The organism is Actinoallomurus soli (assembly GCF_024055715.1).
Classification (GTDB): domain Bacteria; phylum Actinomycetota; class Actinomycetes; order Streptosporangiales; family Streptosporangiaceae; genus Actinoallomurus; species Actinoallomurus soli.
Map to the genome: position 1 here is coordinate 1 of NZ_JAMXMV010000015.1, position 57,019 is coordinate 57,019.

Sequence of the window (57,019 nt, forward strand, 5' to 3'; positions counted from 1 at the left end):
GCCCCCCCCCCCCCCCCCCCCCCCCACGTCGCCGGCGCACCGGATCAGGGGCCGGTCCGTGGCGGCCCGGTGAGGGCGCCGAGGCCGCTCGCCTGGGTGCGCCAGTCGGACGGATTCGGGGTGCCGCCCGCCCAGCGCTGGCCGATCCGGTTCAGCGGGTCGCGGTCATGGGCCCAGATCGAGTCCGCCTGCCGCTGGGCGAACGCCTGATAGGCGGAGGTGCCGGTCGCCGCCGCCAGGTCGGCGAGGTAGCGGCTGAAGATGCCCTTGAACTGCTTCTGGTTGTCGTCACAGGTGCTCTGGCCGACGTCGCACGACTCGGTCAGGATCCCGTTCTGGGTGAGACCGGTCATCGCCGCGTCCGCGAGTCGTCGCGCCGCGGCGAGCAGTGCGGCGTCGCCGGTGGCGCGCCACGCCTCGACCAGGCCGCCGATGGCGAGGCCCTGGTTGTAGGTCCAGACCGTCTGACCGTTGTTGCGGCAGTCCTGGGTGAGGCCGTCATTGACGAGGTTCGCGGAGTTGATCAGCCCGCTGTTCAGGTACCACGTCGCGGCCGTACGGGTCCGTTGCAGCCAGACGGTGTCGCCGGGCGTACGGCGGTGGATCGACGCGGCGAGCCGCAGGTACAGGCCGCTCGTGATCGCGTTCTTGTACGTGCGCTCCCGGTTCCACCACACCCCGCCACCGCACGTGCTCGGATCCCAATACTGGTTCACGTAGTCGGCGATCGTCGTGGCCATGGTCAGGTACCGCCGGTCGCCGGTGTGGTCGTAGGCCGCCACCCACGCGAGGCCCCACCACGCGCTGTCGTCGATGGCGCGGCTGACGAAGTTGCCCTCGATGGGATCGGTGCCGCGCTGCCCGGCCGGGAACACGCCCTTGTTCTGGTCGAACGTGCGGGCGATGACCCAGTCGTCCTGGGGGTCGCCGTCGTCGATGAGCGTCGTGAGCGTCGCCGCGGAGTTCCACCAGCTGCTCGGCCACCAGCCGGTGTAGGGGTCGTAGGAGTACATCAGGGCGTCGGCGGCCGCCGCGGCCCGTGACGGCGCGGGCCGGGCCCACGCCGTGCAGCTGCCGTTCTGCCCGGACACCGCTCGCCCGCAGGCGCGGACGGCGCCGCCGTACAGGCGGCCGCGCGGGTCACGGGTGGCGAACATCGCGGTACGGGCGGCGGTCGCGCCGCTCGCGACCGAGAGGCGGCCGAGCGAGGAGCCGTCGGGCCAGGTGGCGCCGCCGTCCCACGAGCGGTCGAGCCACACCTCGTCGCCCGGAGCGCCCGCCTCGATGCCGGCCCAGGCCATCCCGTTCTGGTCGGCGTGCAGCCGGATCACCCGGCCGGACAGGGTGGTCGCCGGGACGGGCTGGGTGTCGCCGTTCGCCTGCGCCGCGTCGGTGCGGTCGCATCGGACGTCGCAGACCGTCGGGTAGACCCAGTCGGTGCAGGTGACCGCGTCGGCGTCGCCGCAGGCACGGATGAGACCGCGCCGGTGGCCGCGGGGGTCGGAGATGTTGTACATGAGCGTCCGGGTGCCGGTCCACGTGGCGGGGATGCTCGCCTTTCCGAGCAGTCCCTCCCACGTCTGTCCGCCGTCCCAGGACCGGTCGAGCCACACGGCGTCGCCGGTGGCGCCGTCGTCGATGCTCCCCCATGCCATGCCGTCCGCGTCCGACACGTGCAGCACCAGCGTGCGGCCGTTGATGTTCTTCTGCGGCACGGGGAACGTCTCCTGCGCGGCCCGCGACGGGTCGAGGGTGTCACACGAGAGGAAGCAGACCTGGGACGCGGCGGCCGCCGGTGCGATGCGGAGGCCGGGCGCGGTGCAGAGGATCAGGACCAGTCCGGCGACGGCGGTCGCGGCACGGCCGAAGAGGGTACGTCGATGTCCTCGCATGGGGAACTCCAGGGTGAGGCGGAGGACCTGGTTCTCCGGAAGGCGGGCGGTGTCCGCGCATGACGGTGTCGGGAACCGGCAGGTGAGGTCGTCTGCGGTGGCCGGCGGGGCAGACGCGGGGGCGGGGTACTGGCTGACTGCAGTCTTTGCCGTAAATTAAGCATTACGGTCAGATCCGTCAATACGCGCGCGACCATGAGGGAAAAGCCCCGATTGCGATGTTCGAACGTGTGGGATTCGGGCCCGGACGCGGGCGCGCCTCGATCAGCGGGCGAGCGGGACGGCGGCGCGGCCGTCGCGGAGCATGGCGACGGCGCGGGGGAAGTCCGTGAGCTGTTCGGCCAGCAGGTCCAGGCCCAGGGCGAGCGAGTGCGCCGGGACGCCACGGGCGGTGAGGATGTCGGCGGTCCAGGCGATGAAGCGGGTGAACAGCCCGGAGTCGTCCAGGTAGAGGGCCGTCGCGAGGAACTCGGTGATGTGGGCGATGTCCTCGGCGGTGTGCCGGCGCTGCCGCTCGCTGTAGCCGGCCATGGCCGGGAACCGTTCCTCGATCGCGGCGAGGACCGCCGCGACGAGCCGGTGGGCGTTGCGGGTGACCAGGGTGTACTCCTGGTCGGCCAGGTGCGGCAGGTCGTCCAGGGGCTCGTGGGCCGCCGGCGGGACGTACGGGCGGGCGACGATCTCGGCGAGGCGGTCGGCCGCCGCACGGGCGTCAGGGGCCCAGGCGTCGGCGCCGAGCCGGTCGGCGTAGCGGCCGCCGGGACCGAAGGCCGCCCCGCCGACGATGACCGGGACGCCCGCCGCCTGGGACGCGCTGATCGCGTGGTGCGCGGCGGGCAGGCGGGTGGGGATGGAGGAGGACAGGGCCAGCGCGTCGGGTCCCGTACGGTGCAGGTGGTCGATCAGGTGCGGAACGGGAACCTGCGCCCCGAGGAAGTCCACCTGCCAGCCGCGCAGCCGCAGGGTCTCCGCCAGCAGGCGGGCGGGCAGGGCGTGCCACTCCCCGTCGACGCACGCGACCGTGATCCGCCCCTGGTGTGACCGCCGCGGCGCGGACCCGTGGTGGGCCAGGGCGGCGATGACGTGGTCGTTGATGGCCGAGGCGGTGTGCTCCTCGGCGACGCTGAGCCGGTTGGCGGCCCACTCGACGCCGACCTTCCCCTGCACGGGCGCGATCACGTCGAGCAGGGCCGACTCGGCGTCCAGGCCCGCGTCCACCGCCGAGAGCACGATCTCCACGGCGGCGTACTCGTCGCCGCCGCGCACGACGTCCCACAGCCGGGCGGACAGGACCTCGATGTCCGAGCGGTCCGGAGCCGAAGCCGTCATCGCGGGACCTCCTCACCTCGTGGACGCCGCCCCGCCGCCTCCGGACGCCCGGCCTGCGGTGCGCCGATGGCCACGACGGCCATGTCATCGTGGTCGTGGTCACCGGCCCATTCGGCCGCGAGCATCTGCACGCGCTCCACGACGCCTTCGGCGGGCATCCCCGCGCACTCGGACAGCGCGTCCTTCAACCGCTCCTCGCCGAACATGATGTCGCCCAGCGGCCCGCCACGGGCCTCGGTGATGCCGTCGGTGTAGAGCACGCACGTCTCCCCCGGCGCCAGCTCGACCCCGGCGGTCGTCGCCTGCACGTCGGGGAACGCCCCGATCAGAGTGCCGCGCGTGGCGGCCTCCTCCACGACCCCGTCGCGCCGCACGATCAGCGGCGGCGGATGCCCGGCGCTGGTCAGCCGCAGCCGCACCCGGTCTCCGGCGCGCACCGCCGAGGCGAGCACCAGGGTGGCGAACCGGGTCGATCCGGAGTTCAGCAGCGCCCCGTTGAGCAGGGACAGCGTCCGCAGGTGGTCGCCGGCCAGGGGCAGCAGCGCCTGCAGCGTCGTGCGGATCCGGCCCGTGGTGACCGCCGCCTCCAGGCCCTTGCCGCACACGTCGCCGAGGACGACGAGGGACTCGGCGTCCTCGTCCTCACCCGGATGGACGTCGTAGAAGTCACCGCCCACCAGCTCGCTGCGCACCGACGCGCGGTAGCCGCCGGCGTAGGCCACGCCGTGGACGTGGCGCAGCCGCGGCGGCAGCAGCTCGCGCATGAGGATCTCGGTGATACCCGTCCGGTCGGCGTACACGCGGGCCGCCGACAGCGCCGCGCCCGCCCGTGCCGCGAACAGCCGGGCGAAGACCTCCTCGTCGTCGCCGAACCCTCGCCGGTCGTTGCGGCGCAGCAGGATCAGCGCGCCGGCCGGGATGCCGTGCCCGGGCAGCGGCGTCACCGCGACCGCGCCGACCGGTCCGCCGAAGCCCTCCGGCACGGCCCACGACGGCAACCGGCCGGGATCGATCCACCGGGAGGGGATCGGCGGGAAGCCCTGCAGTGCCTCGCTCAGACCCGGGACCTCGGCCGGGTCGGCCCGCAGCGTACGGCGGGTGACCTGCGCGCCGCGGATCGCGTACGCGACCGGCAGCCGTTTCCCGGTGGCGGGCGCGACGAGGATCGCGGCGTCGGCCAGGTGCTCGGCCGCCAGCCGTACCGCGACCTCCATGCACCGGTCGTAGTTCAGCGTCGTCAGCAGGGCGCCCGCCGCCTCGACCAGGAGCGCCGTGCGCTTACGCTCCGCCACCAGCGCGGTCTCGGCCCGCCGCCGGTCGGTGTCCTCGACCAGCCACCAGATCACGTCCCCGTCCGGGGAGAAGGTCGCACGGGCTTCATAACCGTGTTCGCCCGCCTCGCCGCGTACGGGCTCGTCCACGGTTCCCGACGCGACGGCGGCTCGGTGCGCCTCCGCGAGCCACCCGGGTGTCGTGGCCGCAAGGCTCGCGCCCGGCTCGGCGCGCGGGAACAGCCGGGCGGCGGCCTCGTTCAGCTCGACCACCCGGCCGGCGCCGTCGGCCACCACCACGGGGTGCGGGGCCGCGGCCCATACGCCGGTCATCCGCCCGGTACCCCGCCGGTCCGCGGGAGCAGTGCTGGAGACATCCACGCGGCAGGCCCACGGACGCGCGAGCCCCCACCACCTTCCCGGTCGGAAACCTTGCTCTGCGACAACCGTCCCTCAAGTGAGATATAAGAGCAAATCCCGGTCTGTGTACTGCCACGCTAATCGCTCGCCGCCCGTGCCCTGTCCAGGAGCGCGGCCGCACGCGCCTCCTCGTCGGCGCCCACCCGCTCGCGCCGCCCTCCGCCGCCCCCGCCACGGCCGCCCGGCCCCCGCCCCGCGGTCTGGGCTACAGGAAGTTCGCAAGTCATTCGACTTATGGACGTTCCGCCACGATCTGGGACATTGGCATCGTTGGACCCACATCGCTCGCCGATCCCCCCCTGCCCCTGCGTACCAGAGGAGCCCCCATGGCCGCCGACGAGGCCGAGAAGACCGAGGCCCCCGCGGTCCGACGAGTTCCGCTGAACCTGTTCGGCATGGCGTTCGGCATCGCGGGGCTGGCGGGCACCTGGCTGACCGTCGCGCGCTACGGTCACGCCCCACTGTGGGCAGGACGGGCACTGCTGGCCGTCTCGGCGGTCGTCTGGGCGGTCACGGTGGCGCGCTACGCGCGGTACGCGCTGTCGGTACGCGGCGCGTTCGCCACCGACCTGACCGATCCCGTCGCCGCGCCCTTCGCCGCCCTCGCCGTGATCACTCCGATGCCGGCGGCGTCGCAGGGCCTCTACGCGTACGACTCGACCGCCGGAACCGTCGTCTTCGACGTGTTCCTGGTGCTGACGGTGCTGCTCGGCGGCTGGATGACCGGCCAGTGGATCTACGGGTCACTCAGCCTCGACCAGCTCCATCCGGGGTACTTCCTGCCGACCGTGGCGGGCGGCCTGGTCGCGGCGGCCGGTGCCGCCGCGGTCGGGCAGCGGACGCTGGGCTACGCCATGCTCGGCCTCGGGCTGATCTGCTGGTTCATCCTCGGCTCGATGATCATGGCCCGGCTGTTCTTCCGCCCCGCGCTGCCGCCGGCCCTCTATCCGACCCTGGCGATCGAGGTCGCGCCCGCGGCCGTGGCGACCGTCGCCTACGTCTCGCTGCGCGGCCCCCACGTGGACGCCTTCAGCGCGATCCTCGCCGGATACGGCACGCTGATGGTGCTCGCGCAGCTGCGGCTGCTGCCCGCCTTCACGCGGCTGCGGTTCGCCCCGGGCTTCTGGGCGTTCACCTTCTCCTGGGCCGCGGTCGCCACCAGCGTCGTGCACTGGACGCAGATCCTCCGCCCGACCGGGTACCTCGTCTACACCTACGCCGCGCTCGCCGCGGCCACCCTTCTGATCGCCGGCATCGCCGTACGTACCGTGCCGGCCACCTTCTCGCGGGGCGGTGTCCGCACCGGGCCTCCCCATACGACCCCCGCCCCGGAAGAACACTGAGAGGAATCCTCGATGCCCACCATCACCACCGCCGACGGCACGCGCATCTTCTACAAGGACTGGGGCAGCGGGCGGCCCGTCGTGTTCAGTCACGGCTGGCCGCTGAACGCCGACGCCTGGGACGAGCAGCTGCGCCTCCTCGCCGAGAACGGCTACCGCGCCATCGCCCACGACCGCCGCGGGCACGGCCGCTCCGACCAGCCCTGGACCGGCAACGACATGGACACCTACGCCGACGACCTGGCCGCCCTCATCGAGCACCTGGACCTGCGGGACGCCATCCTGGTCGGCCACTCCACCGGCGGCGGCGAGGTCACCCGCTACCTCGGCCGCCACGGCAGCGCCCGCGTCGCCAAGGCCGTCCTGCTGGGCGCCGTCCCGCCGGTGATGGTGCGGAGCGAGAAGAACCCCGAGGGCACCCCCATCGAGGCGTTCGACGGCATCCGCGCCGGGGTGGACGGCGACCGCTCCCAGTTCTACTGGGACCTCAGCGAGAGCTTCTACGGCTTCAACCGTCCCGGGGCGGCCGTCTCCGAAGGCGCCCGCCGCGCCTTCTGGCTCTGGAGCATGCAGGTGGGCGTCAAGGCCGCCTACGACTGCGTCGAGCAGTTCTCCGAGACCGACTTCACCGAGGACCTCACGGGCATCGACATCCCCGTCCTGGTCGCCCACGGCGACGACGACCAGATCGTCCCCATCCAGGACGCCGCCCTCAAGACCGCCGAACTGCTCAAGGACGCGACCCTGAAGGTCTACCCCGGCGCGCCCCACGGCCTGTACGGCGACTTCCGCGCCGCGTTCGAGAAGGACCTCCTGGAGTTCATCCGCGCCTGACCGGCCTGAGCGGACCGCGCCTTCGGGGCGGTGCGGGGATCACGTCCCCGCACCGCCCCGAAGTGTTCCCCGCCCGGACCGCCGAACCAGGTGAAACGGCCTCTTAGTCTTGAAGCTCGCAATCACGCGATTCGCCGGGCGAAGGGACAGAGAAGCACAGATGGGTCGCGTCGGCGATGCGGGACCTCCCGAGATCGGAGTCATCGGCAGGGAGAGGGAACTGGCCCGCATCCGGCGGCTCCTGGACCCCGAGGACGCGGACCGTTCGCCTCTGCTGCTGGTCATCGGCGAACCCGGCTCCGGCAAGAGCACGTTGCTGGACGCCGCCGCCCGCGAGGCCGGGCGCCGGGGCCTGCGGGTCCTCCGCTGCCAGGGCCACGAGGGTGAGACCGAACTCGTCTTCGCGGGGCTGCACCAGTTGCTGGCCCCCATGTCGGCCGAGATCCGGGAGCTGCCCGGTCCGCAGCGCGACGCCCTGCTCAGGGCGTTCGGGCTGAACCAGGCCGAGCCCGCCGGCGCGGCGGGGGAACCCGAGCGGCTGCTGATCAACCTCGCCGTGCTGACGCTGCTGTCCGACACGGCCTACCGGCGGCCGCTGCTCGTCATCGCCGACGACGCGCAGTGGCTCGACGCCTGCTCGCTGGACGCGCTGACCTTCGCCGCGCGGCGGCTGGCGGGCGAACCGGTCTCCGTCCTGGCGGCCACGCGGACCGACCCCGTACCCGAGCAGTTCGGGGCGGAGTTCCCCCGGCTGCCCGTGTCGCCGCTCACCGAGGCGGCCGCCGACCGGCTGCTCGACGTCCAGCCGTTCCCCCCGGCGGGACCGCTGCGACGGCAGATCCTGCGGCAGGCGGCCGGCAACCCCCTGGCCCTGGTGGAGCTGGCCAGGGCGACGGCCGACTCGTCCGCCTCCCTCTCGGACACCGCCGTCGAGCGGCTCCCGCTGACCGCCCGGCTGGAGCGGATCTTCGCCGACCGCCTGGCGCGGCTGCCGGAGGGCACCCGGCGCGCGCTGCTGTTCGCCGCCGCCGCGGACGACCCCGACCTGCCCGCCGCGCTCCTCGCGTCGTCGGCCGCGGGCCCCGACGGCGGGATCGAGGCGTGGCTGCTCGCGGAGCAGGCCGGCCTGGTCACCCTGGACAGCGGCCGCGTCGCCTTCCGCCATCCGCTGATGCGCTCCGCGGTGTACCAGGCCGCGTCCTTCGCGGCCCGCCGGGAGGTCCACCTCGCCCTCGCCGAGGCGCTCGCCGGAAACCCCGACCGCCGCGCCTGGCACCTCGCGGCCGCGGCCCTCGCCCCGGACGAGGCGATCGCCGCCGCCCTGGAGGCGACCGCGGACCGGGCGCGCAGGCGCGGCGGCTACCGCGTCGCCGCGGCGGCGCTCGAACGCGCCGCGCGGCTCAGCCCCGACCCCCAGCGGCAGGCGCGGCGCCTCCTGGCCGCCTGCGACCTGGCGATGCACGCGGGCCGCCCGCTGTGGGTGGAGCAGCTGACCGCGGGAGTCGTCGCCGCCACCGACGATCCGGAGCTGCTCACCGAGGCGGCACTGTGGACCGGCTGGGCGCTGGCGGCGACCACCCGCCAGAAGGCCGCGCTGTCCCACCTGCTGCCGCTCGCCGCGTCGACCGTGGACACCGCGCCGGCGGTCGCCCTCAGCGCGGTCCGCCACGCCGCCATCGTCGTCTACACCATGGGTGACGAGGACTACCGACGCGAGGCGCTGGAGCTGCTGGCACGGATCCCGGCGGACGTCGGGGAGAGCTCCGACGACGCGTGGCCCCGCGCGGCCCTCGACCCCTTCGGGGACCGGCCGGGCCACCTGCGCCTGCTGGAGCGGGCCGTGACCCTGCCGGGCCTCGGGGCCAACGCGCTCAACGAGATCGGGGCGTGCGCCTGGGTGCTCGACGAGACCGCCACCGCCGTCCGGCTGTACGGCGACTCCCTGGAGCACCTGCGGCGCGCGACCACCGCCGGGTCCAACGCCACCCTGGGCCAGGCACTGGCGATCGCCCAGTTCGAGAACGGAGCGTGGGACGCGGCGGAGGTGACCGCCGACGACGCCCGCCGGGTGGCCGCCGAGAACGGCCTGGACATGGCCGGGCGGTCCGCGACCTACGTCAGCGCGGCGCTGCTCGCGCAGCGCGGGGACACCGGCCGGGCGCGCGAACTGATCGACCGGGCGGTGGCCGGCATCGACCCCACCGAGAGCCGCGCGCTGCAGGCACGGGCGCTGGCCGTGAAGGGCGCCATCGCGACCGTCGAGGGCGACCACGCGCTGGCGTACGAGCTGCTGCGCTGCCTGTTCACGGCGGATCCCGACCCGGTGCCGCTGCACTACCACGCCTCCCACTACGGCCTCGGCGACCTGGCCGCGGCGGCCGTACGCGCGCGTCAGGAGAAGGACGCCGCGCGGGTGCTGGACTCCGTCGAACGCCGGCTGGCGGGCCGGATGTCGACCCGGCTGACCCTGCTGACACACCGGGCGCGGGCACTGCTGGCCCCGGCCGGCGAGGCAGAGGAGCACTTCCGGGCCGCGCTGGCCGACCCGGCGGGCGAACAGTGGCCGTTCGAACGGGCGCAGGCCCGCCTGGAGTACGCCGAGTGGCTCCGTCGCCGCCGCCGCACCGGCGAGGCCCGTACGGCGCTGGCCCAGGCCCTGGCGGTGTTCGAACGGCTCGGCGCACGGCCCTGGGTCGCGCGCACCACCGCCGAGCTGCGTGCCTGCGGGGTCACCATGCCCGTGCGGAAGAAGCGGGCGCGTCCCGTGGACCTCACCGCGCAGCAGCTGCAGATCGTACGGCTCGCGGCGAGCGGGCTGACGAACCGGGAGATCGGGGGACGCCTGCTGCTGTCGCCCCGCACGGTCGGGTTCCACCTGTACCAGGCGTTTCCGAAACTGGGCGTCACGACGCGCGCGCAGCTGCGCGACGCCCTGAACGACGCGGAGCTCGACTAGGGGCGCCCGGATGACGTCCTCCGGCCGCCCGTCGAGACCATGCCGGGCGCGCCGGCCGGCGATCGCCGGACGCCGATCGGTTCGATCCCGTCCGTGACGATCGCCGGCCGGACACGGCCGAACGGCCGGTGGCTCGGCGGCCGATGGCTCAGCGGCCGCCGCGGTGGTCGTCCCGGCCCGGGTGGTCGTCCTGGCGGCCCCGGGACCCGTGCCGTACCTCGTTCTTGATGATCTTTCCGGTCCGGGCGTCGATGAGGAGTTCGCGCTGGACGCCCTTCGCGGTCAGCTTCACCTCCCAGGCGGGAGCCCGCCGGGTGCCGCGGAGTTCGGTCGAGAGGATCCGCGCCCCGGGAATCGCCGTGCGCGCGATCCTGTCGGCCTGCGCTGCGCTGATCCTGGTGCTCGCCGCGACGGCCGTGTCGTCGTGGTGGCGTCCGGCGGAGTCGTCGTGCGCGACGGCGGTGGCCGGCCGGGTGTGGTGGTCATCGGCGAATGCGATCCCGCCGGCCGTGGCGATGGCGGTGGCGGCGGCGAATCCGACGCCGAGAATGGTGAGACGGCCCATGGTGTACGTCCTCCCGTGTGATGGGTCTGGCTGACGGGATTCAGGTTGCCGCCGGGGACGATAAGCCCGTGCTGCGGCGCGGCTAACGTCGGGCTAAGACCTCTCGGTAGGCGCGGGCAGTGTCATGGTGACCTCCGCGCCGCCGCTCGGGGAGCGGCCGAGGGTGAGGGCGCCGCTCGCGGCGTGGGCCGTGCGCCGGGCGATGTCCAGGCCGAGGCCGGTGGAGGCACGGCCGCTGCGGCCGCGGCCGGGCAGGCCGGCGACGGGCAGTCCGGGGCCGTCGTCGCCGATGACGATGCGGGCCCCGCTCGTCGTCGCCTCCAGCCGTACGGTGAAGGCCGTGGCCTCCGGCGTGTGCGCGAAGACGTTCTCGAGCAGGGCGTCCACGGCGGCGGCCAGTTCGTCGCCGTCGACGGCGACCGGCACCGGGTGATCGGGCAGGACGGTGCCGACGGGGCGGTCCTGTTCGTCGGCGAGCGCGGACCAGTAGGCGACGCGGTCGGTGAGGATCTGACGGGCGTCGCACCGCCCGCCGGACCGGCGGGGGTGGCGCGTGTCGCTGATGATCTGCGTGACCGTCCGCTCCAGCGCGTCGACGACGGCGGTCACGCGCTCGGCCTCGGCCGGGTCCCGGAGCGATTCGGTCTCCAGCCGCAGCGCGGTCAACGGGGTGCGCAGCCGGTGCGACAGGTCCGCGGCGGCCTCTCGTTCGCCGGTGAGCAGGTCACCGATGCGGCCGGCCAGGTGGTTGAGCGCGGCGCCGACGTCACGGATCTCCGGGGGCCCGGCGGGGTCGATCCGGGCGTCCAGGTCGCCGCCGGACAGCCGCTGCGACAGGGCGGCCAGGGCGGTGACGGGACCGAGCATCGAGCGGGCGATCGCGTCGGCCACGACCAGGCCGACGCCCAGCAGCCCGATCCCGAGCAGGCCCAGGATCAGCCAGGCGCGCAGGACCCCGGCGCGCAGTTCGGCGGTGGTGACGAAGGTGCGGATGACGATGGTGCCGGCCGGGGCGCCCTGCACCGCGACCAGGATCTCGCGTCCGCCCGGCGCCTCGGCGGTGACGCTGCGCCCGCGCGCGGCCAGTCGGAGTGCCGGGCTGCGGGGCGCCGGCGCGCCGATGAGACCGTCGTCGGCGGGCCAGAGCACCGTGATCGGGTACCGGCTCGTCGCCCGGACCTGGGACACGGTCAGCTCGACGGTGCCGCGATCGGCCGTCGCGACGACGGGTACCAGCGACTGGGCCGCGGTGGTGGCGGCGGTGGTCGCGCGGTCGGCGGCCACCTGGCGTACGAGGAGGGCCAGGGGCACCAGGAACGCGATCAGGACCAGAGAGGCGGTCGCGGCGACCAGCCGGAACAGACGGCTCCTCATGGCCTCACGCGCCCGGATCGACGATCTTGACGCCGGCTCCCCGGACCGAGTGCAGGTAGCGGGGCTCCTTCGCGGTCTCGCCGAGCTTGCGGCGCAGCCACGCCACGTGCACGTCGACGGTCTTGTCCGCTCCCCCGTACGGCGTCCGCCAGACCTGCGTCAGCAACTCGCGTTTCGGAACCACCTGCCCGGCGCGGGCGGCCAGGTAGTGCAGCAGGTCGAACTCCTTGGGCGCCAGCTGCAGCGGCCGCCCGTCCAGGCTCGCCTCCCGTGCCCTCGGGTCGATGCGCAGTCCGCCGACGAGCACCGGTGCCTGCTCGTCCCGGCGGTCCTCGGCGCGGCGCAGTACCGCCCGGATCCGCGCGTCCAGCTGGCCGGCGCCGAAGGGCTTGACGAGGTAGTCGTCGGCCCCGGCGTCGAGGGCCCGGACGATCTCGCTCTCGTCGTCACGCGCGGTGGCCACGATGACCGGCACCCGGCTGACGCCCCGCAGCATCCGCAGCACCTGCGTGCCGTCGAGGTCCGGCAGGCCCAGATCGAGCACGACGAGGTCGGGGCGTCCGTCGACGGCCTGTTGCAGGCCGGTCATGGCGGTGGCCGCGGTGGTCACCGCGTGACCGCGCTCGGACAGCGCCCGCACCAGCGCCGTCCGCACCGACACGTCGTCCTCGATCAGCAGTAGTTGCGGCACAGCCCAACCGTAACCAGGTGATCGCCGACAGATCGGGTCATGGCAGGCCCTTATCGCCGTCTTATCGGTCCCTTAGCCGCGGTCGTGGCAGCCTGGCCGAATGACCAGACGCGTCCTCATCGGGATCACCGCCTGGGCGGCCGCCGCCGCGGTCTCGACCGGCATCGGCATCGCCGCGATCTCCGTACTGGGCGCCGGCATCACCGACCGCGGGGTCCGGCCGTTGACGCCGGACCAGGTCGAGCGGGCCCTGGCCGCCGGCACGACGCCGGCACCCGCGGCCACCACGCCCGCGACGCCGACCGCTCCGGCCGCGACGGCGACCTCTCAGGGCACGAGCGGCGCTCCCGCGGCCGCGACCACCCGTGCGCTGTCCACGTCGGGCGGGAGCGTGCTGGCGCGCTGCGGACCGGCCGACGCCGTGTACCTGCTCTCCTGGACGCCGGCCCAGGGCTACGGGGTCGACGACGTGAAGCGCGGGCCGGCATCGCGGGCCTCGGTGAAACTGGAGGCCGACCACGGCCGCAAGCTCGTCATCCAGGTGACCTGCCGCTCCGGCGTTCCCACCGCCGTCACGACGAAAGGCGGCCGGCACGACTGAGCGGCCCCGGCCGGTGCCGACGGCGCCGGTCCGTGAGACCGTAGTGCGTCATGACCGCCACCGTTCGCGACAACCCGGCAGCCGACCGCTTCGAGATCTACGAGGACGGGGAACGGGTCGGGTTCGCCGTCTACCGGCTCAACGGCGACCGGATCGCCTTCACGCACACCGAGGTCGACCCCGCCTTCGGCGGTCGCGGCCTCGCCCGGCAACTGGTGACGACCGCGCTCGACGACGCCCGGCGGCGGGGCCTCGCCGTGCTCCCGTTCTGCCCGTACGTCCGCAAGGTCATCGCCGAGAACACCGACTCCTACCTCGACCTGGTCCCCGAAGGAGAGCGGGCCCGCTTCGGGCTCGCCCCCTCCGCCGGCTGACCCGGTGGCCGACTCCGAACCCTCCCGTACGGGATCCCCCGCCTCGTCCGCCGCCCGGCTGGCCTGGCTCGACCTCCTGCGGGGGATCGCGGCCATGGTCGTCGCGCTGCACCACGCCACGTACTACTACGTCCCTCGCTGGCGGGCGGGGCTGGGGATCGACTGGTTCGATCCGGGGCTGTACGGCGTCCTGGTGTTCTTCCTGGTCAGCGGCTACATCATCCCCGCTTCGCTGGAGCGTCACGGGCAGGTGCGCCGCTTCTGGATCAGCCGCGTGCTGCGCATCTACCCCCTCCTGACCACCGCCTGCGCGATCACCCTGCTGCCCTACCTGCTCGGCGTGCGCGGCCTGCGCGCCGGGCTGGAGGCCTACCGGCCCGCGACCGCCGTCCTGGCCCACCTGACCATGCTGCAGGACGTTCTCGCGGTGCCGAACGTGATCAACGTGCTGTGGACGCTGTCGTACGAGATGCTCTTCTACCTGCTCGTCGTCGCGCTGTTCGTCACCCGGACCCACCGCCTGTCCGCGCCGATCGCCGTGACGCTCGCGGCCGCCGCCGTGCTGGTCGGCGGGCTCCTGCCGATGGCGGCGCTGTCGAGAACGGTCGGGATCGGGCCGACCGCCGCGCTGACCGCGGTGGTCATGGTGACCGCGATCGTCGCGGCCGTCTCGACCCGGCCGTCCGTACGGACCGCGGGCGGGATCCTCGGCGGGGTCCTCGCGATCGCCCTGGTCGGCCTGAACGGCCGCATCGGCCCGTGGCAGAGCCTGATCATCCTCGCCGTGATGTTCACCGGCACCGCGCTGTACCGCGCGGAGCACGGGCAGATCCGCCCGCGCACGGCGGTGCTCTCGGCGGTCGTCGTCCTGGTCTGCGCGGTGGCCGCCGGAGCGCTGCACGCGCAGGTCACCATGGCGCCGGCGCAGGTGGACGCCTTCGCGGTCTACTGGAGCGGCTCGCTGATCCTGGCCGCGCTGACGTTCGCCGGGGGGTGGGCACTGCGCCGCCACCGGATCCCCCGGTGGCTGACCGGCCTGGGCGCCATCAGCTTCTCGCTGTACCTGCTGCACCCCGTCCTGCTCATGCTGTCCGACCAGTTCGGCGGCACCCCCGACCATGACGACGCGCTCCGCCTCACCGTCTTCGTCGCGGTCCTGATCGCGGTCAGCGCCCTGACCTATCGGTACGTCGAGAGCCCCTTCCAGCGGCTCGGCCGGCGCATCGGCCGCTCCACGGCCACGGCCGCCCGGCGGCCCGCCGTCGGCGACGCGGCCGGCCCCGTCGCCGCCCCGGCGCCGGACGACGTGGCCTCATAGCGCCCGGACCGGTTCGTCCGGATGCCCCCGGTGACGATGTGACCGGAGGGACCGAGCGTGTTGTCCCCCGGGATAGTCCCCCGGGCTTTTCCCTACCGAACGCCGACCATGTCATTACTCTAAGTGATGACCACTGGTCAGGACGTCGAGGGCCGGTGGCGCCGAGAGCCCAGCCGTACCTGCCGAGGAGGGCGAGATGCCGGGACGCACGCCATCCGGGCCGTCGTTCGAGAGTTCGGTCCCCGGAGGCGCGCGGGCCCGGATCGCCCTCGGCCGGCGTCACGAAGATCGCCGCTCCCGGCTCTCCGAGCTGCTGCCCGGACGAGCGGACTTCGAGGCCATGCGCCGCCATCCGCGGCGGGACGTCGTCGCCGGCCTGTCGGTCGCGGTCGTGGCGCTGCCGCTGGCGCTGGCGTACGGCGCCAGCTCGGGCCTGGGAGCGCGTGCCGGGCTGGCGACCGCGGTGGTGGCCGGCGCGCTGGCGGCGATCTTCGGGGGCGGCGCCCTGCAGGTGTCGGGCCCCACCGGCGCGATGACCGTCGTGCTCATCCCCGTCGTGCACCGCTTCGGCCCCGGCGGCGTCATGCTGGCCGGGGCGATGGCCGGTGTCGTCCTGATCGCCGCCGCCCTGGCCCGCGTCGGCCGGTTCGCGCGCTGTGTGCCCGCGGCGGTCGTGGAGGGGTTCGCCGTCGGAGTCGCGGTGGTGATCGCCCTGCAGCAGGTTCCGGCCGCGCTCGGACTGCGCGCCCACCACCACGACAAGGTGTGGCGTGACGCCGTCCGGGCGGTCGCGGACTACACGCATGAGGTACGGCCGGCACCGCTGCTCATGGCCGCGGCGGTGGCCGCGGTCGTGATGACGGGCAACCGGTGGCTGCCCAAGGTGCCGTTCCCCCTCGTGGCGATCGGCGTGGCCACGCTGGTGGCCGAGGTCTTCCCGCTCGGCCTGCGCCGCATCGGCTCGGTGCCCGCCGGCCTGCCCGCTCCGTCACTGGGCTTCCTGCACCCCGACCTGGTGGCGGCCCTGCTGCCCTCGGCGCTGGCCATCGCCGTCCTGGCCGCACTGGAGGGGTTGCTCTCGGCGGCCGTGGTCGACGCGATGGGCGGCGACCGCCCCAGCGACCCCGACCGGGAGCTGTTCGGGCAGGGCCTGTCCAACCTGGCGGTGCCGCTGGTCGGCGGGGTGCCCGCCACCGCCACGCTCGCCCGTACGGCGGTCAACGTCCGGTGCGGCGCGACGTCCCGGCTGGCCTCGCTCACCCACGCCGTCGTGCTCGCCGTGATCGCCTTCGCCGCCGGGGGCCTGGTCGCCGACATCCCACGGGCGGCGCTCGCCGGGCTGATGTTCGGCGCCGCCGTCCGGATGATCAAAGTGGGGGCGCTGGCGTCCATCCTGCGGACCAGTCGTGTCGACACTCTGATCGTGGCGTTCACGTGCACGGTGACCGTCGCGGTCAACCTCATCGCCGCGGTCGCCGCCGGGGTCGTGATCGCGACCTTGGTGACCATCGCCACTCTGGCACGGGGCAGCCGCATCGAGGCCGTCCCCTTCCCCACGGACGGCGCGGGCACCCCGGGCGACGCGCCCCCCGGCGAGATCAGCCTGTACCGCCTCGACGGGCCCTGGTTCTTCGCCACCACGCATCGGCTGCTCGCGAGTTTCACGAACCTCACCGGGCCCGGCGTGGTCATCCTGAACATGACCGGCGTCTCGGCCCTGGACCTGACGGCGGCCCGCGTCATCGGCGAGGTGATCGCCTTCCTCCGCTCGCGCGGCGTCACGGTCCTGCTCGCCGGCGTGCGGCCCGACCACCACCGGCTGCTCGCCGGCGCGGCCGACGCGCGGCCGCCCCTGGTCGAGCTCATCCATCCCGATCCGGACGCCGCGATCACCCACGCACGATCGCTGCTGGCCGGCGCGGATCCCCGTACCGCATGACACCGGTACGCGCCGTCCGGCGCCCGCCGGGCACGGCCGCCCCCGCACCGGGAGTCCGGCATGGGCGGCGGTGAGACCGTCCTGGTGGGGGTGGACGGCGGCGACTCGGGACGGGCCGCGCTGCGGGCGGCCGCGGCGTACGCCGCACGAGGCCGCGTCCGGCTGCGCGCCGTCCACGTGCGGCCCGGCCCGCTGCCCGGCGAGTGGCTCGGCTGGCCCGCGATGGACCTGTACGACACGTCGTGGCGCGACGCCCTCGAACTCGACGCGTGGTTGTGCTGCACGCTCCTGCTCGGCGGCCAGGGCCTGGAGTGGGAGTTCGTCGTCACCGAGGGCAGGCCGGCCGAGGCGCTGCGCGAGCGGGCCCTGCTCGACACCGCGTGCGCGGTGTACGTCGGCGCGCGGGTCCGCTCCCGATGGGCGGCGCGCCTGCACCGGTGCACGGCGACCGACCTGGCCCGCAGGTGCCCCTGCCCGGTCCGGGTGATCCAATTCGCGGGCCGGGGCCCGATGACGCCGTGACCTTCCCGTCGCCGCGTGACTTCGCGGACAGGGTGGGCTTCCCTTCGGTGCACATGCGGGACACCGAGCCGGCGATGTAACGTACCGTCATATTGTGATTATTCTCCGTGAATGACCTCTTCCGACGCCCCCGGCGACGCGACGGTGCCGGACGCGCGCTTCCTGTTCGCCAACGAGCGGACGTTCCTGGCCTGGAGCCGGACCGCGCTCGCGTTAGTGGCCGCCGGGCTGGCCGGCGTCCAGGTCCTGCGGCCCTTCCCCGGGGTCCCCTGGAGCCGTGACCTGCTCGGCGTTCCCCTCATGGTCCTCGGCGCCGTCATCGCGACGGTCGGGTACCTCGAGTTCCGGCGCAATCAACGGGCCCTGCACCAGCGGAGGCCGCTGCCGCGCTCGTGGCTGCCGACGATCCTGGCGGTGGCCGTGACCCTGACCGCCGTCACCTCGGTGGTCGTCGTCCTCGTGTCCACGGTGCGCGCCCGATGACCCCGCAGCCCCGGCGGGACCGCGACCCCGGCTCCGCCACGGAGCGCACGCGCCTGGCCTGGACACGGACCGCCGTCGCCGTGACCGCGCTGGCCGTGGCGATCGCGAAGGCCGCCCCGGCCGTCGGCCTGCCCGTCCTGGCGGCGACCGCCCTGGCGTGGGCGGTCTGCCGCCGTCGTCTCCGGCGCCTCACGCCGTACGGCTCCACGTGGCGGTTCCCGCTCACGACCGCGACCATCGTGGGGGTCTGCACGGCGGCCGTCGTCGCCGTGCTGCTCGGCGGCCGGCTCCCGCACTGAGTGATCGTTCCCGTCGGGCGGGAACAGGCCCGAGGCGGCGCAGACGAGGAGACTGAAGAGGCTTTTGTGGCCTTCTGTCTATTCAATGGCTTATTTCATGCCCTAAATTGTGGCGGCGGACACACTCACTGCCCGCCCGTCCGCGCAGCGGACGGACCTTTGCCGACAGCAGAGGCAGGCCGTAACCCGATGCACATTCGCGCGGCGCGAAGCCGCATGCCCCGCCCGGCGTTCCGTCGCCCCGGGCTCTCGTCCCGCCGGGCGACGGGCGCCGTACTCCTGTCCGGCGCCCTCCTGACCCTCGCGGTCCCCGGCGGGGTCGCCGCCGCGACGCCGCCGCGCGCGGCGGGCCCGGATCTCGGTCCGGGCGTCCTCGTCTTCGACCCGAGCATGCCGCAGTCCGACATCCAGGCGGCCGTGGACGCGGTCGCGCGGCAGCAGGTCGACGACGAGATGGGCACCCGGCGCTACGCCCTGCTGTTCAAGCCGGGCGTGTACGGGTCCGTGGACCATCCCCTGAAGTTCCAGGTCGGGTACTACACGGAGGTCGCGGGGCTCGGCCGGTCGCCGTCCGACGTGACGATCAACGGCTCGGTCGACGTCTTCAACCGCTGCCTGGCGGCGGACAACTGCATCGCGCTGGACAACTTCTGGCGCTCGATGTCGAACCTGACGATCAATCCGGCCGGCGGGTCCGGGTGCCGGACGAACACCGAGTTCTGGGCCGTGTCGCAGGCCGCGCCACTGCGCCGGGTCAAGATCACCGGTAACACCACGCTGATGGACTACTGCACCGCCGGGCCGCAGTACGCCAGCGGCGGCTTCATCGCCGACTCCGCGATCTCCGCGACGGTCGTCAGCGGTTCCCAGCAGCAGTTCTACACCCGCAACGGCAGCGTCGGCGGCTGGAGCAACGGCGTCTGGAACCAGGTGTTCTCCGGCGTGGCCGGCGCGCCGGCCCAGTCCTTCCCCAGCCCGCCGTACACCACGCTGGCGACCACCCCGGCGTCGAAGGAGAAGCCCTACCTCTACGTCGACGGTTCCGGCGCCTACCAGGTCTTCGTGCCGGGCGCCGCGCGCAACTCCCAGGGCACCACCTGGCAGGACGGTCCGACCCCTGGCCGTTCGCTGCCGCTGAGCTCCTTCTTCGTCGCGCGCCCCTCGGACCCCGTCTCGAAGATCGACTCGGCGCTCGCGCAGGGACGCAACCTGCTGCTGACCCCCGGCGTGTACGACGTGGCGCACAGCATCGCGGTCAAGCGCGCCGGCACCGTCGTGCTCGGCCTGGGCCTGGCCACCCTGACGGCGCAGCACGGCGCCGTCCCCCTGACCGTCGCCGACGTCCCGGACGTCGACATCGCCGGCCTGACCGTCGACGCCGGACCGGTCGAGTCCCCGGCACTGCTCCGGGTCGGCACGCCGCACGCCAAGGGCAGGGCGCACGCGTCCGACCCGCACCGGCCGACCGCCCTGCAGGACGTCTTCTTCCGCGTCGGCGGGCCGCACGCCGGCAAGGCCGCGACCAGCCTCGTGGTCAACGGCGACCACGTGATCCTGGACGACATCTGGGCGTGGCGCGCCGACCACGGCACCGGCGTGGGATGGACGCAGAACACCGCCGGCACCGGCGTCGTGGTGAACGGTGACGACGTGACCGCGACGGGCCTGTTCGTCGAGCACTACCAGAAGTACAACGTCGTCTGGACGGGCGAACGCGGCCGTACGGTGTTCTTCCAGAACGAGCTGCCCTACGACGCGCCCGACCAGGCGGCCTGGCGGCACGGCGACGTCGACGGCTGGGCGGCCTACAAGGTCGCCGACGGCGTCCGGACCCATGAGGCCTGGGGCCTGGGCAGCTACATCTACACCAACGTCGACCCCGACCTGCACGCCACCAACGCCTTCGAGGTGCCGGTCACGCCGGGGGTGCGGATGCACGACCTGCTCACCGTCTCGCTCAACAAGGCCGGGACGATCGACCACGTGATCAACGGGGTCGGCGCCCCGGTGACGCCGGCCTACCAGGGCCCGGCCGACGTCGTCTCCTACCCCTGATCCGCCGCGCGCCCGGCCGTCACGCCGACGGCACGGCGGCCGGGCGCGGGTTCCCGCGGAACCCGCGCGTGAGAAGCTCGTGAACTGGGCCGGTAAGGGCGAATCCGCCCTGAGCACGGGTGGATCAGGAGGGACGAGCGGTGGACGAGTTCGATGTCGTGGTGCTGGGCGCCGGGCCGACGGGGGAGAATCTCGCGGAGCGGGCCCACGCGGGCGGGCTGACCGTGGCGATCGTGGAGAGCGAGCTGGTGGGCGGGGAGTGCTCGTACTGGGCCTGCATGCCCAGCAAGGCGCTGCTGCGCCCGGCGGCGGCGCTCGCCGACGCCGCGAGGGTCGCGGGCGCGCGCGAGGCGGTGACCGGGGTCCTGGACGCGGCGGCGGTGCTGAAGCGCCGCGATGACTTCGCGTCGCACTGGAAGGACGACGGTCAGGTGAGCTGGCTGGACTCCGCCGGGATCACCCTGGTGCGCGGCCACGGCCGGCTGGACGGGGAGCGCCGCGTGGTCGTGGACACGCCCGACGGCGGGCGGCGCGCCCTGACGGCGCGGCACGCCGTGGCGGTGTGCACGGGAACGCGCGCGGCGCTGCCGGAGCTCCCCGGGCTGGCCGAGGTGCGCCCCTGGACCAGCCGCGAGGCGACGAGTTCCCCGCGGGTGCCGGACCGGCTGGCGGTGGTCGGCGGAGGCGTCGTCGCGGTCGAGATGGCCACCGCCTGGCGGGCGCTGGGCAGCGAGGTGACCCTGCTGGTACGCGGGGACCGCCTGCTGGCGAAGCTGGAGCCCTTCGCGGGAGAGTTGGTGGCGGAGAGCCTGCGGGAAACGGGCGTCGACGTGCGGTTCGGCACGTCGGTGACGGGGGTGCGCCGCGACGGCCCGGTGGTCCTGACGCTTAACGGCGGCGAGGCCCTGACGGCGGACGAGGTGCTGTTCGCGACCGGCCGGGTGCCGGCGACCTCCGATCTGGGCCTGGACACCGTCGGCCTCGAGGCGGGAAAGCCGATCGAGGTGGACGACACGGGCTTGGCGGCCGGCGTCTCCGGCGGCTGGCTCTACGCGGCCGGGGACGTCAACGGCCGGGCGCTGCTGACCCATCAGGGCAAGTACCAGGGACGGATCTTCGGCACGGCGATCGCCGACCGGGCCGCGGGCCGCGAGCTGGACCTGGCGCCGTGGGGGCGCAGCGTGGCCACCGCGGACGAGCGCGCGCTGCCGCAGGTCGTCTTCACCGACCCCGAGGTCGCGGCGGTCGGGCCCACCCTCGAACAGGCGGAGCGGCAGGGCCGCCGGGTGCGCGCGGTGGACTACGAGCTGGGCAACGTCGCCGGGTCCTCCCTCTACGCCGACGGATACCGGGGCCGCGCCCGCGCCGTGGTCGATCTCGACCGGGAGACGCTGCTGGGGGTGACCTTCGTCGGCGCCGGTGTCGCGGAGCTGCTCCACTCGGCGACGATCGCGGTCGCCGGAGAGGTCTCGATCGCGCGGCTGTGGCACGCGGTGCCGTCCTACCCCACGATCAGCGAGGTCTGGCTGCGCCTCCTGGAGACCTACCGCGGCTGACGCCCCCGCGGCCCGGTGGCCGGCTCCGTCCGCCGGCCACCGGGAACGCGGCACACGAGGTGACTACGACGCGGAGTCCCAGGCGATCTCCGGTGAGTGGTAGAAGTTCACGCCCATCGCCGTCCAGCGCGGGCCCTGGGCTGCCAGCCGCGTCCGGTACTCGTCCCACGACCGGCCGTGCTGCGGCGACCAGCCGATCTCGGCGATTCCGGCGAGGCGCGGGAACGCCATGTACTCGACCTCGTGGATGTTCGTGAGCGTCTCGCTCCAGATCGGGGCCTCCACGCCGCGTACGTCGTGCTCGGTCACGCCGGTGAAGATCGTGGTGGGATCCCACTGGTAGGACTGCTGGACGCTGACGTAACCGGCCCAGTGCAGGCCGTACGGCGAGTTCTTGTCGTACTGCATGTCCAGGTAGGCGTGGTTGGCGGGCGACAGGACCAGCGGAACGCCCTTCTGCACGGCCGCGGTGGCCAGCGGGTCGGCGACCGGGGTGTTCCCGTCGGCGATGCTCCAGTTCTGCGCCAGCGTCGCCGGGCCCGGCTTCACGTCCGCCTGCGCGATCTCGTTCCAGCCGATCATGTTCTTGCCGTGGGCGTGGACGATGGGCTGCAGCCGGTCGATGAACTTCACGTAGTCGGTGAGCGGGGTGCTGTGCGCCTCGTCGCCGCCGATGTGGACGTACGAGCCGGGGGTCAGCCTCGCCAGCTCCCCGACCACGTCGTCGAGGAACCGGTAGGTGACGTCCTTGTCGACGCACAGCGAACTGAAGCCGACGTCCGTGCCGGTGTAGAGCGGCGGCGCCTTGCCGTCGCAGTTCAGGTCCGCGTACGAGGCGAGCGCGGCGTTCGTGTGACTCGGGGTGTCGATCTCCGGGACGACGGTGATGAAGTGCCGCTGGGCGTAGGCGACGATGTCCTTGTACTGCGCCTGCGTGTAGTAACCGCCCGCGCCGCCGCCGACCTCCGTGCTGCCGCCGTACGTGGCGAGCCTCGGCCAGCTCTTGATCGCGATGCGCCAGCCCTGGTCGTCGCTGAGGTGCAGGTGCAAGGTGTTGATCTTGTAGAGCGAGATCTCGTCGATGTACCGCTTCACCTCGGCGACGGTGAAGAAGTGCCGGGACACGTCGAGCATCGCGCCGCGCCAGGCGAACCGCGGGCTGTCGGAGACGTGCACGGACGGGACGATCCAGGGGCCGGGCCGTACGCCGCGCGCCTCGACCTTGGCCGGCAGCAGCTGACGGAGCGTCTGGACGCCGTGGAACAGGCCGGCCGCGGTGGGGGCCTGGATCCGCACGCCGCCGCCGGTGACGTCGAGCCGGTATCCCTCCGTCCCCAGGCCGGGCGCCGGGGTCAGGCGCAGGGAGATGGCGTGCGGCGAGCCCTCGGATCCCGACACGACGGGGAGCCGGTACCCGGTCGACGGACGGATCAGTCCGGCCAGGAACGTCGCCACGCCGGCGGCGTCGCGGGAGCGCGACGCGACCACGATCCTCGTCGCGCGGGTGAGGGTGAAGGACCGCCCGGGCACGGTCCGCAGGGAGGCCGGAGCCGGGATGATCCGGGGCGCGGCCGTGGCGGCCTCCGCCCGCGGCGGCCCGGCCAGCGCCGTGACCAGTGGGATCACCGTGGTCACGGCCGCGGCCGCGGTGAGCCGTCTGCCCGGATGACCGGCCGTACGGCCGGCGCGCCGCCGGGGCTTCGGCGCGTCGAATGTTTTCTCCACCATGCACTAGATCGAACATAACTTTCCAAAAGCCGTCAAGAGGGGGGGAAGGACAGCAAGGCCACCTCTTTGCAAAGCACTGTCGAACTATTGCGTTAATCTGTCGTGAAATTTAGCCTCGGTGGTGCGTCCCCCACATGCCTCGCCCGGCAGGTGGCCCCGCCCAACGCGCCCCGCCCGCGTGCGGTCGGCGCTGTTCGAAACGAGAGGCGCAATGAGACCGAAGCACGCACGGCTGCGGTTGCTCGCAGGAGGCGCTGTCATCAGCCTCATCACATCCGTGGCCGCCGTCCTGGGGGCGGCGGCCCCCGCGTCCGCCGCGGACGGCCCGAACCTGGCGGCGGGAAAGACCGTCTCGGCCAGCAGTTACAACGACGTCTACGCCCCCGCCAACGCCAACGACGGGAACCAGTCGACCTACTGGGAGAGCGCCAACAACGCGTTCCCGCAGTGGATCCAGGTCGACCTCGGCGCGGCGGTCGGCACCGACAAGGTCGTGCTGAAGCTGCCGACCGCGAACTGGGGCGCGCGGACCGAGACGTTCGCCGTCCAGGGCAGCACCGACGGCACGAAGTACACCGACATCGTCGGCTCGGCCGCGCACACGTTCGACCCCGCGAGCAATAACACGGTGACCATCGGGTTCGGCACGGTCGTCACCCGGTACCTGCGGCTCAGCATCTCCGCCAACACGGGCTGGCCGGCCGGGCAGCTGTCGGAGTTCGAGGTGTACGGGCCGGCCACCGGCGACACCCAGGCGCCCACCGCGCCCACCGGCCTCGCCTACACCGAGCCCTCCTCCGGCCAGATCAAGCTGACGTGGAACGCCGCCACGGACAACGTGGGCGTGACCGGCTACGACGTGTACGCCAACGGGACGCTGCGCGGGAGCGTCGCGGGCAACGTCCTGACCTACACCGACACCCAGCCGGCCACCGCCACGGTCACCTACTACGTGCGGGCGAAGGACGCCGCCGGGAACCAGTCGCCGAACAGCGACACGGTCACCCGTACCGGCAGCGGCGGGACCGGCACGAACCTCGCCGCCGGCAAGCCGATCACGGCCTCGTCCCACATCTACGACTTCGTCGAGACGAACGCGAACGACGACAACGTGGGCACGTACTGGGAGGCCGCCGCCAACAGCTACCCGGACACCCTCACGGTGAACCTCCGGGCGAAGGCCGACGTCGGCTCCGTCGTCGTCAAACTCAACCCGGACGCCTCCTGGGGCCGGCGCACCCAGACCATCGAGGTGCTCGCCCGGCCGAACCACTCGGGCGATTTCACCAGCGTCGTCGCGGCCAAGACGTACACCTTCGACCCGGCGTCCGGGAACACGGTGACGATCCCGGTGACCACCACGGCCGCCGAGGTGCAGCTGAAGTTCACCGCCAACTCCGGCGCCACCGGCGGTCAGGTCGCCGAACTCCAGGTCATCGGCACCCCGGCCCCCGCGCCCGACCTGACGATCGGCGGCATGTCCTGGAGCCCGGCGTCGCCGACCGAGACCGACGCCGTCTCGCTCTCGGCGACCGTGAAGAACACCGGGACGGCGGCCTCCGACCCGACCGACGTCAATTTCTACCTGGCCGGGCAGAAGGTCGGCACCGCGGCGGTCGGCGCGCTCGCGGCCGGCGCCTCGAGCACGGTGACGGCGTCCGCCGGGACCCGCGCCGCGGGGACCTACCAGCTCAGCGGCAAGGTCGACGAGGCCGACAACGTCCTGGAGCTGAACGAGGACAACAACTCCTACACGAACCCGACGTCGCTGACGGTGGCGCCCGTCGCCAGCTCCGACCTGGTCGCCTCGTCGGTGACCTGGACGCCCGGCAATCCCGCGAGCGGCAACACCGTGACGTTCAGCGTGGCGGTGAAGAACCAGGGCACCGTGGCGGCGGGCTCCGGCTCGCACGGCATCACGCTCACGCTCCTCGACGCGAACGGCGCGACCGTGAAGACGCTCACCGGCTCGGTCGACGGGACCATCGCCGCGGGCGCCACCGCGGCCCCCGTGACCCTTGGATCGTGGACGGCGGTCAACGGCCGGTACACCGTCAAGGTCGTGCTGGCCAACGACGCGAACGAGCTGCCGGTCAAGCAGGCCAACAACACCAGCAGCACCCCGCTCTTCGTCGGGCGCGGCGCGAACATGCCGTACGACACGTACGAGGCCGAGGACGGCGTCCTGGCCGGTGGGGCGACGGTCGTCGGCCCGAACCGCACGATCGGCGACCTGGCCGGTGAGGCGTCCGGCCGCCGCGCGGTGAAGCTGGCCACCACCGGCAGCAGCGTGGAGTTCACCACCAAGGCGAGCACCAACACGCTCGTCACGCGCTTCGCGATCCCCGACGCGCCGGGCGGCGGCGGGATCAACTCGACCCTGGACGTCTACGTCGACGGGACGTTCCTCAAGTCGATCGACCTGACCTCGCACTTCGCGTGGCTGTACGGCAGCGAGACGAGCCCGGGCAACTCGCCGGACTCCTCACCGCGGCACATCTACGACGAGGCGCACGTCATGCTCGGCACGACCGTGCCGGCCGGGCACAAGATCAGGCTGCAGAAGGACGCGGCCAACACGGCGGCCTACTACTCGATCGACTTCGTCGACACCGAGCAGGTCGCGCCCCTCGCCAACCCCGACCCCTCCAAGTACGCCGTGCCGGCCGGGTTCACCCAGCAGGACGTGCAGAACGCGCTGGACAAGGTGCGCCAGGACTCCACCCTGGTCGGCGTGTACCTGCCCGCGGGCACGTACCAGACGTCCGGCAAGCTCCAGGTGTACGGCAAGGCGATCAAGCTGGTCGGCGCCGGCCCCTGGTACACCCAGTTCCAGGCGCCCACCGGCCAGGAGAACACCGACATCGGCATCCGGGCGGACGCGACGGCGAACGGCTCGACCTTCTCCGGCTTCGCCTACTTCGGCAACTACACCTCGCGGATCGACGGGCCGGGCAAGGTGTTCGACCTCCAGAACGTCGCCAACGACACGATCGACAACATCTGGGTCGAGCACATGGTCTGCATGTACTGGGGCAACAACACCGACCACATGACGATCACGAACTCCAGGATCCGGGACACGTACGCCGACGGCGTCAACATGACCAACGGCAGCTCCGACAACCTGGTGTCCAATGACGAGGCCCGCACGACCGGGGACGACAGCTTCGCGCTGTTCGCCGCGACCGACTCCGGCGGCACCGGCGAGAAGAACAACGTCTTCCAGAACCTCACGGCGATCCTGCCGTGGCGCGCGGCGGGTGTCGCGGTGTACGGCGGACAGGACAACACCGTCAAGAACGTCTACATCGCCGACACGCTGACCTACTCCGGCATCACGATCAGCTCGCTCGACTTCGGCTACCCGATGGAGGACTTCGGACCGGACCAGACGACCTTCGGCAACATCTCGATCGTGCGGGCCGGTGGCCACTTCTGGGGCGCGCAGACCTTCCCCGCCATCTGGATGTTCTCCGCCTCGAAGCAGTTCCGGGCGATCCGGGTCAGTGACGTGGACATCGTCGACCCGACGTACTCCGGGATCATGTTCCAGACCGACTACGACACCAGCGGCCGGGCGATGAACCCGGTCACCGACACCGTGCTCACCAACGTCACCATCACGGGCGCGCACAAGAGCGGCGACGCCTACGACGCCAAGTCGGGCTTCGGTCTCTGGGCCAACGAGCTGCCCGAGCCAGGTCAGGGCCCGGCGGTGGGCTCGGTCACCTTCCACAACCTGAAGATGAGCGACAACGCGGTCGACATCAGGAACACGACCTCCACCTTCACCATCGACGTCCAGCCGTAGGAGACGGCGAGACGCCCGGCCGGAGCATCCCCGGCCGGGCGTTTCTCATGTCGAGAAGCGTCCTCCTCCGTTCGTCGTCCTGATGGACAATCCCCCGTCGGAGGAGGAGACATGAGATACCTGCTGCTCGTCTGCGTCGATGAGGACGTGGAGCGGAACGCCGACCCCGGCGCCTGGATCGAGGAGATGGAGGGCCGGGGCGTACGGCTGACGGGCAACCGGCTGCGTCCGGTACGTGACTCGACCACGGTGCGCCGGAGGAACGGCGAAGTGATCATCGCGGACGGGCCGTTCGCGGAGACCAAGGAGCAGATCGGCGGCTTCGACATCCTGGAGTGCGCCGATCTCGACGAGGCGATCGAGGTGGCCTCGAAGCACCCGGCGGCGGCGTTCGGAACGATCGAACTGCGGCCGTTCTGGACCGAGTGAACGCCCGGGACGCCGTCGCCGCCGCCTACCGCGACGAACGGGCCAGAGCGCTGGCGACGCTCATCCGCCTCACCGGCGACTGGGAACTGGCCGAGGAGTGCGTCCAGGAGGCCTTCGAGGCCGCCCTCCTGCACTGGCCCGGCGAGGGCGTCCCCCGCCGGCCCGGGGCGTGGCTGACCACCACCGCGCGCAACCGCGCCCTGGACCGGCTCCGCCGCACCACGGTCGAGGCGGCGAAGCTCAAGGAGGCGACCGGAGTGGCGGACGCCGGGGACGACGGGTGGGACGACGACCGCCTGCGGCTGATCTTCACGTGCTGCCATCCCGCGCTCCCGCTGGGCGCCCGGGTCGCGCTCACCCTGCGGACGGTCGCCGGTCTGACCTCCTCGCCCTGATGCTGCTCCACCACTCCCGCGTCGACGCGCGTACGGACTCCACGGGGGTGCTGATCCCGCTGGAGGAGCAGGACCGGACCCGGTGGCACCACGAGATGATCGGCGAGGGGGTCCGGCTCCTCACCGGCACGGTGACGCCGTACCAGCTCCAGGCCGCCATCGCGGCCTGCCACGCCACCGCGGCCACCGCCGGGGAGACGGACTGGGCGCGGATCGCGGCTCTGTACGAGCGCCTGGCGGGCTTCGCGGCCTCCCCCTTCGTGGAGCTGAACCGGGCGGTCGCGGTCGCGATGGCGGAGGGACCGGCGGCCGGGCTCGTCCTCGTCGACGCGATCACCGACGCGGGCGCGCTGGAGGGCTACCCCCTGCTCCCGGCGACCCGCGCGGACCTGCTGCGCCGCCTCGGCCGGTGGGCGGAGGCCGAGAACGCCTACCGGCAGGCGCTCGCCCTGGCACCCGGCGACTCCGAGCGGACCTACCTGCGCCGCCGCATCGACGAGGTACGCGCCCGGCTCGGCTGACCCCGCCGAAAGGAGATCGCGCCGCATCGGCGACCTGCCGAGACGAGGTCGGGCGGATCGGTGACTCTGCCGAGACGAGGTCGGGCGGATCGGTGACCCTGCCGAGACCAGGTCGGGCGGATCGGCCGGCCTGTCGAGAAGCGCCTCGCGCCGTTCGTCGTCTCGGCGGACCCGGCTTCTCCCGGGACGGCGATGGCAGGAGGCGCGATGACGATCCAGGACCCGACCACCCCGACCGCCCCGACCGCACCGGCGCCGCCGGCCGCGCGGGCCGCGTGCGCCGGCCGGTGGCCCGCGACCGCCGTCTTCCTCCTCAACGGGCTGACGCTGTCGACGTACATCGTGCGGCTGCCCGCGCTGAAGGACGAACATCACCTGACGGACGGTCAGGTCGGGACGATCGGGGTGCTGTTCGCCGTGGCGGCGCTGGCGTCCATGCAGTTCGTCGGGCCGCTGGTGGCCCGGTTCGGGAGCCGGACCGTGCTGCGCGTCTCTCTCGCCGCCATGCCGCTGCTGCTGGGCGCCGTCGGCCTGGCCGGCGGGTCCGTCGCCTTCGCGGTGGCCGTGACCGCGCTCGGCGCCGTACACGGGGCGACGGACGCCGCCATGAACGCGCACGCCCTGACGGTGGAGCGGCTCGCCGGGCGGCCGGTGCTGAACGGCTGCCACGCCGCCTGGAGCGTCAGCGCGGTCGCCGCGTCCCTGGCCGCGACCGTCTCCGCGCACACCGGCGTCGGATCCGCGACACATCTCTGCGTCGCCGCCGCCGTCCTCCTGGCCGGTGGGCCGGCGGTCGGTCCGTTCCTGCTGCCCGCGGCGGCGGACCGCCGTACGGACCCGGCGCCGAAGGGCGGTCGCGCGGGACTGCGCGGCGCGTGGACGGGGAAGGTCGTCGGGCTGGGCCTGACCGGCACCGTGCTGATGGTCTGCGAGGGCGCGGCGCTCGGCTGGGGCGCGATCTTCCTCCATGAGGGCAGAGGCGTCTCGCTCGGCCTGGCCACGGCCGCGGTGACCGCCTACACGGCGGGTCAGACCGGTGGTCGGCTGATCGGGGACCGCCTGACCGCGCGGCATGGGGCCACGCTCGTGTTCCGCGCGGGCGGGCTGGTCGCGGCGTGCGGCCTGACGGCGGCCGTGCTCGTCCCGTACCCGTCCGCCGCCGTCGCCGGGTTCGCCGTCGCGGGCCTCGGCGGATCCGTGCTGGTCCCTCTCGTCTTCAGCGCGGTCGCGCGGAACGACGGCACCGGTCACGACGCGGCGACCCTGGTCTCACGGCTCACGACCTTCACGTACGCCGGCGTCCTCCTCGGCCCCGCCCTCATCGGCTCCGCCGCGGAGGCCATCGGCCTGGCCGCGACGCTGGCCGCCCTGATCCCGCTGCTCCTCACCGTGGCACTGTTCGGCCCGATCCGCCGTGGAAACGATCAGTCGGCGCGGTGACGGCGGAAGCGGTGGTAGACGAAGCGGGCCAGGACGATCACGGCCAGGCCGGCCAGCAGGTAGATCTGGTAGCGGAAGGCCTGCTGGGAGATCGCCCCGATGTGGGTGCCCACCGCGTACCCCAGTCCCGTCCACAGGCCGACCCACAGCACCGCGCCCAGCGCGTTGAAGGCCAGGAAGCGAGGCCAGTGCATCCCGGTGATGCCGGCGAGGATCCCGTTGGCCTGGCGAAACCCCTCGATGAAGCGGGCGATCGTCACGACCTTCCCGCCGTGCCGGACGAAGAACTGCTCCGCCCGCCGAAGGCGCTCGGGCGTCAGGAGCACGTAACGGCCCCACCGGTGGGCGAGGGCGCAGCCGCCGGTGCGGCCGATCAGATAGCCGACGTTGTCCCCCGCCACCGCCGCCACGACGGCGATGACGCCGAGGATGACGACGTTCAGCCGCCCGGCCCCCGCGTACACGGACGCGGCGATCAGGATCGTCTCGCCGGGAACGGGAATGCCGAAGTCCTCCACGAAGATCAGCACCCCGACCGCGGCGTAACCGTAGTGATCGAGTACCGGGGCCAGGTGGGCCAGCGGCCCGGGCAGCGGCGGCGCCATGCCCTTCCCCTACCCGGTCCTGGTTCAGGCCTCCTCCATCGCCTCGCCGAGGGCGTGGAGCACCCGGCTGTGCTGCTGGTCGGCGAGCAGGTGCCCGGCGCCGATCGCCAGTGCGACCGGCCACTCGACCAGCTCCAGAGCGGCGAGGACGCCCAGCCCGGCGTAGTAGACCAGCTTCTCGGGCCGAGGCAGCATCACCTGTCCCAGGACCGGCAGTTCGACACGGCTGCCCAAGTGATGTTCGACCTTCTCGATCGCGGATTCCCTCATGGCACGGCACCTTCGGGCTCGGCATCGCCGTCACCACGACGTACCCCTTCTGACCGGGCCGCATGCTCCGCGGACGGGGCACCCGAAAAGCGGTTGCCGGCCGACACGGCGCGGGCCACACTCCTGCGGTGACCGACACGCCGTACGAGGATGGCCGCGCGGGGATCGACGCGGGGCTGGTACGGCGGCTGCTCGCGGCGCAGTTCCCGCAGTGGAGCGACCTGCCGGTCCGGCCGGTGGAGGTCGACGGGTGGGACAACCGCACCTACCGCCTCGGGAACGAGATGACGGTGCGCCTGCCGACCGCGGCGGGCTACGCCCCGGCGATCGACAAGGAACACCGCTGGCTGCCGGTCCTCGCCCCGTGTCTCCCGGTCGAGATCCCGATCCCGCTCGCGAAGGGGACGCCGGGCGAGGGGTACCCGTTCGACTGGTCGGTCCGCCGCTGGCTGGACGGACGGCTCGCCCGGCGGGAGCGCATCCCCGACCTGCCCGCGTTCGCCGCCGACCTGGCCGGTTTCATCCGCGCCCTGCAGCGCGTCGACGCCACCGGCGGGCCGGCGGCGGGCGCGCACAGCTGGTACCGGGGCGCCGCCCTGACGCACTACGACGACGAGACGCGGCGCTGTCTCGCCGCGCTCGACGGCCGCGTCGACACCCGCCGCGCGTCGGCCGTGTGGGACGCCGCCCTGAAAGCCGAGTGGAAGGGCGCGCCGGTGTGGTTCCACGGCGACGTCGCCGTCAACAACCTGCTGGTCAGAGACGGGAGACTGGCCGCCGTCATCGACTTCGGCACCTCGGGCGTCGGCGACCCGGCCTGCGACCTGGTGATCGCGTGGACGTTCTTCGCCGGCGGGAGCCGGGAGACGTTCCGTACCGCCGTCGGCCAGGACCCGGCCACCTGGGCGCGCGCCCGCGGCTGGGCCCTGTGGAAGGCCCTCCTCGGCCTCACCGCCCCGGACGCCGACGACGCCCGGATCGCCGCCGACCGCCGCGTGGTCGAGGAGATCCTGGCCGATCACGAGTCACGGTCCCGTATGACCGAGTGAAGGATCACACGGCGGCGCCGGCGCCCTTTACAAAGTACGTGTGGGGCACGGGATACCGGGTCGAACACGCTGAACCGCCCGCGATTCCGGAGGGCGCCGAGCCGCCTGCCGACCCTGCCGCCTGCACGCAGAGTCGAGATGTGGGATCATTGTCCTTGCCGCCCTCGATGACCGAGGACGGCAAGGACCGGTAACGATGTCCTGACCTCCCCCGTCTTCGACGGACGGCGTCACCGTCCGGGGGCCGCGCAACCGCACGGTCCACCGAGGACGTCTCGGGCGAGCAGATCGCACTGATGACCACGGACGGGATCCTGGTCGGCGACCTCGCCCCGGACTCGACGGCGAGTCCGAACGACGGCCATCGCCCTTCGGCGGTGTCCGTCACGCGGAGGCCGGCACGCTTCCGTTACCGGCTGATCCACAGGAAGAGCCCGTGAAAATCCCCCGCGATCTACGACAGCTCGCCCGGCGCGCCGAAGCCGCCGGGTGGACCATCACCCTGACCAGCAACAACCATCTCGCCTGGAAGCCGCCGTCAGGGCGCACCGTCTTCTGCCCGTCGACGCCGTCGGATCACCGCTCCGTCCAGAACGTCATCGGCAAGCTCCGGCGTGCCGGCCTGAACACCCGCTGACGTTCGGCGGTTCGGATGAGACGGCTCTGGAGGGTCCGTTCGCGTCACCGCGCCGGGCAGCGCGCGAGACGGTCGAGGACCTGCGCCAGCGACGCGTTAGTGAGGTCGCGGACCCGCGCGTACTCCTGCTCCGGATACTGCCGGGGCCCGTTCTCCACCAACATGATCAGGTAGAGGTAGGCCCGGTAGAGGTCGAGACGGACGCGGGCCGCCGGGGTCAGCTCCAGCGGGGTCACCTCGCGGTAGCCCGCCAGCAGGGGGTCGTCCTCGCGCAGCTCGCCGAAGATGGTCGGCGTGGCGAACTCCGCCAGCGGGTCGCCCCAGAACGCGCGTTCGTGATCGATGATCGCCTGGATCCGCGGCGTGGCGGTGAGGTCGAGAAAGACGTTCCCCCGCCACACGTCGAAGTGCACGAGACGCGGTGTCACCACCTCGTCCAGGACGGGCGCGGCGGCGGTGAGCATCGCGCCGATCTCCTCGGCCGGCAGCGGCAACGGCGTCGGGTACCGCTCGACGTCGGCCAGCAGCGCCCCCGCCATCGCGAGGTACGCCGCGCGCCAGGTCGTCCCGGTGATCCCCGCGTACGGGTAGCCGAAGACGGTGCCGGTGACCGTGTGCAGCCGCGCGAGGTGGCGGCCCAGCTCGCGGCGGAGTGCGTCCTCCCCCGCCGGCTCGACGTCGTTCCACGAGACGCCGTCGAGCGCGCCGAGCAGCAGGAGGTCGCCCCCGAGCACCGGATCGTCGAACACCGCGCCGAGCAGCGGCGGCACCGGAACCCCCGCCGCGGCGGCCAGCCCGTACGCCTCCGCCTCGGTCCGCAGCAGGAAGCGCTCGTAGCTGAGCTGTTCGAGGTCATGCGGCGGCGCCAGCTTGAGCACCACCTCGCGGCCGTCGTCGAGGGTGAGCCGCCAGACCGCGTTGGCGAACCCGTCCGTCAGCTCGGTCGACGCGACCACCCCGGCACCGAGGACCCGCCGCGCCAGCGCGTCCAGTTCGGCGCCGCTCAGGCGGCGCTTGGTCCTGCTGTCCACGGCCTCGATTCTGCGGCCTGGCCGATCGCCGGTCCACCGTTCTCCGTCGCCGCCCTCGCGGGACGGCGGGGGCCGTCAGATCACGCGGTCCGGCCGCCGGCCGATCCGGCCTTCCGGACACGGGTGTTCTGCATCCCGGTTCGGGCAGCAGGCCACGGTCAGGTCGATGAAGTTCCCGCCTCTGAGCCACCAGGCCCAGACGACGTCGTTGCCCCGGCGCAGGGTGTCGAGGGCGTTGGCGGTCATGGTCTCCAGGGAGGGCGCCTGGAGCTGCCGGTCCAGGTGCATGCGCTGGTCGGCGACGTCGGTGTACTGCCGGGCCAGCCAGGTCACCGCCTCGCCGGGGTCGTCCCAGGTGCCCTTGACCATTCGGGCGGGTTTGCTGAGCCAGGCGCTGGTGGCCTCGGGTGGGACGACGGCGGTCTGGAACTCGGGCGTTCCGGGGCGGCGTGCGTCGTCGAACGGTTTGATCGCCTCGCCGGGACCTCGGTAGAGGTACGCATGGAAGTGCACGGATCAGTCCCTAAGATCGTGGGAGGCGTCCCCCCGACTTCGCCTCGGGGGGACGCCCTGTCACTCACCGCATGCCGATGACGGCGATCTCGACGCAGGCCTCACCGTCCTCACCGGTATAGCCACCGCACCGGCGCACGGCCTTGCGCCACACCGCTTCATTCACGAACCCCACCTCCTCCCTGTCCTCGCCGTGGCCCTCCGCGAGCAGCGGAGGGAGGTTCAGGAGGCGGGCATCGTCTCGGTGCCCTGCGAACCCGGCAGGGACGGACGGGGCCAGGTCTCGGCGATGGCCTGGCGGAACTCGGCCAGCACCCGGCCGTACAGCGCCCAGCGTTGCTGTTCCAGCTCCCGCTGGCCGCGACCGCGGATCTTGTACCTGCCGGACGCGGAGACGGCGACCCACTCCCGGGTGAGCGGGTCCTCTTGGACGGTGAAGCCGGGGATCACCGGCACCGGCCGCTGTGCGGTCACCGGACGAGACCGGCGATGTCGGCCCGGGACAGGGTCGCCCCGGGCTTGACGAGCACGGCATGGACGATCTTGTCGATCTCCGAGACCTCGGCCCAGAGGTGGTCGGCCACGGCCGCACTGATGAGGACGCCCCGCCCACTGGTGTCCATCGGATCGGGCCGCCTCCTCCTCGGCAGCGCTCCGGGATACGGATCCCGGACACGCAGGTGGGTCCAGCGGGTCCTGGTCTCGACGCCGAGCCAGATGTCCGCGTCCACCTGAGACGGCGGAGCTCCTAAGGTCCGGACGCAGGTGAGGGCGTTGGTGACCAGCTCGGAGGTCACCAGCTCGACGTCGTAGACGAAGTCCGGATCAGCGGACCCCAGCCGGTCGCGCACCAACCGCCGCGCGTCCGCGACAGCCGACGGCAGAGGGGGAATCCGGGTCCAGCCCGGACCTGGAACGCAGACCTTCGCGATCTGGCTCGATCTTCTCGGTGATGGGACGCATTGCGTCATGGAGGCTCCTCGGGGGACGAAGAGTCGCTACTCAAAGTAGGAACTCAGTCACGATGCGCTCCACTATGCTCCACCTATTAGCTAATTCGCAATGAGGTTCATGCTAATAGTCAAGATCTATTAGGCATTTTGTGGCGAGTGTCCGCTTCTGTGGCGAAAGCCCTACGATCAGTGACGCTCAACGAGAGAGGACAGCTCAGATGGCCGACGCCAGGCACAGCCCAACGGTCCGCCGTCGTCGACTCGCCCGGGAACTCCGGAGGCTCCGCGAGGCGGCGGGTCTGACCGCCGACGAGGTCAACCGCCGACTCGAATGGGCGAACGGCAAGGTAAACAAGTTGGAACGCGCATTGACCGTCCGGCCGCGCGTCACCGATGTCCGAGTGCTCCTCGAGACCTATAACGTGACCGACCAGGCAATCCGGGAAGCACTCTTCGACCTGACCCGCCAGGCCCGCCAGCGCGGATGGTGGACCGCGTACGGACCACTCGATGACAACTACGTCGAGTTCGAGGCCGAGGCAGCGAGAATCAGCACCTACGAGCTCGCCATCATCCCCGGCTTGCTGCAGACGCCGGAATACGCCCGCGCGATCCAGCGAGGCTCGATGAAGAACGAAGATGAGATCGAGAACCTCGTCCAGCTCCGCATGGAGCGCCAGAAGATCCTCACGGACAAGAACCCACCGAAGTTGTGGGCGGTCATCGACGAGAACGCCTTGACCCGTTCCTTCGGCTCACAGGAGGCCAAGGTCGGCCAACTCCAACGGCTCATAGACACCGAGCACCTGGAACACGTCACCGTCCAGGTCATGCCGATGAACATTGCTCCGCACGCAGGCCTTCACGGCTCATTCGTGATCCTGGACTATGAGGATGATCCGAGCCTGGTCTACTGCGAGGCACGGCCGGGCTCCTCCTATGTGGAAGGCGCCCCCGCAGTTGAGGAACGACGGAGCGTCTTTCAGTTCCTGAGCGCGACCGCGCTCGGGCCTGATGAGTCGATCGCCTGGCTCAGGCGGTTGGCGGAAGATGAATGAGGGAGTGCAGCGTGTCCCAGTCCCCCACCAGCAGCTGGCGCAAGAGCAGCCACTCCGGCGGCGGATCCGGCAACTGTGTCGAAATCGCCGTCGTCGGCGAGTCGCAGCGCGCGTAAGGCCGGAAGTGCGCAGCCCCAGGAGTGCTCCTGGGGCCTGCGCCATGTCGGGGGCCGGGTCGACGGCACCTGATCACTGGCACCTACTGTGCTTAGACGGCAGCATCCGCCAGTGATCAAAGGTGCTGCAGGACTTCGCCGCCGCCGTGGTCGGGTTGCCGTCGATGTGGCGGGTCGATGACCGGTTTGCCGTGTTCGGGACGTCACTGCCGACGGCACGGTGACCGGTCGGCCGGCCGGCCGGGTGGCTCGTTCGGCGCAGGGGATCACGCGCGGGTCATCTCATAGCTCGCGGTCATGGCTACGGACAGGTCGCCGTCCCCGCCGATGGTCGCCACCGTCTTCGCGGCGCCGACGCGCGCCAGGTAGACCATGCCGCTCAGGGCCAGTGCATGCGCCTGCTCGTCACCGCCGAGCCCCTTGACACCACGCCGACCAGGCCACGGCCGCGGTGGCCGCGGCCGCCCGCGCCGGTGTTTTCGCACGCCCCGCGGGCCACGACACCGATCGGTCAGGTGCTCCAGGAAGCGGGGGCTATGACCCACAGTGCCTCGGAGGTGGCGGTCTCGTCCGGGTTGAGCCAGCTGTGCGGCTCTCGGCCCGAGAACGTCAGCGTGTCGCCCTCGGCCAGCGTCACCACCGAATCGCTGAACCGCACCTGAAGAGTACCGCGCAGCACGTGGACGACCTCGACCTCGCAGTTCAGCGTGTACAGCTCGTCCCCGCCGGTGGCGCCCGGCCCAGTGACGGAGCGGATCAGCTGGACCCTTCCCTGGCCGCGTGGGGTCAGCAGGCGCTCGTCCGCGCCCTGGCCGGTGAGCTGGATCTTCGGGGCGTCGCCGGCCCGTACGACGTCGTTCTTCGGGGCGGTGAACAGCTCGCCGACGGGCAGCGACAGCGCGGCGCACACCGTCACGAGCGTCGACACGCTCGGCGAGGTGACATCCCGCTCGATCCGGCTGATGAAACCCTTGGTCAGGCCGGTGCTCTGCGCGACCTGGTCGATCGTGAGCCCCTGGCGCTGCCGCGCGTCGCGCAGCCGGGCGCCGATGCGCGGCTCCTGGCCGCCGGCATCGATCGGCACTGACTTCATCCGGCCCCTTCGTCCTGTCACCGGCCCGGACCGGCGGCGCGGCGGTTGCGGCCGGTCTAGGTCGCCGCCCGCACTCTACTTGTTTCTTGGCAGGAAACTCCCGTTGCTCTATGGTTATCACGCCAGGTAGCCGAGAGGACCCCATGTCAGACCATCTGCCTCGCACGACCGAGAACGGCCACGTCGGTCCCGTGGTGGCCGGCGTCGTGCCCCGCTTCGCCGGGCCCGCGACGTTCGCCCGGCTGCCGCGGCTCGACGAGGTCTCCGACGTCGACGTCGCCGTGGTGGGCGTGCCCTTCGACACCGGGGTCAGCTACCGGCCGGGCGCCCGCTTCGGTCCCGCGCACGTACGGGAGTCGTCGCGGCTCCTGCGCCCGTACAACCCGGCGCTGGACGTCGGCCCGTTCGGCCGGCAGCAGGTGGCCGACGCGGGCGACATCGCGGTCAATCCCTTCTCGATCGACGAGGCCGTGCGGCAGATCGAGGCGGGCTCGGACGCGCTCCTCGACCGGGCGGGCCGGTTGCTGACCATCGGCGGCGACCACACGATCGCGCTGCCGCTGCTGCGGTCGCTGACCCGCCGCCACGGCCCGGTCGCGGTCGTCCACTTCGACGCGCACCTCGACACCTGGGACACCTACTTCGGCGCGGCCACCACGCACGGCACGCCGTTCCGGCGGGCGTCCGAGGAGGGCCTGCTCGACCTGTCCGGCTGCCTGCACGTCGGGATCCGGGGCCCGCTGTACGACGCGGCGGACCTGACCGCCGACGCCGAGCTCGGCTTCCAGATCGTGCACGCCCGCGAGATGGAGGACCTGGGCACGCGCGGCGTCGCCGAGCGGATCCGTGAGCGGGTCGGCGAGCGGCCGGTCTATGTCTCGGTCGACATCGACGTTCTCGACCCGGCGTTCGCGCCCGGCACGGGCACTCCGGAGTCCGGCGGCCTGCTCAGCCGTGAGCTGCTGGCCCTCCTGCGCGTGTTCGCCGACCTGGAGCTCGTCGGCGCCGACGTCGTCGAGGTCGCCCCGGCCTACGACCACGCGGAGATCACCGGGATCGCGGCCTCGCACGCGGCGTACGAGCTGCTGTCGGCGATGGCCCTGAGCCGTACATAACGCCAGTTACGGGTACGCCGTACGTAACATCGCACGCACCGTTTGGAGAAGCACAGCATGACCCCGCCCCCCGGCATCGAACAGCGCCGCATCCTCAAGACGGCGATCCCCGGTCCCCGCTCGGCCGAACTGCACGCGCGCAAGAACGCCGCGGTCTCCGCGGGCGTCTCCACCGGCCTTCCCGTCTACGTCGAGCGCGCCGGCGGCGGCATCCTGGTCGACATCGACGGCAACCAGCTGATCGACTTCGGCTCGGGCATCGCGGTCACCACGGTCGGCAACGCCGCCCCGCGCGTGGTCGAGCGGGTGCAGGCGCAGGTCGCCGACTTCACCCACACCTGCTTCATGATCACCCCGTACGCCGAGTACGTGGAGGTCGCCGAGGCCCTGAACGAGCTGACGCCGGGCGAGCACGAGAAGCGCTCCGCGCTGTTCAACTCCGGCGCCGAGGCCGTGGAGAACGCCGTCAAGATCGCTCGCTCGTACACCGGCCGGTCGGCCATCGTGGCCTTCGACCACGCCTACCACGGGCGCACGAACCTGACCATGGCGCTCACCGCGAAGAACATGCCCTACAAGCACCGCTTCGGGCCGTTCGCCAATGAGATCTACCGGGTGCCGATGGCGTACCCGTACCGCTGGCCCACGGGCCCGGAGAACTGCGCCGACGAGGCGTTCGAGGCGTTCGTCTCCCAGCTGCACGCCCAGGTCGGCGAGGAGAACACCGCCGCCGTGATCATCGAGCCGATCCAGGGCGAGGGCGGGTTCATCGTGCCGCCCGCCGACTACCTCGCGCGGATCGCGGAGTGGTGCCACGACAACGGCATCCTGCTGATCGCCGACGAGATCCAGACCGGGTTCTGCCGCACCGGCGACTGGTTCGCCTGCGACCACGAGGGCGTCGTCCCCGACCTGATCACCACCGCGAAGGGCATCGCCGGCGGGCTGCCGCTCGCCGCGGTGACCGGGCGCGCCCAGGTGATGGACGCCGTCCACGGCGGCGGCCTCGGCGGCACGTACGGCGGCAACCCGGTCGCCTGCGCGGGCGCCCTCGGCGCGATCGAGACGATGCAGGCCGAGGACCTGCCGGCGCGGGCCCGCGCGATCGAGGCGCTGTTCGTGCCCCGGCTGCGGGAGATGGCCGCCAAGTTCCCCCAGATCGGCGACGTCCGGGGCCGCGGCGCGATGCTCGCGATCGAGCTGGTGTCCGACCCCGAGGCCAAGACCCCGGACGCCGGGCTGACCGCCGCGGTGAACCGCGCCTGCCACGCCGCCGGCCTGGTCACCCTGACGGCGGGGACCTACGGCAACGTGCTGCGGTTCCTGCCCCCGCTGTCCATCACCGACGAGCTGCTGGCCGAGGGCCTCGACATCCTCGAGCAGGCCTTCGCCGCGTCCGTCTGAGCCCCCTGAGGACGAAGTCATGTCAGACGTCACTCCGTTCTACCTGTCCGGCGTGCCCACGACCGGTACGGACACCCTCGAGGTGACCTCCCCCTGGGACGGTTCCGTCGTCGGCGTCGTCTCCGTGCCGACCGACGCCCAGATCGAGCAGGCCGTCGCCGACCTCGACGCCGTACGGCGGGAGGCCCAGGCGACCCCCGCGCACGTACGGGCCGCGGCCCTCGACCACATCTCGGCGCGGCTCGCCGAGCGCGCCGAGGAGATCGCCCGGCTGATCACCGCGGAGAACGGCAAGCCCCTGCTCTGGGCGCGCGGGGAGGTCTCCCGCGCGGTCTCGACGTTCCGCTGGGCTGCCGAGGAGGCCCGCCGGTTCTCCGGTGACCTGCAGCGGCTGGACACCGAGGCGGCGGCGACCGGACGGCTCGCCGTCGTACGGCGCTTCCCACGCGGCCCGGTGCTGGGCATCGCGCCGTTCAACTTCCCGCTGAACCTGGTCGCGCACAAGGTCGCTCCGGCCATCGCGGTCGGCGCCCCGATCCTGGTGAAGCCGGCGCCGGCCACGCCGCTGTCCGCGCTTCTGCTCGGGGAGATCATCGCGGAGACGGACCTGCCGCCCCGGATGGTCTCGGTGCTGCCGGTGCCGAACGACCGGATGTCCGCCCTGGTCGACGACGCGCGGCTCCCGGTCATCTCGTTCACCGGCTCCGGCCCGGTCGGCTGGGCGATCCAGCGGCAGGCGCCGCGCAAGCACGTCACGCTGGAACTCGGCGGCAACGCCGCCGTCGTGGTGAACGACGACTGGCCGGACCTGCCCGGCGCGGCGCGCCGGATCGCGCTGTTCGCCAACTACCAGGCGGGTCAGTCCTGCATCTCCGTCCAGCGTGTGCTCGTCCACTCGGGCATCTACGACGCGTTCGTCGCCGACCTCGTCGCCGAGGTGGAGAAGCTGCCGACCGGCGACCCGACGGCCGACGGCGTCCAGGTCGGCCCGGTGATCAACGACGCGGCGGCCGAGCGGATCACGGACTGGATCGACGAGGCCCGCCGGGGCGGCGCTTCGGTCCTGGCCGGCGGCGGCCGCGACGGCCGTACCGTGGCGCCGACCGTCCTCGCCGATGTCCCCGCCGGGTCCGCGCTGGCGGAGGAGGAGGTCTTCGGCCCGGTCCTCACGGTCGCCCCGTTCCGCGACCTGGACGAGGCGTTCGACCTCGTCAACGCCTCCAAGTACGGGCTGCAGGCGGGGATCTTCACCACCGACGTGCAGGCGGCCTTCCGCGCCCACCGCGACCTGGAGGTCGGCGGGGTGATCGTCGGGGACGTCCCCAGCTTCCGCGCGGACCAGATGCCGTACGGCGGCTGGAAGGACTCCGGCGTCGGGCGGGAGGGCGTCCGGGCCGCGATGAACGACCTCACCGAGGACCGCGTCCTGGTCCTCACCGGCCTCGACCTCTGACGACCGCCCCCGGCGATCGGCCCGGTGACGAAGACCGAGCGCCGGTGCGCCGTCGTCGCGGAGCTGCGGGCCGTGTCGCCGCCGGGCCCGGCGCCCCGCGTCGTACAGCGGGCCCGGCGCCCCGCGTCGCGCAGCAGGCGCTGCGCGGCGCGGGGCGCCCGCTGCACGCGGTGGCCGGGCGTCGACGCCGGTCGCCCCGACCACCATTACCCGGCCTGACAGAATCGGCAAGTGCAGCCTGCAAAGGACTCCCGCACACCGTTTCCCGCGCGCGCCCGATCCGCGCCGGGTCGGTTCTCGGCGGGCGGGCCGCCGCCCTAACCTCGACGTCATGGGCATCGAGGACGACATGGGCGAAGTCCCCCGAATCCCGAGGGCGGGAAACGCATCGAGAGGCCGTTCCTCGGGCTCGACGGAGTTCTCCACCGCCCTGCGAATGGCGATTCAAGAAAGCGGCCTCACGCTGGAAAGCCTGCGGAACCGGCTGCGGCAGCGGGGAATTCGTGTCAGCGCCGCCACTTTGAGCTACTGGCAGGGCGGGCGGAGCCGGCCACAGCGCCCCGACTCCATCGCCGCCGTCGGAGTGCTGGAGCAGATCCTGGAGCTGCCGGGCGGCGCCCTGACCGAGCTGCTGCGGCCGCGCCGGCGCCGCGGCCAGGCGGGAGGCGGCCCCCTGCACCCGGCACGGCTCTGGTCCGACCCGCGCCCCGTCCTCACGATGCTCGGCGGGCTCGACCGGTCGTCCGACCACCGGCTCGAATGGCTGAGCGTGCACGACGTCTACGAGGTCGACGCCGACCGGCGACCTCGGTCGCTGGCGGTACGCCAGGTGGTGCGGGCGTCGGGCGACGACGTGGACCGGGTCGTCGCCGTGCACCGCGCCGAGGCCGAGACGGATCCCCCGCCGGCGCTCGGCGACCTCCGCCACTGCCGCCGGGGCCGGGTACGCCACGAGATGGGGTTCGTCGCCATCGAGCTCTTCTTCGACCGGGTGCTGGCACGCGGCGACACGGCGGTCGTGGAATACGAACTCGGCTTTCCGGGAGACCGGCCGATCACCCGATTCTATGACCGCCGTTTCAGGCATCCGGTAAGGGAGTATCTGGCCATCGTCCGGTTCGACCGGCGAATGTTGCCGGCACGCTGCTACCGCTACGAACGCGACACCGTCGAGGTGCCACGGCGCCGTACCGCCGAGCTCTGGGTCGGATCGTCCGGCGGCGTCCACATCACGAAGAGCGGGATGGACGGCGGGATCATCGGACTGGAATGGGAATGGGAATGATCACAGGCCGCGTTAACTGATATTAACAGTGAATTCTGTACGCCATGAAAACGTTGACGGTCACTGGCCGCGACGACCACTATTCCTCCAGCGACCCCGCTCCACGGGAAGGACCGTGCCTCCCGACCGGATCACCCCGGACCTCGGTGCCCCGCCTGCCGAGGTCCGGGGTGATCGCCTTTGCCGGGGCCTTGCCAACCGGCGACGCGACTGAGATCTTTCATGGCGTACACAGCCCTGTCCGTACCTCGGTCAAGGCCAGGTCGGGGGTGGCCGTCCTCAACCGGAGGCACTCGAACCGTGCGGAGCGTGGTGGAGGATGATCTCCTCCAGGTGGTTCGGAGCGGTCCGTTCGACGTGGCGTTGCAGGCCGCCATCCAGGCTCGCGGTCTCACGCTGGAGACCCTCCAGCGGCGGCTGAGGGAGCGGCGCATCCACGTCAGCCTCTCCAGCCTCAGCTACTGGCAGCGTGGCCGGACCCGGCCGGAGCGCGCCGACTCGCTCCGGGCCGTACGCGGACTGGAGAGCATCCTCGAACTGCCGCGCAACTCCCTCATCACGCTGCTCAAACCGCCGGGCAACCGCCCGGCCGGGACATGGTCGCTGAACGAGATCTTCCCGACTCCCGGCGCCCTCGACCTGCTGGACGAGATCGGCGATCGGGTGGACGGCCGCATCACCTGCCTGAGCCTGCACGACCGTTACGTCCTCGGCCCGGACCGGGACCTCCGGTCGGTGCAGACCCGCGCGGTGCTCCAGGCGCAGCAGCCGGGAGTGGACCGCTGGATCTGCCTCTACCACAACGAACACGGCGTGCTGCCCACACGGAAGGACGCGAGCCGCTGCAGGGTCGGCCGGGTCCGCACGGACGAGGCGAGCGCGCTGGTGGCCACGGAGCTCCTGTTCGACCGGCCGCTGGCACGCGGCGAGACGTACCTGATCGAGTACGGCTTCGGCTTCACCCCGCCGGGACCGCCCGACACCGAGGAGGGCCGGGGCTTCCGGTACCCCCAGCACGAGTACCTCCTGGAGATCGAGTTCGATCCGTCGGCGATCCCGGCCCGCTGCTACCGGACGTGGCGTCCGGACGCCACCGCCCGGACGGCGGAGGAGACCGACCTGCGGCTGTCCAGCTCCCACACGGTCCACGTCATCGAGTTCGGACTGCAGGCCGGCGGATACCTCGGGATCGGCTGGGAGTGGGACTAGGGAGCATCCGGTGGATCTCCCTCACCGGGCGCCCCTGACGCACCCGTGGATGTGACCTTCCGCGACTTTGCCGACACTTTCCGTCGTCCGTGACGGGTGTTACAGTTCGCAGTGCTCTGAACACCCTTAGTATTCCCCGGCGGTGACGTGCCGTCGGCGTGTCCGACCCACGCGGAGGTCCTGGCATGGAACGCGCGATACTCCTGGCCGTCGACGAGCGGCCCGACGCCGACTCGGCGATCGCCGAACAGCTGCGCCGCCTCTGCGCGGCGATGGACGAGCACGGGCTGCGGGTGCGCTGGACCCACCGCAGCGCCGACGCCCTGGCGGTGATCCGCTCGGACGCGACGCTGACGGGACTGCTGGCCGGCTGGGGCGCTCCCGGCGCCGAGGAGATCATGAAGGCGGTGACCAAGCGGTTCAACCGCCTGCCGGTCTTCCTGCTGACCGCGGACCACGAGCCCCGCGACGTCCCCCTGTGGGTGTACGAGGTGATCCAGGGCTACGTCTTCCCCCTGGAGGACACCCCCGACTTCATCGCCGGGCGCATCGCGCACGCCGCCGAGGAGTACACCGAGCAGACGCTCCCGCCGTTCTTCGAGGCGCTGCGGCACCTGGAGGACCGCCACCGCTACTCCTGGCACACCCCGGCCCACGCCGGCGGCGTGGCGTTCCTCAAGTCACCGGTGGGCCGGGCGTTCTTCGACTACTACGGCGAGCGGCTGCTGCGCACCGACCTGTCGATCTCGGTCCCCGAGCTGGGTTCACCGCTGGAGCACACCGGCCCGATCGGCGACGCCGAGCGCAACGCCGCCCGGATCTTCGGCGCCGAGCGGACGTACTTCGTGATGAACGGCAACTCGACCGCCAACCGCATCGTCGGCCATCACGCGGTCGCGCGCGGCGAGCTGGCGCTGGTCGACCGCAACTGCCACAAGTCGATCCAGCACGCCCTCGCCATCAACGGCGCCCGGCCCGTCTACCTGGTCCCCGAGCGCAACGGGCTCGGCCTGGCCGGCCCGATCCCGGCCGGGACCCTGTCGGCGTCAGCGGTGCGCGACCGGCTGGGCGGCCATCCGTTCACCGCGGACGCGGCCGCGCCGGAGCCCACCTACGCGGTGGTCACCAACTCGACGTACGACGGCCTGTGCTACGACGCCGTACGCGTCGCGGAGCTGCTCGGCACGTCGGTCCCACGGGTGCACTTCGACGAGGCGTGGTTCGCCTACGCCCGCTTCAACCCGCTCTACGCGCGCCGGTACGGCATGGCCGTCGACGAGCGGTCCCTGCCGGGGCCGGAGCGGCCGACGGTGTTCGCCACCCAGTCCACGCACAAGCTGCTGGCGGCGCTGTCGCAGTCGTCGATGCTGCACGTGCGCCCGTCGCCCCGCGCCCCCGTCGACCACGACCGGTTCAACGAGACGTACCTGATGCACGCCAGCACCTCGCCGCTCTACCCGATGATCGCGTCGCTGGACGTGGCCGCCGCGATGATGGACGGGCCGTCCGGGCCGTTCCTCACCGGGGAGGCGATCGTCGAGGCGATCCGCTTCCGGCAGGCGATGGTGCGGCTCGCCGCCCGCATCCGGGAGGACGGCAGCCGCCCGGACTGGTTCTTCGGAGTGTGGCAGCCCTCGCAGGTGACCGATCCGCGCACGGGCGAGGCGGTGGCGTTCGAGGACGCCGAGGTGGAGCTGCTGGCCACCGATCCCGGCTGCTGGACGCTGCGGCCCGGCGCCGGCTGGCACGGGTTCGACGGCCTGGACGACGGGCACTGCATGCTCGACCCGATCAAGGTGACGATCACCTGTCCGGGCGCGGACGCCGCCGGCGGCACCACGGAGTGGGGCATCCCCGCCAAGATCGTGGCCGCCTACCTCGAGCGGCGCGGCATCGTCGTGGAGAAGACCGGTGACCACACGCTGCTGGTGCTGTTCTCGCTCGGCATCACGAAGGGCAAGTGGGGCACCCTGATCGACGCGCTCATCGACTTCAAGAACGCCTACGACGGCGACGTGCCCCTGGCGGAGGCACTGCCCGGCTTCGGCCCGTCCGGGGTGACGCTGCGCGCCCTCTGCGCCCAGGTCCACGGCAGGCTGCGTGATTCGAAGCTCGACGTCCTGCTCGACGAGGTCTTCACCGATCTGCCGGAGCCCGTCCTCACACCGGCCGACTGCTACCAGGCGCTGATCCGGTCGCGCACCGAGCGGGTGCCGCTGAGCGAGCTGGCGAACCGCGTCTCCGCCACGGTCGTCGTCGTGACCCCACCGGGCATCCCGATGCTGATGCCGGGCGAGTCGACCGGCCCCGACGACGGACCGGTCATGAGCTACCTGCGCGCCCTGGAGGCCTTCGACCGGACCTTCCCCTTCATCGACACCGACATCCACGGAGCACACCGCGACGACACCGGCCGCTACTGGATCGAGTGCGTGATCGACTAGGGCCCGGCCGACCGGATACGCCCGGGGCCCGGCCGACCGGACAGGCCCGGGGCCCGGGGGACCGGGTACGCCCCGGGCCGGCCCGCGTGACGACGTTTCGCGGGCCGGCCCGGGCTGCCGGTGCACCGTCGACAGGGTCGGACGTATTGTCCCCTTATGGGGAGTTCCTGCAGCGTGGCTGCCGGGGACCTGCGAGGCGCGCGCGATGGCCTGCGGTGACGAGATCGGCGCCGCCGAGCCACTGGACAGAGCGCTGGACGAGGAACTGGCCGCGGCGGTGCGCCGTACGGGCGCCGCGACCGGATGCGTCTTCCTGTACACCGACGGGAGACGGGAGCTGCGCCTGGTCGCGATCTGCGGCGTACCGGAGGCGCTGATCGCACCCTGGGTGCGCATGCCGATGTCCCGGTCCAATCCGATGTGCGACGCCGTACGGGAGGACCATCTCGTGTGGGTGGGCTGCCAGGGGGACATGGCCCGCCTGTATCCGAACGTCGCGGCGGCGTTCCCCTACCGGTACACCCTCGCCGCCCTGCCGCTGCGGGGCGCGCGCGGGCCCTGGGGTGCGCTGCTGCTGATGTGGCCCGCCGGTCATCCGGCGACCGCCGACCGCGGCGAGCGAGTCGGCATCGAGGCCGCTGCCCGGCGCATCGCCCGGTCGCTCGACCACGCGGACCGCCCGCCCGGCATCCCCGCCCGGCCGCGCGTCGTCTCGCTGCAGCCCGGCGAGCCGCGCCGTCCGCCGTACACGGCCGTCGACTTCGTCGAACGCCTGCCCGAAGGCGGCCTCACGCTCGACCTCGACGGCCGCATCACCTTCGTCACCACCACCGCCGCGGAACTGCTCGGCCGTGCCGCGGAGGACCTGCTGGGCACCCGGCCGTGGGAGTCGCTGCCCTGGTTGGACAACCCGGTGGCCGAGGACCGGTACCGCACCGCGGTGATCAGCCGGGAGCCGGTGCGCTACACCGTCCTGCGGCCGCCGGACGTGTGGCTGGACATCAAGCTGTACCCGGACGCCAGCGGGATCAGCCTCCGTGTGATCCGGAGCGACACGGGCGGGAGCCGGCGATCCGACTGCCGAACGATGGCCGCCGGTCCGGCCGCCCCCTGGGCCGACACCGATCGCATCGGGCGGCTCTACGAACTGGTGCACCTGGCCGCCGCGCTGACCGAGGCCGTCGGCGTACGCGACGTCGTGGACCTGGTCGCCGACCAGGTCCTGCCCGCGTTCGGCGCGCAGGGCCTATGGCTCTCCGCCGCCGAGGGCGGGCGCTTCAAGGTCATCGGCCACCGCGGATATCCGCTCAGCGCCGTCGAGCGCTTCGACGGCGTGTCGGTGGAGGTCATCGACAACCCCGCCGCCCTCGTCGTCGCCAGCGGCATCCCCCACTTCTTCGCCTCTCCCGAAGAGATCTCCGTCATCTATCCCGAGGGTCCCAGCATCGGCGGCAAGAAGGCCTGGGCGTTCCTGCCGCTGATCGTCTCCGGTCGGCCCGTCGGCTGCTGCATCATCTCCTACGACGAGCCGCACACCTTCAACGCCGACGAACGCGCGATCCTCACCTCCCTCGCCGGCCTGATCGCCCAGGCCCTGGACCGTGCCCGCCTCTACGACGCCAAGAAGGACCTCGCTCACGGTCTGCAGCAGGCCCTCCTGCCGCACAGCCTGCCCCGGCTGGCCGGGCTCGACGTCGCCGCCCGCTACCTGCCCGCGACCCACGGCATGGAGATCGGCGGGGACTTCTACGACGTGGTCCGCCTCGACGACACGACCGCAGCCGCCGTCATCGGCGACGTGCAGGGACACAACGTCAACGCGGCGGCCCTGATGGGCCAGGTCCGCACCGCGGTCCACGCCTACGCCGCCGCGGGAGCGTCACCGGACGAGGTGCTCGCGCACGCCGACCGGATCCTCACCGATCTCGGAACCGATCTGTTCGTCTCCTGCCTCTACGCCCAGCTCGACCTCGCCGGCGACGAGATCGCCCTGGCCAGCGCCGGCCACCCGCGACCGCTCCTGTGCTGCCGTCCCGGAGAACCCCCGACCGCCCGCCCACTCGAGATCGAGCCCGGCCCGCTGCTCGGCATCGGGGATGCGGCCGATTTTCCGGTGACCATGGTGCCTCTGCTCCACGGAACGACCCTCGTCCTCTACACGGACGGTCTGGTCGAGGTACCCGGTGTCGACATCGACCAGACCACCGACGCGCTGGCACGGCGGCTCTCCGAGTCCGCGGGCCTCCCGCTGGGCGCCCTGATCGACGAGCTCATCAGCACGAGACCGACGAGCCGGCACACCGACGACATCGCCGTCCTCGCCCTGCGGAGGACATGACGCTCCTCATCGGGTCCGGCTCTGGTCCGGCGCTCATGATCAGGCTCACGGGCCGGGCGTCCGCGTCGGCCCCAGACGGCTGTCGGCCGTGACGGTTAGACTCCCCCGCCATGTCAGCACCCCCCACGCCGCTCGACCTGGCATACGCCCTCCTGCGGGAGGGCCGGCCGGCCGACGCCGAACAACTCATGGTGAGAGAGCTCCAGGCCGTGGAGCGACGGCACGGGCGCGGCAGCCCCGAGTGGGCGTCCGCGCAGTGCGATCTCGGCAACCTCCTGTTCGGCTGCGACCGCCCGGACCGGGCGATCGAATGCTTCCGCAGCGCGTGCGAGGGGCCGGCGCCCGACGACCCCGACGCGTACAAGGAGCGTCTCACCTACCGCCTCAACCTCGGCACCGCGCTGCTGATGACCGGCCGGCTCGACGAGGCCGACGCCGAGCTGCGGCGCAATCTGGAGGAACGGCTGGCCTTCTACGGCCGCCCGCACCCCGGCTACGCCTTCGGTCTCGAACCGCTGGCCGACGTTCTCCTCCGGCGCGGGGCCGTCCACGAGGCGCGCGAGGCGATCGAGGAGGCGATCGGCAACTTCTGGCGTAACGGCCACGAACGGGTCGCCACCGCGCTGGCGCTCCGGGCGGAGATCGTGACGGCCGAGGGCGGGCACGACCCCCTCTTCCCCGGGCTGGACCAGCTGCCCGACGAGGTCGTCGAAGACCTGGCGACGACCGTGCTGAACCGCACCGGCGCGGCGCGGCCCGACGACGCGGCCAAGGCCGTGCTCACCGGCCTGACCACCGTGCTGGAGGTCCGGCTGGGTCCCGACCACCAGGCCACGCTCAACGCGCTCTCCCATCTGGCGAATCTGGGTCGCCATCTCGGCGACGGGCCCGGGCGCGTCACGGCGATCCACAAGGTCCTCTCCTCGTACGACCGCCAGGGCAGGGCGGAGGACGCCCTCATGGCGGCGCTCGGCCTGGCGATGGCGCAGAGCGACGCGGGCGACCCGGCCGGGGCGCTGCGCACGTACGCGCAGGCACGCACCCGCGCCGACGCCCTGGGCCGTCCGGAGCTCAGCAGCCAGGTGCTGCGGAACTGGGGCCTGGCGCTGGCGGAGGCGGATCGCCCCGCCGAGGCGGAGGAACGCCTGCGCGAGGCCGTGGCGGCCGCCGAGCTCGGGCACGACTACGAGATGCTCGGCCGCGCGCGGATCGCGCTCGGACTGTTCCTGCAGCATGGGGAGCGGTTCGCCGAGGCGGGTCAGGTGGTCGAGGCGGGCCTGGCCACGCTGGACGTCGCGCATCCGGACGCCATCGTCGGCCGCAGCCACCTCACGGCGATCACGGAGGGTCGTTCGTGCGGGTGCGGGGACATCCAGGGCACGATCGCCGACGCGTTCCGCGACTTCGTCGTGGGCAGGCTGCCGCAGGGTCTCCTCGACGGACTCGACGTGACCGCGAAGGACGGGGAGTTCGCCGTCAGCGTCCGGCTGCGCCGCGAACCCACCGACGACGAGATCGCGCACATGAACCGGGTGATCGAGAGCGCCAACGCCGAGTTCCGTAAGCGCCTGGCGGCCGCCGGATAGCCCCGGACGGCCGGGGAATGATGGATCGGTGGACATCGACCTGTCGGGCCGCCGGGCCCTCGTCTCCGGATCCAGCCAGGGCATCGGGCTGGCGATCGCCACGGAACTCGCCCGCGCGGGTGCCGCCGTCGTCGTGAACGGACGCGGAGACGACAAGACCCGGCATGCCGCCCGATCCATCACCGACCGGCTGCCGGACGCGGACGTCACCGCCGTCGCCGCCGACCTGGCGACGGCGGACGGCGCCGCCGAGCTCCACGCCCGGGTGCCCGACGTGGACATCCTCGTGAACAACCTCGGCATCTTCGGCGCCCGGCCCGTCCTGGAGATCGACGACGACGAGTGGCGCCGGTACTTCGAGGTCAACGTCCTGTCGGCCGTCCGCCTCACTCGCACGTACCTGCCCGGCATGATGGAGCGCCGCTGGGGCCGCGTGCTCAACATCGCCAGTGACTCGGCGGTCGTCATCCCCGCCGAGATGGTGCACTACGGGATGACCAAGACGGCGCTGCTGGCGGTCACCCGAGGCTTCGCGAAGGCGGCCGCGGGCACCGGCGTCACGGTCAACTCGGTCATCGTCGGTCCCACCCACACCCCGGGCGTCGAGACCTTCGTCGGCGAGCTCGTCGGCGAGGACGTGCCGTGGGACGAGGCCGAACGCCGCTTCATGCGCGAGCACCGGCCGGGCTCCCTCATCCAGCGGCTCATCGAGCCCACCGAGATCGGCAACGTGATCGTCTATCTGAGCTCGGAGTTCTCCTCGGCGACGACCGGCGGCGCCGTCCGCGCCGACGGCGGATACGTCGACTCGATCCTCCCCTGACCCCCGGCCCAGGCAGCACCTGCCGGTAGACGCCGAGAACGCGCGGGCCGTCGGCGAACACGCCGACGCGGTCGCCGCGGCCCTCGTGCTCGGCCGGCGCGAAGGAACTGGCCGCTCGCTGGCGGATTCGTACAGCGGGCGAGATCTTCCCTCCGACCGTACGGAACGCGTCCGGTCTGCAGCCCGCGTACCGGATCGGAATCGCCCAGCCCGCCGCCTGCACGGAGGCGCTCGACGCGCAGGTCGCCCGGGCGTTCATCGCGCAGGGCTGCCGCGTCGTCCTCCGGGCGACGTACACCGACGCGACCCGCACACTCCTCACGACGGTCGGGGCGGTGGTCATGCCGGACGAGGACAAGGCCGAGACCGCGATCGAGGCGTTGTCCTCAGGCGGCCACGGACGATACGCGCTTCGGGTGGTGTCGTTCCCGGACACCGTGGCGGCCGACTGGGACGACGCCCGGCGGCAGTTCACGGCCTACCGGTCCGGCCCCACGCCTTACGTCACCGTGCAGGTCAGCGGATGGGTCGACGGGAGGACGATGCCCGAGACCGCCGACAAGGAGCGGTTCAGGTTCGCCGACACCGTTCTGGATCACCTGTCGGATGTCTTCGTCCAGGCGGACGACCCGTGCAAGGCGCGGGATGTCCGATGCTGACCGGCCACCGGATGAGCCGGCGGAGCCGCCGGCTCATCGGACTCACGCTGGCGAGCCTGGTCCTCGCGGCCGCGAGCGCGCCGCGGCCGGCCCACGCGGACCCGGACGATCTGCAGATACGCCTCATGGCCGAGACGCTGCTGGCCCAGGACATCACCAAAGGCCACGGTGTCACCGTGGCGGTGCTGAGTACGGGGGTCGATCCGCACACGCACCCGAGGTCCGGCACGCTCCGGCCGGGAACGGACCTCGTCGGCCTGCCGCATCCGAAACGGCTCGAGGGCACGCTGATCGCCTCGTTCCTCGGCGGCAGCCGCCTGTCGTCGGATCTGCCCGGGCTGGCCCCCGCCGTCGACATCCTGCCCGTCCGGATAGCACCGGATGACGGCGAGCACGGGGCGGACGACTGGTGGGGCGGCGGCCGCGTCTGTGACACCCTCGCGCGGGGCATCCGGTATGCCGCCGACCACGGCGCCGGCGTGGTGCTCGTCAGCGCCGGCTGCTGGGGTTACGACTATGAGCAGAAGCAGATGGAGGCGGCGCTGGACCGGGCCTGGAGCAGGAACGTCGTGGTGGTGGCCCCGAACGAGCCGGTCGGCGATGGGAATGCGCCGCCGTTGCCGGCCGCCGTACCGGGCGTCATCGGTGTCGGCACGCTCGCGAAGGACGGCACCCGGTGGCCGAAGTACTCCCTCAAGAGCAGTGTCACCCTGGTGTCCGCGCCCGGCGTGCGGACTCCCGGCGTCGGGCCGGGAGGGCAGCCCGGGTGGGCGTTCTGGGGAGTTCCACCCGCCGTGGCGTGGGTGGCGGCCACCGCCGCGCTGGTGCGATCGGAGTTCCCGCGTCTAACGCCGGCCCAGGTGGCCCAGGTGATGGCGGTCTCCGCTCACCACCCGAAGAACGGATACAACCCCGATATCGGATTCGGTGTCGTCAACCCTCTGCAGGCGCTCATCGCGGCCAAGAAAATCGAAGGGCGGCCGGTCCCCCTGACCGCGCCCGGGGTCCGCGACGGCGCACACTTCGGCCGCCCGGGGACGATCGGCGCCGTACGGCACGATCCCGCCCTGCTGGCCGGTCTCGGCGGTCTCATCCTGGTGAGCGTCGGCGCGCTCGTCGCCGCCGTGGTCCGGTTGCGCGGCGGCCGTCGTACCGGCGAGGCCGGAGCGTCTTATCCCTGGACCTCCGCGACCTGATACAGCCGGATATCCGCCGATATAAGGGGTTACGACTATTTGTTTTTCCGGCTTTGACAAGTCTTGTTGCGTCGATCCTCCGGACTTAAGATCAGGCCGACCTGATCCGGGACAGAGACGTCCCGCCAGAGGAAGGCCCCGCCATGCCGTTCCGTATCCTCGCCCCCGCCCTCATCGGTGCCGGCACACTCGCTCTCTCCGTCGCCGCGATCCCCGCCGCCGACGCGTCGGCCGCGACCGCTCCCCAGCGCGCCGCCCTGGCCACGACCACCCTGTACTACGACGACAGCCAGGCCGCGGAGTTCAAGAGCGCCGTGGTCGCCGGCGCGCAGGTGTGGAACTCCAACGTCCACAACGTCCGGCTGGTCGAGGCCACCCCCGGCACGACCGCCCAGATCCGGGTCATCGCCTTCGACGGATGGCCGCAGTCGACGCTCGGTCCGGTACGGCCCGGCGGGCGCGGCACGGTCTACTTCGGCCGCGAGGCGGTCGACGAGGGGTACAACACGACGCGCATCGCCGCTCATGAGCTCGGCCACATCCTCGGGCTTCCGGACGCGAAGCCCGGCCCGTGCTCGTCCCTCATGTCGGGTTCGACCGGTGGCGTCTCGTGCACCAACGCCACGCCGAACGCCTCGGAGCGCGCCGCCGTCGAGACGAACTACGGCGGCTCGGCGGTCACCGCGGCGCAGCCCTTCGCGGGCGGGCCCGTGACGGACGCCCCGTGACCGCCTGACCGCCCGCGCGGCGATCACCGTGGCCGAGGTGGCGGGTGGTCCGGGACGCCCGGAGCACCCGCCACCTCGGTCAGCGTCACCACGCTTCATGAAATACTCTTCGGTAAACGACGCTCCGCCATCCCGCACCCCGACCTCGAATCGAGGAACTCCGCACCGTGTTCACCCGCCAGGACGACGAGCAGGCCCCGGCCGCCCCGGGCCCCGCAGGACGGGCAGCCGGAAGCGGAGTGTCCCGCCAGCCCATGAGCATCCTCGTCGTCGAGGACGACCCGGGCGACCAGATGCTGATCCAGGAGGCGTTCTGCGACTCCGACGACGGCCCGCCGCCCCGGCTGGCGATCGTCGAGGACGGCCAGGAGGCGCTCGACTTCCTGCACCGGCGGGGTGAGCACACCGGCGCGTCCCGGCCGGACCTCGTCCTGCTCGATCTGAACCTCCCGAAGTACAGCGGACGCGCGGTGCTGGAGTCGATCAAGACCGACGGGGAGCTGCGGTCGATCCCGGTGGTGATCTTCACGACGTCCGCCAGCTCCGACGACGTCGCCGCGACCTATCTCCTGCACGCCAACGCGTACGTCACCAAACCCGTCGACCTCGACGGCTTCACCAGCACCGTTCAGCAGATCAACAGCTTCTTCACCCGGACCGCGCGCCTGCCGGACCCATCAGCCGCCGCCTGAGCGGACCGAACATGTTCGCTACCGTTGGCGCATGACAGGTCGATCCACGGCACCGCGCAGCCGGCGGGAACGGCCGGCCAAGCCGGCCCTGACCCGGGACGGCATCGTCGCCACCGCGGTGGAGATCCTCCAGGCCGAGGGCCTGCGGCGCGTCACGATGCGACGCCTGGCCCAGGAGCTCGACACCGGGCCGGCGTCGCTGTACGTCTACGTCCGCGACACCGCGGAGCTGCACGCCGCGATCCTCGACCGGCTCCTCGGAGCCGTGGACCTCGGGCCGGTCCACGCCGCGGGCGACTGGCGTGAGCGCCTTGAGGCGGTGCTCACCTCCTACCTGACCGTGCTGTTCGAGCACCCCGGCCTCGCCCAGGCCGCGCTGGTGGCCCGGCCCCACGGAGAGCACTACGTGAACCTCACCGAGGCGCTGCTCGCCCTGCTCGACGAGGGCGGCGTTCCGTCCGGCCAGGCGGCGTGGGGCGTGGACCTGCTCCTGCAGTACGCCACGGCGACCGCGGCCGAGCACGCGCCGCGCGCCGGAGGCGACGTCGCCGAGTCCGAGGAGGACTGGGACGCCCTGCGCGACGCCGTGCGCGGCGCCTCGCCCGCCGCTCGTCCCCATCTCGCCGCCGTCGCCGACGATCTGCTCGCCGGTGCGCCCGAGGCCCGGGTGTCCTGGGGATTCCGCACCTTGATCAACGGGATCGCCCAGACTCCCCGGCCCTGATCGAGCCCCCCGCAGGAGGTTCGCGGCGACGGGTCAGCGCGCCCCGGCGAACAGGTCGAGCACGCCGTGCGGGGCGTCCGCGCGGAAGGACAGGTCGAGGCTCGCCACCGATCCGGCGGCGGCGGTCTCGGCGCGCGGGAACATCGCCCGCTCGTAGGCGGCCAGCGCGGCCTCGGTGTCGCCGGCGTGCGCGGCCAGGGCCTCGCCGAGCTCGGCGCCGTCGAGGAGGGCGATGTTCGCGCCTTCGCCGGCGAACGGCGGCATCAGGTGCGCGGCGTCGCCGAGCAGGGTCACGCCGGGAACGCGCTCCCAGCGATGGCCGACCGGCAGGGTGTGGAGCGGTCGCGGGACCAGCGCACCGTCGGCGTCGGCGATCAGCGCACGCAGCCTCTCGTCCCAGCCGGCGAAGTGCTCCAGCAGGGCCTCCTTGGCGGCTTCGGCGTCGGAGAAGTCGATCGCCGCGAGGGTGCCGGCCGGGGCCCGCAGCGCGATGTAGACGTGCAGGCTCCCCTCGGGCTCGCGGTGCGTCAGGAAGCCCCTTGCCGGGCCGAGCGCCTGGGCGAAGCCGCCACCGAGGAGGGCGGCGTGCCCGGGGTGGCGGGCGTCGGCGTCGCGCAGATCGGCCTCGACGAGGGACACGCCCGCGTACGCCGGGACGGCGTCGGAGACGAGGGGGCGGATCCGCGACCAGGCGCCGTCCGCGCCGACCAGCAGGTCGGTGGTGAAGCGGGAGCCGTCGGCGAGGGTGACCTCGTGCCGGCCGTCGCCCAGCGGGCGGGCCCCGGTGACCTTGGCGCCCCAGCGGACCGTGTCCGGCGGCAGGGAGCCGAGCAGGAGGTCGCGCAGGCTGCCGCGTTCGACCTCGGGGCGGCCGCCGGTGCCGTCGTCGTCCTCGCTCAGGTGGACGACGGCGTCCTTGTCGAGGACGCGCAGGGCCTCACCGCCGCGATGGACGATCGTACGGAACTCCTCATAGAGGCCGGCGGCCCGCAGGGCGGCCTGCCCGGAGTCCTCGTGGATGTCGAGCATGCCGCCCTGCGTCCGCACGGCCGGCGACGCCTCCGCCTCGTGGACCGTCGCGGGGATGCCGTGGACGTGGAGCACGCGCGCGAGGACGAGGCCGCCGAGGCCCGCGCCGATGATCGCGATCGGGTGATGCCGGGTCATGGAGGGCTCCTTCGGGAGGACGGTTGCCGCTCCACAGGCTAACGAACATGTTCGTAACGAACAAGTTCGTCACACTCCGGCGGCCCCCGTCCGGCAGGGGCGCGAGCCGGCGACGAGGCACTCGCTCGGCCGCAAGCTTTGCGCATCTGACCAGATATCTACGCAGGTCAGACAAACCTCACCTTCGCGGCTGGGCACGGCAAATGGTGCGGACATGTCTCGGCACGGAGGAGGCGTGCCGGATGTTGATCACGGCACTGGTGGCACCTGTGAGCATTCCGATCGCGGCCCTGCTCCTGGTCCTGGGACTGGCCAAGCTGGAGCGGGTACTCGTCGACGAGGGCGACCGGCCCCTACCGGAGACCGACCGGCCGGAGACGCGGACCGAGAGCGCCGACGCCGCGTCGGCCTGACCTGACCGGCCGGACACCCGGCGAGTCGGCGGAGACGTCGGCTAGGGTCGCGCTGACGCCGTACCGCGATGCCAGGGAAGGACCGGCGCGCCATGGAGATCTGGATCAACCCACGCTGTTCGAAGTGCAGGTCGGCGATCTCGCTTCTGGACGCCGAGGGGGCGGACTACACGGTACGGCGCTACCTGGAGGAGCCTCCCACGCGGCAGGAGCTCGAGGAGGTCCTGGGCCGGCTCGGTCTCGAACCATGGGACATCGCCCGTACCGGTGAGGCCGTCGCCCGCGAGCTGGACCTGGCGTCCTGGGAAC

Annotated in this window: 53 protein-coding genes (1 of these 53 cut by a window edge); 38 read left to right on the forward strand and 15 right to left on the reverse strand. The window is 72.5% G+C overall.

Annotated features, from left to right (window positions below):
• Positions 1-44 precede the first annotated feature (44 nt).
• The 3 genes from NDW01_RS29995 to NDW01_RS30005 all read right to left on the reverse strand — a co-directional run bounded on the left by NDW01_RS29995 (position 45) and on the right by NDW01_RS30005 (position 4,825).
• A complete protein-coding gene (locus NDW01_RS29995) occupies positions 45-1,892 on the reverse strand; it encodes a glycoside hydrolase family 76 protein (protein ID WP_252827678.1) in 1,848 nt (615 codons plus the stop codon).
• A 264-nt stretch (positions 1,893-2,156) separates the two neighbouring features.
• The gene (locus NDW01_RS30000) at positions 2,157-3,221 is read right to left on the reverse strand and encodes a cobalamin B12-binding domain-containing protein (RefSeq protein ID WP_252827679.1); all 1,065 of its coding nucleotides are present in this window, start codon (positions 3,219-3,221) and stop codon (positions 2,157-2,159) included.
• Positions 3,218-4,825, reverse strand: a complete 1,608-nt coding sequence (locus tag NDW01_RS30005) for a PP2C family protein-serine/threonine phosphatase (protein WP_252827681.1) — start codon at positions 4,823-4,825, stop codon at positions 3,218-3,220. Before NDW01_RS30005 ends, NDW01_RS30000 begins: the two co-directional genes overlap by 4 nt.
• A 413-nt stretch (positions 4,826-5,238) precedes the next feature.
• Between NDW01_RS30005 and NDW01_RS30010 the strand changes: the two genes are divergently transcribed.
• The 3 genes from NDW01_RS30010 (at position 5,239) to NDW01_RS30020 (ending at position 10,045) form a co-directional block, all read left to right on the forward strand.
• Complete coding sequence (locus NDW01_RS30010; RefSeq protein ID WP_252827682.1) at positions 5,239-6,255, forward strand: SLAC1 family transporter; 1,017 nt, start codon at positions 5,239-5,241, stop codon at positions 6,253-6,255.
• Positions 6,256-6,267: 12 nt separating this feature from the next.
• Positions 6,268-7,089, forward strand: coding sequence for an alpha/beta fold hydrolase (locus NDW01_RS30015; protein WP_252827684.1), 822 nt, complete (start codon positions 6,268-6,270; stop codon positions 7,087-7,089).
• Between the two features lie 160 nt (positions 7,090-7,249).
• On the forward strand, positions 7,250-10,045 hold the full coding sequence (locus tag NDW01_RS30020; protein ID WP_252827686.1) for a helix-turn-helix transcriptional regulator: 2,796 nt from the start codon (positions 7,250-7,252) through the stop codon (positions 10,043-10,045).
• Positions 10,046-10,193: 148 nt separating this feature from the next.
• Here NDW01_RS30020 and NDW01_RS30025 read toward each other — a convergent pair whose 3' ends face one another.
• From NDW01_RS30025 to NDW01_RS30035, 3 genes are all read right to left on the reverse strand, one after another.
• Positions 10,194-10,610, reverse strand: coding sequence for a PepSY domain-containing protein (locus tag NDW01_RS30025; protein ID WP_305883829.1), 417 nt, complete (start codon positions 10,608-10,610; stop codon positions 10,194-10,196).
• A 93-nt stretch (positions 10,611-10,703) separates the two neighbouring features.
• Positions 10,704-11,984 (reverse strand): HAMP domain-containing sensor histidine kinase, encoded by a 1,281-nt coding sequence (locus NDW01_RS30030; protein ID WP_252827687.1) that lies wholly within the window; start codon positions 11,982-11,984, stop codon positions 10,704-10,706.
• Between the two features lie 4 nt (positions 11,985-11,988).
• Positions 11,989-12,675 carry a response regulator transcription factor gene (locus NDW01_RS30035; RefSeq protein ID WP_252827688.1) on the reverse strand — a complete coding sequence of 229 codons (687 nt, stop codon included), beginning with the start codon at positions 12,673-12,675 and terminating at the stop codon, positions 11,989-11,991.
• A gap of 100 nt (positions 12,676-12,775) precedes the next feature.
• Here NDW01_RS30035 and NDW01_RS30040 point away from each other — a divergent pair, with 100 nt between their 5' ends.
• The 9 genes from NDW01_RS30040 to NDW01_RS44010 all read left to right on the forward strand — a co-directional run bounded on the left by NDW01_RS30040 (position 12,776) and on the right by NDW01_RS44010 (position 21,822).
• Positions 12,776-13,276: a hypothetical protein gene (locus NDW01_RS30040; protein ID WP_252827690.1), complete on the forward strand. Its 501-nt coding sequence runs from the start codon at positions 12,776-12,778 to the stop codon at positions 13,274-13,276.
• Positions 13,277-13,326: 50 nt separating this feature from the next.
• Positions 13,327-13,650, forward strand: a complete 324-nt coding sequence (locus tag NDW01_RS30045; protein ID WP_252827697.1) for a GNAT family N-acetyltransferase — start codon at positions 13,327-13,329, stop codon at positions 13,648-13,650.
• A gap of 4 nt (positions 13,651-13,654) precedes the next feature.
• On the forward strand, positions 13,655-14,968 hold the full coding sequence (locus tag NDW01_RS30050) for an acyltransferase family protein (RefSeq protein WP_252827698.1): 1,314 nt from the start codon (positions 13,655-13,657) through the stop codon (positions 14,966-14,968).
• A gap of 196 nt (positions 14,969-15,164) precedes the next feature.
• Entirely contained in the window at positions 15,165-16,907 is a 1,743-nt protein-coding gene (locus NDW01_RS30055) for a SulP family inorganic anion transporter (RefSeq protein ID WP_252827699.1), read from the forward strand.
• Between the two features lie 60 nt (positions 16,908-16,967).
• Positions 16,968-17,429, forward strand: a complete 462-nt coding sequence (locus NDW01_RS30060; protein ID WP_252827700.1) for a universal stress protein — start codon at positions 16,968-16,970, stop codon at positions 17,427-17,429.
• A gap of 111 nt (positions 17,430-17,540) precedes the next feature.
• Positions 17,541-17,912, forward strand: a complete 372-nt coding sequence (locus NDW01_RS30065; RefSeq protein ID WP_252827701.1) for a YidH family protein — start codon at positions 17,541-17,543, stop codon at positions 17,910-17,912.
• Positions 17,909-18,211 (forward strand): DUF202 domain-containing protein, encoded by a 303-nt coding sequence (locus NDW01_RS30070; protein ID WP_252827702.1) that lies wholly within the window; start codon positions 17,909-17,911, stop codon positions 18,209-18,211. The genes NDW01_RS30065 and NDW01_RS30070 overlap by 4 nt, the downstream gene beginning before the upstream one ends.
• A 216-nt stretch (positions 18,212-18,427) precedes the next feature.
• Positions 18,428-20,266, forward strand: a complete 1,839-nt coding sequence (locus NDW01_RS30075) for an adenylyl cyclase (RefSeq protein WP_252827703.1) — start codon at positions 18,428-18,430, stop codon at positions 20,264-20,266.
• Positions 20,267-20,406: 140 nt separating this feature from the next.
• Complete coding sequence (locus NDW01_RS44010) at positions 20,407-21,822, forward strand: dihydrolipoyl dehydrogenase family protein (protein ID WP_252827704.1); 1,416 nt, start codon at positions 20,407-20,409, stop codon at positions 21,820-21,822.
• A gap of 63 nt (positions 21,823-21,885) precedes the next feature.
• Here the strand turns inward: NDW01_RS44010 and NDW01_RS30085 are convergent, their stop codons facing one another.
• A complete protein-coding gene (locus NDW01_RS30085; protein WP_305883830.1) occupies positions 21,886-23,550 on the reverse strand; it encodes a beta-N-acetylhexosaminidase in 1,665 nt (554 codons plus the stop codon).
• 211 nt (positions 23,551-23,761) lie between these two features.
• Here NDW01_RS30085 and NDW01_RS30090 point away from each other — a divergent pair, with 211 nt between their 5' ends.
• The 5 genes from NDW01_RS30090 to NDW01_RS30105 all read left to right on the forward strand — a co-directional run bounded on the left by NDW01_RS30090 (position 23,762) and on the right by NDW01_RS30105 (position 30,149).
• Complete coding sequence (locus NDW01_RS30090) at positions 23,762-27,364, forward strand: discoidin domain-containing protein (RefSeq protein ID WP_252827705.1); 3,603 nt, start codon at positions 23,762-23,764, stop codon at positions 27,362-27,364.
• A 111-nt stretch (positions 27,365-27,475) separates the two neighbouring features.
• Positions 27,476-27,793: a YciI family protein gene (locus tag NDW01_RS30095; RefSeq protein ID WP_252827706.1), complete on the forward strand. Its 318-nt coding sequence runs from the start codon at positions 27,476-27,478 to the stop codon at positions 27,791-27,793.
• Positions 27,790-28,188 carry a sigma factor gene (locus tag NDW01_RS44015; RefSeq protein WP_308211820.1) on the forward strand — a complete coding sequence of 133 codons (399 nt, stop codon included), beginning with the start codon at positions 27,790-27,792 and terminating at the stop codon, positions 28,186-28,188. Before NDW01_RS30095 ends, NDW01_RS44015 begins: the two co-directional genes overlap by 4 nt.
• A complete protein-coding gene (locus NDW01_RS44020; RefSeq protein ID WP_308211821.1) occupies positions 28,188-28,709 on the forward strand; it encodes a DUF6596 domain-containing protein in 522 nt (173 codons plus the stop codon). The genes NDW01_RS44015 and NDW01_RS44020 overlap by 1 nt, the downstream gene beginning before the upstream one ends.
• A gap of 207 nt (positions 28,710-28,916) precedes the next feature.
• On the forward strand, positions 28,917-30,149 hold the full coding sequence (locus NDW01_RS30105; RefSeq protein WP_252827707.1) for an MFS transporter: 1,233 nt from the start codon (positions 28,917-28,919) through the stop codon (positions 30,147-30,149).
• Here NDW01_RS30105 and NDW01_RS30110 read toward each other — a convergent pair.
• A complete protein-coding gene (locus NDW01_RS30110; RefSeq protein WP_252827708.1) occupies positions 30,134-30,754 on the reverse strand; it encodes a DedA family protein in 621 nt (206 codons plus the stop codon). The two genes, NDW01_RS30105 and NDW01_RS30110, sit on opposite strands and share 16 nt — an antisense overlap.
• Before the next feature lie 24 nt (positions 30,755-30,778).
• Positions 30,779-31,024: a hypothetical protein gene (locus tag NDW01_RS30115; RefSeq protein WP_252827709.1), complete on the reverse strand. Its 246-nt coding sequence runs from the start codon at positions 31,022-31,024 to the stop codon at positions 30,779-30,781.
• A gap of 128 nt (positions 31,025-31,152) precedes the next feature.
• On the opposite strand from NDW01_RS30115, the gene NDW01_RS30120 reads away from it, so the two are divergent.
• Both NDW01_RS30120 and NDW01_RS30125 read left to right on the forward strand, forming a co-directional pair.
• Positions 31,153-32,073 carry an aminoglycoside phosphotransferase family protein gene (locus tag NDW01_RS30120; protein ID WP_252827710.1) on the forward strand — a complete coding sequence of 307 codons (921 nt, stop codon included), beginning with the start codon at positions 31,153-31,155 and terminating at the stop codon, positions 32,071-32,073.
• A gap of 436 nt (positions 32,074-32,509) precedes the next feature.
• On the forward strand, positions 32,510-32,710 hold the full coding sequence (locus NDW01_RS30125; RefSeq protein WP_252779205.1) for a hypothetical protein: 201 nt from the start codon (positions 32,510-32,512) through the stop codon (positions 32,708-32,710).
• Positions 32,711-32,754: 44 nt separating this feature from the next.
• Here NDW01_RS30125 and NDW01_RS30130 read toward each other — a convergent pair whose 3' ends face one another.
• The 4 genes from NDW01_RS30130 to NDW01_RS30145 all read right to left on the reverse strand — a co-directional run bounded on the left by NDW01_RS30130 (position 32,755) and on the right by NDW01_RS30145 (position 35,225).
• A complete protein-coding gene (locus NDW01_RS30130; RefSeq protein ID WP_252827711.1) occupies positions 32,755-33,741 on the reverse strand; it encodes a phosphotransferase family protein in 987 nt (328 codons plus the stop codon).
• Between the two features lie 75 nt (positions 33,742-33,816).
• Entirely contained in the window at positions 33,817-34,254 is a 438-nt protein-coding gene (locus NDW01_RS30135) for a hypothetical protein (RefSeq protein ID WP_252827712.1), read from the reverse strand.
• Between the two features lie 222 nt (positions 34,255-34,476).
• Positions 34,477-34,728, reverse strand: a complete 252-nt coding sequence (locus tag NDW01_RS30140; protein ID WP_252827713.1) for a hypothetical protein — start codon at positions 34,726-34,728, stop codon at positions 34,477-34,479.
• A complete protein-coding gene (locus NDW01_RS30145) occupies positions 34,725-35,225 on the reverse strand; it encodes an ATP-binding protein (protein ID WP_252827714.1) in 501 nt (166 codons plus the stop codon). Before NDW01_RS30145 ends, NDW01_RS30140 begins: the two co-directional genes overlap by 4 nt.
• Before the next feature lie 200 nt (positions 35,226-35,425).
• On the opposite strand from NDW01_RS30145, the gene NDW01_RS30150 reads away from it, so the two are divergent.
• Both NDW01_RS30150 and NDW01_RS30155 read left to right on the forward strand, forming a co-directional pair.
• Positions 35,426-36,265, forward strand: coding sequence for a helix-turn-helix domain-containing protein (locus NDW01_RS30150; protein WP_252827715.1), 840 nt, complete (start codon positions 35,426-35,428; stop codon positions 36,263-36,265).
• Positions 36,266-36,276: 11 nt separating this feature from the next.
• Complete coding sequence (locus NDW01_RS30155; protein ID WP_252827716.1) at positions 36,277-36,381, forward strand: DUF397 domain-containing protein; 105 nt, start codon at positions 36,277-36,279, stop codon at positions 36,379-36,381.
• A 511-nt stretch (positions 36,382-36,892) separates the two neighbouring features.
• On the opposite strand, the gene NDW01_RS30160 is transcribed toward NDW01_RS30155, so the two are convergent.
• A complete protein-coding gene (locus NDW01_RS30160) occupies positions 36,893-37,474 on the reverse strand; it encodes a helix-turn-helix domain-containing protein (protein ID WP_252827717.1) in 582 nt (193 codons plus the stop codon).
• A 143-nt stretch (positions 37,475-37,617) separates the two neighbouring features.
• On the opposite strand from NDW01_RS30160, the gene speB reads away from it, so the two are divergent.
• The 15 genes from speB (at position 37,618) to NDW01_RS30235 (ending at position 55,130) form a co-directional block, all read left to right on the forward strand.
• The gene (gene speB / locus NDW01_RS30165; protein WP_252827718.1) at positions 37,618-38,589 is read left to right on the forward strand and encodes an agmatinase; all 972 of its coding nucleotides are present in this window, start codon (positions 37,618-37,620) and stop codon (positions 38,587-38,589) included.
• Between the two features lie 57 nt (positions 38,590-38,646).
• Complete coding sequence (gene gabT, locus NDW01_RS30170) at positions 38,647-39,993, forward strand: 4-aminobutyrate--2-oxoglutarate transaminase (protein ID WP_252827719.1); 1,347 nt, start codon at positions 38,647-38,649, stop codon at positions 39,991-39,993.
• A 19-nt stretch (positions 39,994-40,012) separates the two neighbouring features.
• Positions 40,013-41,446: an aldehyde dehydrogenase family protein gene (locus NDW01_RS30175; RefSeq protein ID WP_252827720.1), complete on the forward strand. Its 1,434-nt coding sequence runs from the start codon at positions 40,013-40,015 to the stop codon at positions 41,444-41,446.
• A gap of 24 nt (positions 41,447-41,470) precedes the next feature.
• Positions 41,471-41,665, forward strand: coding sequence for a hypothetical protein (locus NDW01_RS30180; RefSeq protein WP_252827721.1), 195 nt, complete (start codon positions 41,471-41,473; stop codon positions 41,663-41,665).
• A gap of 217 nt (positions 41,666-41,882) precedes the next feature.
• Positions 41,883-42,731 (forward strand): hypothetical protein, encoded by an 849-nt coding sequence (locus NDW01_RS30185; protein ID WP_252827722.1) that lies wholly within the window; start codon positions 41,883-41,885, stop codon positions 42,729-42,731.
• A gap of 309 nt (positions 42,732-43,040) precedes the next feature.
• Positions 43,041-43,940: a hypothetical protein gene (locus NDW01_RS30190; protein ID WP_252827723.1), complete on the forward strand. Its 900-nt coding sequence runs from the start codon at positions 43,041-43,043 to the stop codon at positions 43,938-43,940.
• A 185-nt stretch (positions 43,941-44,125) separates the two neighbouring features.
• The gene (locus NDW01_RS30195; RefSeq protein WP_252827724.1) at positions 44,126-46,384 is read left to right on the forward strand and encodes an Orn/Lys/Arg family decarboxylase; all 2,259 of its coding nucleotides are present in this window, start codon (positions 44,126-44,128) and stop codon (positions 46,382-46,384) included.
• A gap of 205 nt (positions 46,385-46,589) precedes the next feature.
• Entirely contained in the window at positions 46,590-48,722 is a 2,133-nt protein-coding gene (locus NDW01_RS30200) for a SpoIIE family protein phosphatase (RefSeq protein WP_252827725.1), read from the forward strand.
• Between the two features lie 110 nt (positions 48,723-48,832).
• Positions 48,833-50,308 (forward strand): tetratricopeptide repeat protein, encoded by a 1,476-nt coding sequence (locus NDW01_RS30205; RefSeq protein ID WP_252827726.1) that lies wholly within the window; start codon positions 48,833-48,835, stop codon positions 50,306-50,308.
• 28 nt (positions 50,309-50,336) lie between these two features.
• The gene (locus NDW01_RS30210; RefSeq protein ID WP_252827727.1) at positions 50,337-51,131 is read left to right on the forward strand and encodes an SDR family NAD(P)-dependent oxidoreductase; all 795 of its coding nucleotides are present in this window, start codon (positions 50,337-50,339) and stop codon (positions 51,129-51,131) included.
• A gap of 335 nt (positions 51,132-51,466) precedes the next feature.
• Positions 51,467-51,790, forward strand: a complete 324-nt coding sequence (locus NDW01_RS30215) for a hypothetical protein (protein WP_252827728.1) — start codon at positions 51,467-51,469, stop codon at positions 51,788-51,790.
• The gene (locus NDW01_RS30220) at positions 51,784-52,986 is read left to right on the forward strand and encodes a S8 family serine peptidase (RefSeq protein WP_252827729.1); all 1,203 of its coding nucleotides are present in this window, start codon (positions 51,784-51,786) and stop codon (positions 52,984-52,986) included. Before NDW01_RS30215 ends, NDW01_RS30220 begins: the two co-directional genes overlap by 7 nt.
• Before the next feature lie 143 nt (positions 52,987-53,129).
• Positions 53,130-53,714 carry a snapalysin family zinc-dependent metalloprotease gene (locus tag NDW01_RS30225; RefSeq protein WP_252827730.1) on the forward strand — a complete coding sequence of 195 codons (585 nt, stop codon included), beginning with the start codon at positions 53,130-53,132 and terminating at the stop codon, positions 53,712-53,714.
• A gap of 254 nt (positions 53,715-53,968) precedes the next feature.
• On the forward strand, positions 53,969-54,406 hold the full coding sequence (locus NDW01_RS30230) for a response regulator (protein WP_252827731.1): 438 nt from the start codon (positions 53,969-53,971) through the stop codon (positions 54,404-54,406).
• Positions 54,407-54,437: 31 nt separating this feature from the next.
• On the forward strand, positions 54,438-55,130 hold the full coding sequence (locus NDW01_RS30235; protein ID WP_252827732.1) for a TetR/AcrR family transcriptional regulator: 693 nt from the start codon (positions 54,438-54,440) through the stop codon (positions 55,128-55,130).
• Between the two features lie 33 nt (positions 55,131-55,163).
• On the opposite strand, the gene NDW01_RS30240 is transcribed toward NDW01_RS30235, so the two are convergent.
• A complete protein-coding gene (locus tag NDW01_RS30240) occupies positions 55,164-56,297 on the reverse strand; it encodes an FAD-dependent oxidoreductase (protein WP_252827733.1) in 1,134 nt (377 codons plus the stop codon).
• 242 nt (positions 56,298-56,539) lie between these two features.
• Between NDW01_RS30240 and NDW01_RS30245 the strand changes: the two genes are divergently transcribed.
• Positions 56,540-56,710 carry a hypothetical protein gene (locus NDW01_RS30245; RefSeq protein ID WP_252827734.1) on the forward strand — a complete coding sequence of 57 codons (171 nt, stop codon included), beginning with the start codon at positions 56,540-56,542 and terminating at the stop codon, positions 56,708-56,710.
• A gap of 92 nt (positions 56,711-56,802) precedes the next feature.
• On the forward strand, positions 56,803-57,019 hold the 5' portion of the coding sequence (locus tag NDW01_RS30250; RefSeq protein WP_252827735.1) for an arsenate reductase family protein. 140 nt of this gene lie beyond the right edge of the window; 217 of the gene's 357 nt are visible here — the first part of the coding sequence; its start codon is at positions 56,803-56,805; its stop codon lies beyond the right edge, outside the window.

Excerpts from the sequence above, each read along its gene's own strand:
- NDW01_RS44020 (WP_308211821.1), top strand. The coding sequence starts at position 28,188 with ATGCTGCTCCACCACTCCCGCGTCGACGCGCGTACGGACTCCACGGGG.
- NDW01_RS30105 (WP_252827707.1), top strand. The coding sequence starts at position 28,917 with ATGACGATCCAGGACCCGACCACCCCGACCGCCCCGACCGCACCGGCG.
- NDW01_RS30055 (WP_252827699.1), top strand. The coding sequence starts at position 15,165 with ATGCCGGGACGCACGCCATCCGGGCCGTCGTTCGAGAGTTCGGTCCCC.
- NDW01_RS30150 (WP_252827715.1), top strand. The coding sequence starts at position 35,426 with ATGGCCGACGCCAGGCACAGCCCAACGGTCCGCCGTCGTCGACTCGCC.
- NDW01_RS30240 (WP_252827733.1), bottom strand. The coding sequence starts at position 56,297 with ATGACCCGGCATCACCCGATCGCGATCATCGGCGCGGGCCTCGGCGGC.
- NDW01_RS30110 (WP_252827708.1), bottom strand. The coding sequence starts at position 30,754 with ATGGCGCCGCCGCTGCCCGGGCCGCTGGCCCACCTGGCCCCGGTACTC.
- NDW01_RS30010 (WP_252827682.1), top strand. The coding sequence starts at position 5,239 with ATGGCCGCCGACGAGGCCGAGAAGACCGAGGCCCCCGCGGTCCGACGA.
- NDW01_RS30225 (WP_252827730.1), top strand. The coding sequence starts at position 53,130 with ATGCCGTTCCGTATCCTCGCCCCCGCCCTCATCGGTGCCGGCACACTC.
- NDW01_RS30060 (WP_252827700.1), top strand. The coding sequence starts at position 16,968 with ATGGGCGGCGGTGAGACCGTCCTGGTGGGGGTGGACGGCGGCGACTCG.
- NDW01_RS29995 (WP_252827678.1), bottom strand. The coding sequence starts at position 1,892 with ATGCGAGGACATCGACGTACCCTCTTCGGCCGTGCCGCGACCGCCGTC.
- NDW01_RS30095 (WP_252827706.1), top strand. The coding sequence starts at position 27,476 with ATGAGATACCTGCTGCTCGTCTGCGTCGATGAGGACGTGGAGCGGAAC.
- NDW01_RS30015 (WP_252827684.1), top strand. The coding sequence starts at position 6,268 with ATGCCCACCATCACCACCGCCGACGGCACGCGCATCTTCTACAAGGAC.
- gabT (WP_252827719.1), top strand. The coding sequence starts at position 38,647 with ATGACCCCGCCCCCCGGCATCGAACAGCGCCGCATCCTCAAGACGGCG.
- NDW01_RS30200 (WP_252827725.1), top strand. The coding sequence starts at position 46,590 with ATGGCCTGCGGTGACGAGATCGGCGCCGCCGAGCCACTGGACAGAGCG.
- NDW01_RS30220 (WP_252827729.1), top strand. The coding sequence starts at position 51,784 with ATGCTGACCGGCCACCGGATGAGCCGGCGGAGCCGCCGGCTCATCGGA.
- NDW01_RS30070 (WP_252827702.1), top strand. The coding sequence starts at position 17,909 with ATGACCCCGCAGCCCCGGCGGGACCGCGACCCCGGCTCCGCCACGGAG.
- speB (WP_252827718.1), top strand. The coding sequence starts at position 37,618 with ATGTCAGACCATCTGCCTCGCACGACCGAGAACGGCCACGTCGGTCCC.
- NDW01_RS30235 (WP_252827732.1), top strand. The coding sequence starts at position 54,438 with ATGACAGGTCGATCCACGGCACCGCGCAGCCGGCGGGAACGGCCGGCC.
- NDW01_RS30000 (WP_252827679.1), bottom strand. The coding sequence starts at position 3,221 with ATGACGGCTTCGGCTCCGGACCGCTCGGACATCGAGGTCCTGTCCGCC.
- NDW01_RS30085 (WP_305883830.1), bottom strand. The coding sequence starts at position 23,550 with ATGGTGGAGAAAACATTCGACGCGCCGAAGCCCCGGCGGCGCGCCGGC.
- NDW01_RS30040 (WP_252827690.1), top strand. The coding sequence starts at position 12,776 with ATGACCAGACGCGTCCTCATCGGGATCACCGCCTGGGCGGCCGCCGCC.
- NDW01_RS30090 (WP_252827705.1), top strand. The coding sequence starts at position 23,762 with ATGAGACCGAAGCACGCACGGCTGCGGTTGCTCGCAGGAGGCGCTGTC.
- NDW01_RS30160 (WP_252827717.1), bottom strand. The coding sequence starts at position 37,474 with ATGAAGTCAGTGCCGATCGATGCCGGCGGCCAGGAGCCGCGCATCGGC.
- NDW01_RS30145 (WP_252827714.1), bottom strand. The coding sequence starts at position 35,225 with ATGACGCAATGCGTCCCATCACCGAGAAGATCGAGCCAGATCGCGAAG.
- NDW01_RS30045 (WP_252827697.1), top strand. The coding sequence starts at position 13,327 with ATGACCGCCACCGTTCGCGACAACCCGGCAGCCGACCGCTTCGAGATC.
- NDW01_RS30230 (WP_252827731.1), top strand. The coding sequence starts at position 53,969 with ATGAGCATCCTCGTCGTCGAGGACGACCCGGGCGACCAGATGCTGATC.
- NDW01_RS30030 (WP_252827687.1), bottom strand. The coding sequence starts at position 11,984 with ATGAGGAGCCGTCTGTTCCGGCTGGTCGCCGCGACCGCCTCTCTGGTC.
- NDW01_RS30075 (WP_252827703.1), top strand. The coding sequence starts at position 18,428 with ATGCCCCGCCCGGCGTTCCGTCGCCCCGGGCTCTCGTCCCGCCGGGCG.
- NDW01_RS30025 (WP_305883829.1), bottom strand. The coding sequence starts at position 10,610 with ATGGGCCGTCTCACCATTCTCGGCGTCGGATTCGCCGCCGCCACCGCC.
- NDW01_RS30205 (WP_252827726.1), top strand. The coding sequence starts at position 48,833 with ATGTCAGCACCCCCCACGCCGCTCGACCTGGCATACGCCCTCCTGCGG.
- NDW01_RS30005 (WP_252827681.1), bottom strand. The coding sequence starts at position 4,825 with ATGACCGGCGTATGGGCCGCGGCCCCGCACCCCGTGGTGGTGGCCGAC.
- NDW01_RS30065 (WP_252827701.1), top strand. The coding sequence starts at position 17,541 with ATGACCTCTTCCGACGCCCCCGGCGACGCGACGGTGCCGGACGCGCGC.
- NDW01_RS30115 (WP_252827709.1), bottom strand. The coding sequence starts at position 31,024 with ATGAGGGAATCCGCGATCGAGAAGGTCGAACATCACTTGGGCAGCCGT.
- NDW01_RS30195 (WP_252827724.1), top strand. The coding sequence starts at position 44,126 with ATGGAACGCGCGATACTCCTGGCCGTCGACGAGCGGCCCGACGCCGAC.
- NDW01_RS30175 (WP_252827720.1), top strand. The coding sequence starts at position 40,013 with ATGTCAGACGTCACTCCGTTCTACCTGTCCGGCGTGCCCACGACCGGT.
- NDW01_RS30020 (WP_252827686.1), top strand. The coding sequence starts at position 7,250 with ATGGGTCGCGTCGGCGATGCGGGACCTCCCGAGATCGGAGTCATCGGC.
- NDW01_RS30185 (WP_252827722.1), top strand. The coding sequence starts at position 41,883 with ATGGCGATTCAAGAAAGCGGCCTCACGCTGGAAAGCCTGCGGAACCGG.
- NDW01_RS30245 (WP_252827734.1), top strand. The coding sequence starts at position 56,540 with ATGTTGATCACGGCACTGGTGGCACCTGTGAGCATTCCGATCGCGGCC.